The 40,939-nt window shown below is 47.3% G+C and carries 27 protein-coding genes and 2 pseudogenes (1 of these 29 only partly in view); all 29 read left to right on the top strand.

The genetic code is table 11. The annotated features are described in order from the left end of the window. Window positions 1–495: 495 nt before the first annotated feature. Window positions 496–1,253 (top strand): annotated as a pseudogene (locus C162_RS37515) (HNH endonuclease). An 18-nt stretch (window positions 1,254–1,271) separates the two neighbouring features. Continuing rightward, window positions 1,272–1,738, top strand: a pseudogene (locus tag C162_RS33615) (DUF6985 domain-containing protein). Between the two features lie 776 nt (window positions 1,739–2,514). After that, window positions 2,515–2,799 carry a pentapeptide repeat-containing protein gene (locus tag C162_RS37750; protein WP_442792491.1) on the top strand — a complete coding sequence of 95 codons (285 nt, stop codon included), beginning with the start codon at window positions 2,515–2,517 and terminating at the stop codon, window positions 2,797–2,799. Window positions 2,800–3,187: 388 nt separating this feature from the next. Beyond that, on the top strand, window positions 3,188–3,682 hold the full coding sequence (locus C162_RS33605) for a SitI3 family protein (protein WP_036702357.1): 495 nt from the start codon (window positions 3,188–3,190) through the stop codon (window positions 3,680–3,682). Window positions 3,683–3,794: 112 nt separating this feature from the next. Next, complete coding sequence (gene cdiI / locus C162_RS33600) at window positions 3,795–4,160, top strand: ribonuclease toxin immunity protein CdiI (RefSeq protein WP_036702356.1); 366 nt, start codon at window positions 3,795–3,797, stop codon at window positions 4,158–4,160. Between the two features lie 388 nt (window positions 4,161–4,548). Next, complete coding sequence (locus C162_RS37280) at window positions 4,549–5,064, top strand: hypothetical protein (RefSeq protein WP_235218608.1); 516 nt, start codon at window positions 4,549–4,551, stop codon at window positions 5,062–5,064. A gap of 18 nt (window positions 5,065–5,082) precedes the next feature. Beyond that, window positions 5,083–5,568: a hypothetical protein gene (locus C162_RS33585; protein ID WP_036702352.1), complete on the top strand. Its 486-nt coding sequence runs from the start codon at window positions 5,083–5,085 to the stop codon at window positions 5,566–5,568. A 31-nt stretch (window positions 5,569–5,599) separates the two neighbouring features. Continuing rightward, the gene (locus C162_RS37410; protein WP_268748827.1) at window positions 5,600–5,728 is read left to right on the top strand and encodes a hypothetical protein; all 129 of its coding nucleotides are present in this window, start codon (window positions 5,600–5,602) and stop codon (window positions 5,726–5,728) included. A gap of 262 nt (window positions 5,729–5,990) precedes the next feature. Further along, window positions 5,991–6,215, top strand: a complete 225-nt coding sequence (locus C162_RS35825; RefSeq protein ID WP_084649129.1) for an SMI1/KNR4 family protein — start codon at window positions 5,991–5,993, stop codon at window positions 6,213–6,215. Then, window positions 6,190–6,612, top strand: a complete 423-nt coding sequence (locus C162_RS33580) for a DUF6985 domain-containing protein (protein WP_051494127.1) — start codon at window positions 6,190–6,192, stop codon at window positions 6,610–6,612. The genes C162_RS35825 and C162_RS33580 overlap by 26 nt, the downstream gene beginning before the upstream one ends. A 92-nt stretch (window positions 6,613–6,704) precedes the next feature. Continuing rightward, window positions 6,705–7,184, top strand: a complete 480-nt coding sequence (locus tag C162_RS33575; RefSeq protein ID WP_036702350.1) for an SMI1/KNR4 family protein — start codon at window positions 6,705–6,707, stop codon at window positions 7,182–7,184. An 80-nt stretch (window positions 7,185–7,264) separates the two neighbouring features. Further along, entirely contained in the window at window positions 7,265–7,795 is a 531-nt protein-coding gene (locus tag C162_RS33570; protein WP_051494126.1) for an Imm6 family immunity protein, read from the top strand. Window positions 7,796–7,831: 36 nt separating this feature from the next. Beyond that, on the top strand, window positions 7,832–8,200 hold the full coding sequence (cdiI, locus tag C162_RS33565) for a ribonuclease toxin immunity protein CdiI (protein WP_036702348.1): 369 nt from the start codon (window positions 7,832–7,834) through the stop codon (window positions 8,198–8,200). A 297-nt stretch (window positions 8,201–8,497) separates the two neighbouring features. Continuing rightward, window positions 8,498–8,884: an immunity 22 family protein gene (locus C162_RS33560; RefSeq protein WP_036702347.1), complete on the top strand. Its 387-nt coding sequence runs from the start codon at window positions 8,498–8,500 to the stop codon at window positions 8,882–8,884. 98 nt (window positions 8,885–8,982) lie between these two features. Beyond that, entirely contained in the window at window positions 8,983–9,489 is a 507-nt protein-coding gene (locus C162_RS33555) for a hypothetical protein (RefSeq protein WP_036702345.1), read from the top strand. Window positions 9,490–9,547: 58 nt separating this feature from the next. Then, window positions 9,548–9,985, top strand: coding sequence for an SMI1/KNR4 family protein (locus tag C162_RS33550; RefSeq protein ID WP_036702343.1), 438 nt, complete (start codon window positions 9,548–9,550; stop codon window positions 9,983–9,985). A 113-nt stretch (window positions 9,986–10,098) separates the two neighbouring features. Next, window positions 10,099–12,216: a hypothetical protein gene (locus C162_RS33545; RefSeq protein ID WP_036702341.1), complete on the top strand. Its 2,118-nt coding sequence runs from the start codon at window positions 10,099–10,101 to the stop codon at window positions 12,214–12,216. An 11-nt stretch (window positions 12,217–12,227) separates the two neighbouring features. Continuing rightward, the gene (locus tag C162_RS33540) at window positions 12,228–12,830 is read left to right on the top strand and encodes a pentapeptide repeat-containing protein (RefSeq protein WP_036702340.1); all 603 of its coding nucleotides are present in this window, start codon (window positions 12,228–12,230) and stop codon (window positions 12,828–12,830) included. 233 nt (window positions 12,831–13,063) lie between these two features. Further along, window positions 13,064–13,477 (top strand): hypothetical protein, encoded by a 414-nt coding sequence (locus tag C162_RS33535; RefSeq protein WP_036702338.1) that lies wholly within the window; start codon window positions 13,064–13,066, stop codon window positions 13,475–13,477. Between the two features lie 31 nt (window positions 13,478–13,508). Further along, the gene (locus tag C162_RS37275) at window positions 13,509–13,766 is read left to right on the top strand and encodes an Imm3 family immunity protein (RefSeq protein WP_235218607.1); all 258 of its coding nucleotides are present in this window, start codon (window positions 13,509–13,511) and stop codon (window positions 13,764–13,766) included. Then, window positions 13,705–14,379 (top strand): hypothetical protein, encoded by a 675-nt coding sequence (locus C162_RS33525; protein ID WP_235218606.1) that lies wholly within the window; start codon window positions 13,705–13,707, stop codon window positions 14,377–14,379. Before C162_RS37275 ends, C162_RS33525 begins: the two co-directional genes overlap by 62 nt. A gap of 28 nt (window positions 14,380–14,407) precedes the next feature. Next, on the top strand, window positions 14,408–14,746 hold the full coding sequence (locus tag C162_RS33520; protein ID WP_036702336.1) for an Imm3 family immunity protein: 339 nt from the start codon (window positions 14,408–14,410) through the stop codon (window positions 14,744–14,746). 693 nt (window positions 14,747–15,439) lie between these two features. Then, window positions 15,440–20,989, top strand: coding sequence for a hypothetical protein (locus C162_RS33515; protein WP_156949770.1), 5,550 nt, complete (start codon window positions 15,440–15,442; stop codon window positions 20,987–20,989). 27 nt (window positions 20,990–21,016) lie between these two features. Continuing rightward, window positions 21,017–28,792, top strand: coding sequence for an S-layer homology domain-containing protein (locus tag C162_RS33510; protein WP_036702333.1), 7,776 nt, complete (start codon window positions 21,017–21,019; stop codon window positions 28,790–28,792). An 86-nt stretch (window positions 28,793–28,878) separates the two neighbouring features. Continuing rightward, complete coding sequence (locus C162_RS33505; RefSeq protein WP_036702331.1) at window positions 28,879–37,602, top strand: chitobiase/beta-hexosaminidase C-terminal domain-containing protein; 8,724 nt, start codon at window positions 28,879–28,881, stop codon at window positions 37,600–37,602. A gap of 30 nt (window positions 37,603–37,632) precedes the next feature. Further along, window positions 37,633–38,322 carry a S1 family peptidase gene (locus C162_RS33500; RefSeq protein WP_036702329.1) on the top strand — a complete coding sequence of 230 codons (690 nt, stop codon included), beginning with the start codon at window positions 37,633–37,635 and terminating at the stop codon, window positions 38,320–38,322. A gap of 166 nt (window positions 38,323–38,488) precedes the next feature. After that, window positions 38,489–38,851 (top strand): LytR/AlgR family response regulator transcription factor, encoded by a 363-nt coding sequence (locus tag C162_RS33495; protein WP_036702328.1) that lies wholly within the window; start codon window positions 38,489–38,491, stop codon window positions 38,849–38,851. A gap of 86 nt (window positions 38,852–38,937) precedes the next feature. After that, window positions 38,938–40,119 carry a MalY/PatB family protein gene (locus C162_RS33490; RefSeq protein ID WP_036702326.1) on the top strand — a complete coding sequence of 394 codons (1,182 nt, stop codon included), beginning with the start codon at window positions 38,938–38,940 and terminating at the stop codon, window positions 40,117–40,119. A gap of 246 nt (window positions 40,120–40,365) precedes the next feature. After that, window positions 40,366–40,939, top strand: partial view of a nucleoside hydrolase gene (locus tag C162_RS33485; protein ID WP_036702324.1) — the 5' portion only. Its footprint extends 383 nt past the window's final position; only the first 574 of its 957 coding nucleotides appear in the window; it begins with the start codon at window positions 40,366–40,368; its stop codon lies off the right edge, out of view.

The raw sequence follows: 40,939 nt of genomic DNA, 5'->3' as shown, positions 1-40,939 counted from the left end.
GCGGAGTATAAGCGGCTCCATGGGCCGCCGATGACGTTGCCGGACGGCACGCCAATCACAGCGAAGAACAAAGAGAATGAGACGACCTATGCTTATTTCAAGGAGAAGGTCTATGATCCCAGTAAACATTCCGAAGTCATGTACACCGCTTATTATGGCTGGGCCGAAGAGACCTATGGCATGACCGAATGGCGCAAAAAAGTGGTCCAGGCGGATGAAGTCACGCGGGCTTTCGTAGGCGGCCTGATCGAATCTACCGTGATGGGTGCCGTGGACACCGCCAAGTTCGCGTTCGACTTCTTCATCGACCCGGAGAAAACGACGCAGGAAACGATCGACAAGGTGGCCTATCTCGTCAATCACCCCGAAGTGCTGGTGGATGCAGCCAAAGCGATGTACCATAACTTTAATGAAGGCACCCTGGAGCAAAAAGCAGAAATGCTCGGCAACGCCGCGTCCATCCTCGTCCCGGGCGTACCTATCGCCAAGAGCGGCATGGTCGGCAAGGTGGCCGACGCGGTGATGGACCCGCTGACTGATGCGGTGAAGAAAGTACCGGATGCTTTGAAGGACTGGAATTTTCCAGGGATGAACCCGTACCCGAACCGGTTAATCCCGGCAACGCCGGGCGGCCCCGGTCCGGTCGAAGTGCCGGGGCAGGTGTGGCGGAGTGAGGGGACGGGTAAGATTGACAATACTCCGCCTGCTTTCAAGCAAACTGAATTTGCCAGTTCTTACGAAGCAAGACTTAGTCAGACACCTGCACCTGAAAATCCAACGGTTGGTTTTGAAGGAACTAGGGGCGAATCTAAGTGTACTCTTAAGCCGCCACCTGATTCTGAAGTACAAATAGTATTAAATGAGGCTGGCATTGATGGTATACAATATAAAAATGTTGTACCTGACTTTTCACCTGTAGCAAAAGCGCAAGTAGAAATCGAATATATGCTAGGCGGAAAAGGAATTTATGGAGGAAAAGCACGAAGGAAAATTTCATTCAATCAGATTCAAAATTGGCTGAGCAACTCAATAGTTCTCCTGAATTAGCACGCCAATTCGGAATGGATTCGGGTAAAATTAGTGCAAGGGATATAAAGATCTATCGTGAAAAAAACAACTTAACATGGCATGAATTAAATGATGTAAAAACAATGCAACTAGTGCCAACAAATATTAACAGTACGTTTGGACATCTTGGCGGTGTAGGAGAGATTAATGCAGGGGCATTTGAACCTGGAGGTTTTGCCAAATAAACAAAAGGAGATCATAAAATGAAAAAAAATGATCCAATCTTTGGTGATCTTGAGTATAACTATAGTTGGTCTAAGGATACTACTATTCTTTTTTCGGAAGAGAAACTGATATTACATTAATGATTGATGGCGAAGAAGATGGGGAATTTGATGAAGAACAGTACGCGGCATACCAAGCGTTAATGAAGAGTTGGGAGCAATTACATGAAAGTTTTCTTGAACCAATTTTAAATTATTATCGACAAAAGCGACATGAATTGGGTTACGATATCGATCAGAAAGAAAATTATCCGTTAGTCGAAACAAATGACCAAATTCTTGAAATGATTGCTCTAGAGGGAATTGTGGTCCCATATGGAGATATAAGAGAAGGTCGAGATATTGGAATACTTTTTAATTGCACATGGGACCAGGAAAATGGGTTGGGACTTCGTTTATTGAATGAAGAGGTGGTTGATGTTGGATACCAGGATATTGTAATTTAGTAACCAAATAAGCCAGTCAGTACAGCGCATCATATATTAAGCGGGTGGGAGATAACGAAGCCAAGCAAATTCAACTATTCTTGCCCGTGAGAAGACTAAATCATCGGAATCAAGTCTTAGCAAAAGTTGCTCGATTCCTAAATCAGTATGATTGACGGCTATCGGACGATCATATGGATTAATTACTATCGTAAATACTTGCCGTTGTTTGGCTAACATGTCCCCAGCCGTTGTGCGGGGATTCTTTTTTGCATAGGTCTTAACTGTCACATCACCCTATCGTTTAGAGAAATTGAAGGAGCAACGCTTCTGACAAAATAGAAAAGAATGATGAGTATGGCAGTATATCAATGGTTGAATGACATGAAAAATCAGTTTCACTACATTGTCCCAGGTGTAAAGATGATGAGTTGAATTATGTTGTTGCAGCGGAGAAAAAATTAATTTTAGAATGTGATACTTGCGGGCGGGCTTTGAATATTGATGGAACGGAATGGTCTGATGGAGTGGCTATTATTCATCCAGCAAATGAGACAATTGTAAACACATTTTTAGGTGCGAATTAGCTAAGCACTATACTATACATTCAATATAGAATTGTTGACAGATTAGCTGAACTTGGAGAAAACTAAAGTCGATTGTGGAGAGGGCCAATCAGCAAGGGGGGATTAAATGAACATTGCTCATCTTTTAGAGAACCATAAGACATGGGTAGACTCCAACGGCCAGCTTGGTGAGAAATTTTACCCCATGCCGATTTGAGTGATTCCATTATAGTGGAGTCGGATTTCAAAAAAAACATTCTGCATCATAGCGACCTTGCCGGAGGATACTTTTTGGGGTCGGTTTTTGATGAGGCTGATTTGTCAGACAGTATGATCAGCAGAGCGATCTTTGAATATGCTTCGATGAAGCACTGTATAATGAGACATTGTACAGCGATCAAAGCGTCATTCTACGTTACATTGAACAGAATAATGTACATGAACGGAGTTTTAAATATTGGTATGTTGGAGAGCGAAAAGAGGCCCAGGGGCTTACTATGTGGACCTTCCGTCTGATGTAAGAAGGTGCTGGTTTTTACCTGATGGTACATAAATTTTTCCAGATCGAGCTATAATGGTTGTAAAAAGGGATGGAAGTCTGACAACTTTTGCTCTTATCTCAACTCCAGTAGGGCGGCTGATTTCAAGTATGCATATCAATTGCTTTTATTTTGTAACCTAAATAAAGCTATTGCGATACGCAAAGCAGGTTGATTATGGTCAGATACTACTATAATTACTCTGTTTTTTGTTATGTTCGCTTTCTTGGAGACTGGAATGGAAATCTAAGTGAACTGAAAAAGCAATTTATTGATTGGCCTATAAAGAATTTAGATGAAGTCATCGTAATAACTAAAGATAAAAAGGTAATTGACTTACTTCCATAAAACGGGGGGTTATATTAATGGCTATAGAATATTCATTTATGTTAGAAGAGATACAATTATCCAATATTGATATCAGTATTGAACTGGAAAAATTGGGTGTGATACTAGACATGAACAAAATAGAAAAAATGTCAGAAGGGATTCGAATAACTGAAACATATGATAGGCTTGGGTTTTCATTGGCGCTAATGGATACTTCTAAGTCACTTTACGGTTATGAGTCGGAGTACTTCTTGGATGAATTCATCAATCGACAAGATTTAAGTTTTAGAATTAACAAGTTCTTTGAATGGGAACAAGCAATAGTTAATATGTTAACTATTGTTTTTGAAATCATGAATAAGGTCAGCACTAACTGCATTTTTGAGTTTAATGGCGATACAGTTTATTTAGTAAGGTTAAATGAAGTGATCTATATTAATAATAATACTGGATTTTGGGATAATGAGAACTTCAAAGAAATTATCAAACCTAGAGAATTCCTGTTTTTAAAACCTAATGAAAAACTTTAGAGGAGGTTGTTGAACTACATGATTAAGAAGCCTTTCGGACAGCCTGTTCAGTATATTTGGAAAATGCATCAAATGTTAAGGATGTTTTGAGGGGAAATAGGGAGGTGACGATATGACAAATGAAAATATTTCTGAAAAAGAACTGATCGATCTTTATTATTTTTCTATCGGAGATGGGAACTTTATTAAAGCGTTGGAAAAGTATTGTAACGGGCAGGGTTTTGGTAATGAGCATATCTGGTGTTTATTTGCAAGTGAGCTAGAAGAGTGGGAAGAAGGGTACTTCGGAGAAGATGGGGTTTGTTATTTTTTTGACCGTCCTGCAGTTGATGAAGATGTAACCTTCGTACTAGATTACTCCAGTTTCTATGTTTATCTTAAGGAAGCAAGTAAAGTATATTTGTTAAAGCACTCTGATGATAAGGATGTAATTGAATCTCGACTATATGCAATTAAACGAAAGTTTAAAATTGTATAGGTAGAATGGAGATGTCAACGGGAACAGTGTATGGCGTTGTCCTAGTTGTGAAACTTTTTGTTTATAACCCCAGCATAGAGTGGTGCGAAATAATGAATCAATTCGACAATTTAAATGTGGATGCCAAGGTAGTCTATCTCCTTTCTTTGAGTGAATTAGTTATCAACAAGATTTCAAAATCTGAAGGTTATGAAGTAGCAGTAGTGAACTAGATATTACTAATATGCAGCGAGTCTTAGATTTGTCAGATAAGGTTAATTATCGGGACAGCTTAGATGAGCATGAGGTTGAGTATCTAGAAGAGTACTTGGAACTCAGTTAAGAATAAATATAAAGAACTAACAAGCGAAGCCTAATAAATTCTATAATCTCAAATGGAGTGAATTGTATGATTGATTTCTTGGAAAGGGCAATAACACGAATCTCGAATATTGCTTGGGGAACTTCTGAAACAAAAAAGAAATCAAGTGAACTTTTAATTGCTGAGTATTTGAGGAGAAGTTCACTATTTTTGGAGAGGTATTCAATTGAATCCGGACCTTTCTTTAGTCCTGCAAAAGTGTTGGGCTCTAATCTAGAATTAGAGGATATTATCACTAGTATTTTTTCTGAATCAGGTAAACCAAATCTATTATGTAAAACAATATGTTTACGTTATCTTGAATGGGTCGCTTTAGTTGGAGAAGAAAAACTAATTAATGATGAATATCAAGATATTTATGAGCCATTGATTAAGTATTTTGAAAGGGGGGGAACTCTTAGACTTGATCAGGGTATCTATTTGGATTATGGTTTTGGTGCATTTCCTATAGATAATTGGCGTGAACAATATTCAAAGTTACATGCTATTGATATTTCAGATGAAAATTTAGATAACGTTGATTTAGAGAGTAGGACGAATTAGGAGAGGTGATAAAGTAGTATGGGAACGTCAGCATTTATTTTAATGAAGCAAGAAAAGTATACCCCTGAAAAATTGTTAAGCGACACGATAGTAGCTGCTTTTCATGCAGATGCTAGACTGTATTTTGATAACTATAAAAAATATAAGAATGAACAGTTCTTATATACAACCTTAAATGTTACTGATCAGCCTTTGGTTCATGAGAATAATCAGCAATTTATATTTTATGTTGATGGACTGGATAACTACGAGATCACTTATGATAATAACGAGTTCATTTTTGGCTTGGATCCGAGTCTTTCACTGTATCAGGTGGGTGGAATTGAGGAGATTTATGGTGCCCAAGAATTGATATTTCGCTTTATATATGAATACCTGAAATTAAACCCCGATGATTACTTTTGGGTCGCGGGCTATGATTGGGCCTACAGTTGGGAGGATATGCAAAAACTAAAATCGTTACCGTATGACCCAGATTGGTGCTATAAGAGTCCTAAAAACTAATACAATTGAAAAAAAGGGGGGAGATTTACTTATGGCTTCAATAGCTGAATTAGTAGAAGAAATTAATACTGATAAGATTAAAAACGGAGAATTAATAGTATGTTTAGAAGCTAAGAATTTAAGAGTAGTTTTATTGAGTCAGAATCATACAAAGCTTTGAGGAATATATCGAAGAAGAGGGTTTAAATGTGGCGCAAGTTTCAGCGAAAATTTTTGAAGAAGATTGGAGAAGAGTAAATGTTAGTATGTTTACTAAAACAATATATTTTGTTTCTACATATACATAAAAATGATATTGAAAAACTGTTACAAGACATTCAGTAGATTACATTTTAGGTTTGAAGGTGGATTAGTTATTGTAACGAAATAGTGGTAGGGGATACTCAGTGCCGAACTAAAAGATAAAAAAAGGAGTGGGAAAAATGAGAATGAATGTTAATACAGTTGTTTTACCATTGCCGAGTGATGAGTTATTAGATGCAGTTGAACGAAGCTTGAGAGTTTCATTTCCCGAAGTTTATAGAATTTTCATTAAGGAAAATAATGGAGTTGTACCAATCACTAATGTTTTTAGTTTTAAGCAGCAGGAATATCTTATTGAGAAATTTTTGTGTGTATTAGATGACAGTGAGTCTGATCACAATTGAATTTTTTGGCGAACAAGTCAATGTTGCTTTGATGGTAGATGGTGAAGAAGATGGTGAATTTATTGAAAAACAGTATGCTTCATATAACACTTTGAGAGAAAATTGGAGAGAGATTCAGCAAAGTATTCTGACCCCAATTTTAGATTATTACAAAGAGAAGCGTTCTGAACTTGGGTATGACACTTCATATGATAAAAATTACCCTTTAATTGAAACAAATGATAAACTTCTTGAAAATATCAAACTAGTTGGAATTTATGTGCCAGCTGCAAAACGGTTTGAAGCCAGATCTATTGGACTAACATTTGACTGTACATGGGATGAAGAAAACGGAATTGGTATACGTCTAATGAATGAAGAAGTAGCTAGGGTGGGGTACCAAGATGTAGCAATTTGATTTGACCAACAATATTACAACCTCATAATGGTGGGCGGACGGCAGGTATATGGGCTGACGCACCAAGATAATATTGTTTAGGAGGTAGAGACATGGAAGTTAAAGATCAAACTATAATATATCCTTTGCCGGATGATGTTCTGCTGACTGAAAAAGAAAATAAGTGGAGAATTAAATTGCCGGATGAATATAAAGAATTTATTAAAATATGTAATGGTGCTTCTCCTGTAAAAGCTAGCTTTAGGTGTAACAACCATAGTTATACAATTGATAGGTTTTTATGTATCTTGAAGGTAATCGGGGAGAGCGATGATGAATTCTACGATATCGGAGTAGTTAGAACTCAGTTAGATGAGAGGATCGTGGCAGACGAAAACTTAGTAGGTACTGAGTTATTACCAATAGCTGCTCTATTTGCAGGGGACTTTGTGTGTTTAGACTATAGCAATACTGATAAAACAGAGCCTGCTGTTTGCGTTTGGAATCATGAAGAATCATCAGATTTAGACCCTGTAACTTATTTTACAAGTAACACCTTTGATGAGTTTCTAAATATCTTAACGGAATTATGAAACCCCTTACATTAAACAAGCTGATTATAGTCAGTTGCCGCCGTAATTGATCTGATCTTCATTCGAGAGGGGGCGTGGACGTGAAGGAATGGGAATATACTGAATTGACTGGATGCAAAGTGAATGATTGGTCTATATTACCAATTAATAAGAAGATAATATTTTACTTGGGACTAAGTGAGTTTATTGTTCAATCGTTTAGTGACAATAATTTTTTTGAGGATGCTCGAAATGCTTTAGATATTTGTTGGAGATGGTTAGAAACAAAAATACCTGCTGGAGATGAAATATACGCATTATTAGATGATGGTACAGAGTTCGGGGGATTATTTATAAAAATGCAAATGGATGAACATGAAGAAAATGAAGCGAAATGGGATTGCATTGTAGATGCTGTCTCTTTTGTGAACAAACAAGCATATATTCTTGAAGGTGCAAGGTATTTACCTGCCCCGATTGAAAATGTGGATGAGGACTTAATTATTCACTTCCTAGACCGATTCCATAGTATTAATCCAGAGAATAAGAATATTGTGGCAGACTTCTTTGGATATATACTGAATACGGACATTTACACTAAAGAAGATATGGTGACTTATTTTAATAAGTAGTTAATTGCAATCAAGGATTAACAGGGAGAAAAAGAAATGCATAGAATACTTACAGAACAAAACGAAATTGATAAACTGGTTGAATCTTATTTCTGGATTATTAATTTCCCGAAATCCTTGGAATACTTTGGTGATAATGAGAGACACGGATATGGCTCAGGTCCGTTAGAAGTACAATTTTCTACCTATCATGAGCCAGAGCAGAAGTACTACATTGGAGACAAGAAAGTGTGCTTTATAGGAGAGCCCCCAGCGTGTGACGAAGATGTAATGGCAGTAATGGAGTATGATGAATTTTATAACTATTTAGTTATTTTTAGTGCGAAACATCTTGTTGATCATCCAGAAGATAATGTTAAGATCCACAGTCTATTAGAAATAATAAAAAACAGATTAGAAATATAACTCTAGCAAGAAGATTATAAAATACAACCTTCCATGCCACAATGCGAGCTAGCCGCCCGTGTTGTGGTTTTTTTTATCCTATATGCATTATAATTGGGATAATTCATAATGATGGAAATGTATTCAAAGAATAATTCCATAACAAAATAGAGGTGGTAGCTTTGTTTTATATATTGTTTTTAATAGATACAGGGAAGAGTAAAAAGCCATGGATATGTGGCTAATTACAGATCTGAGGGTGGGTTAAGGGTGGGGATACGCTGTGCCTGAAGGACTATAAACTTAGGGAGACTTAACATGGAACAGGAAGGATTCGTGTCTTTGTGGGTTGGAGATGTTCAATCTTTCGAGGAATTGGATAGATTACTTAATGTCTCTTATTCCGATGAAGGAGATTTTATCCCATCCATATTTGCTAATCACTTTGAGATTCGCAGATATGATGATGCAGTAAGAGAAGCAGACTATTATGAAGAGGCAAATAATAACCTAAATCTATTACTTGAAGGATTCTCTTATGATAATGAAATTGCCCCGAAATTTAATGCACTAGTGGAGGAGGAATTACCTAGAGATATTAATGCAGTTATTTTACTTTTTAACTTTAAGTATACCGGGGAGATTGCTGAAGCTACAATATTAACCAATTACCTGAGATACTTGGGTTCGGTGGACTATTTATAGCAATTCAACTGGATGATAATGAAGACCCGCTGACCGATGCGGTAAAGAAAGTGCCGGGTGGCTTGAGGCATTGGATTTCTTACAATGAGGTGGGAAAATTGAAGTCTAACTTTGAACAAGCCAAGAAAAAAATAATGAACATGAATTGGAAAAATAATGGCATAGATAAACCCTCTTATATAATCTTAGTTACCGAGTTTATAAGAAGGGGGAATATTTTTTTGGATTTTAACTCCAAGGATGATAATAGACGTGCTGTTTTTAATGCAGCAGAAGTAATTAATTTTGATACACCTGCACATATAAAAGAAGAATGTAATGCATTAGTAAACTCCAACGTTGGTTGGGTTACAGAGTATCTTTGCACTTTTTATCTTGAATGGGCATACGTGGTGGACAAAAAAACACCTGTGGCTCTGAAGTTTCACGATCTATATGACCCTATTATTAAGTTGTTTGAGAGAGGTGGAAGGATCAGCTATCACCATAATGAGTTAGTATGTGGCAAACATGGATGGCCGCGCAATTCCGGGGTAATGACTAGGGGAATTCAGCCCCAAGACATTAGGGATGAAGTTCTGGATGCACTCGATGATGAACAGTAGAAACCAACAAACCAATGAGCGGACAGTCCACTGTAAATGGAACAGGAGGGGACTAGAATTGGAGATTCAAGGGAGCTGTGAAGTTTTAACAGAATCTAGACTCCGAGACTTTGAAGGAATAAACGGGCTTCAACTTCCCCAACAATATCGAGAATTTTTATTGAAACACAATGGGGGATATCCTAAACCCTATTACTTTACTATCTCAAGAGAACAAGGGATGGGTATGGTAAATGTTTTTTATGGCATTGGTGAAATGTACGACGATTTAGACAAAAAAATTCATAATTTTGATGAGATATTAGAGGCGGGATTTATTCCGATTGCAGATGATTCTGGTGGTAATCAGATATGCTTAGGTCTTACTGAAGCGCATTTTGGACATGTGTATTTCTGGATTCATGATGAAGACCCTGAAGATATGGGCAATATGTTTTTCCTTTCTAAGGATTTTGGGGAATTCTTAAAAAGGCTGCACGAAATTTCAGAAGATTAGAATGTGGAGAGCTTTAGAATGGATTTTTTAAAAGACGGTGAGATCAGGAATTCTTGTCGACCTTAGAAATATATAATTTCATTGTATGACTGATGCATCTCTGGAGGTGAAGCATGCAGCAGCAGGTGGACATCAAGCGGATACTGGAGCTGGAACAGGGACTGAAGCGCTTGAACCGTGTGCTGGAGGAACAGGTCACCGGTACCGATAGAAGCGTTGGCGGTTTGGTCCGTTCGGTGCAAGCTGCTTATCCGGAAAGTTATGTGCAGTCTCCCTCCCGCGAGGCGGTCCGGTTGCTGCAGGAGCTGGTAAGGGAGGCGCAGTCGCTTAATGACCAGATAGAGCGTAAGCAATCGGCGTTACGCTGGGCGGCCGGGCAATATCAAGCTGCCGAGACGAAGGCACAGAGTCTGGTTCATACGACACCGGCCTTCACTTGGAAGCAGGCGGGCAGCATGTTCAGCCGGTGGCTGCAAGGCATACGGGACCGGGCAGGGCGTGGCATTCAGGATGTCCTTCGTCATCCGCCGACACTTAGCCGCATGATTCAGGAGCTACTGCGGAACGTCAGGGACACTTCGGTGAACAGACAATTGCAGCTTTTTGCCGCAGATGCAGTCATCTCCGATCTGTTCCGGCAGCGAGAAACCGGTAGTTCCGCCGAACAGCAGCAGGCGCGGGAACAATTGTCCAGGATTGCGGAGGCGTTGCGGGAAATCGGACGAAGTCAAGCGGCGTACTCTGTATATGAGAAGTATGGCAACAAGGCCTATATGAAGTCCGCGAACGAACATGCAGAACGTCAGCGGGAGCTGCTGCAGAAGCTGGGCGTGGATCCGGGCTTCTATACGAAGACCGACCTGTGGACACAATACAAGGGCTCCCCCTTATCGGCCTGCACCTATAATCCGCTGCTGACGGACGGATCAGCGGTGCCAGCCAGTGATGAACTGCGGTTCGCTATCACCTTAGGACTGGTGAATGAGAAATACCGCGCGTGGGCGAAGAATAATTATAAGGACATCGAGGCAGCGGTGGTTCGAGCGGAACAGATTCGCGAGCTGGAGCGTCAGGTGGCAGAGTATAAGCGGCTCCATGGACCGCCGATGACGTTGCCGGACGGCACGCCAATCACAGCTAAGAACAAAGAGAACGAGACGACCTTTGCCTACTTCAAGGACAAGGTCTATGATCCCAGTAAACATTCTGAAGTCATATACACCGCCTATTACAGTTGGCTGGAAGACACCTACGGCATGACCGAATGGCGCAAAATAGTGGTGCAGGCCGATCAGGTGACCCAAGCTTTCGTAGGCGGTCTGATCGAATCTACCGTAATGGGTGTGGTGGACACCGCCAAGTTCGCGTTTGACTTCGTCATCGACCCGGAGAAGACGACTCAGGAAACGATGGACAAGGTGGCTTATCTCGTCAATCACCCCGAAGTTCTGGTGGATGCAGCCAAAGCCATGTATCATGATTTCAATGAAGGCACCCCGGAGCAAAAAGCCGAAATGCTCGGCAACGCCGCATCCATCCTCGTCCCGGGCGTACCTATCGCCAAGAGCGGCATGGTCGGTAAGCTGGCCGACGCGGTGATGGACCCGCTGACCGATGCGGTCAAGAAAGTGCCGGATGCCTTAAAGCATTGGGAATTTCCAGGGATGAACCCTTACCCAAACCGGTTAATCCCGGCAACGCCGGGCGGCTCTGGCCCGGTCGAAGTGCCGGGGCAGGTGTGGCGGAGTGAGGGGAGGGGGAAAGGTAACAAACCTAACCTCTACGATAAGGCTGGAAATTATACGGGTGGTAGAACTCAGAAGGAATTGGATGACTTAGCTCGAGATCCAGCAAGTAATGGGAAAATAGAACCTAAAAATATCAGAGAAAGGGAAGTTGGATTAGCAGTAGAAGAAAGAGGTCAATTGGGAAAGCTAGTGCGTGATCCTCAAGGAGAAAATGGAGCAGAGTTTATAGATACTTCATCAGGTTTAAAGTGGGACGTGAAAAGCTTTGAATCATACCCAAGTGGTGACAATGGAATTCCTATAACAAATCCCAAAAAGGGTGCCTTTACTATTAAACAAGGTATGAAAAAGCTACAAAAAGAATTTGATAATGGGAACAACGTAATTATTGACACAAGAAAAATGGAGCCTGAGCATGTTGAACAACTCAAGAAAACAATTGATGAAGAAGGAGTAACCGATAAAATAATATGGTATCCTTAAGGAGTGGGAAAATGGAAGGGAATCTTAATAGGAAGTTTGATTTGCATAAAAAGTGGGTTGAGACAATTGGTAAAGAAGGCGAAATGTTAAAGTTAGATGAAGTGGACTTAAGAAGTATTGATTTATCCGATATATTGCTTGAACAAGCATATTTGATTGAGTGTACTTTTGATGATCTCAGACTGGAAAACATTGATTTTCACACATCATTATTAGCCTCGTCAACATTTAAAAATGCATATTTAGATAAATGTGATTTTTATAAATCAGACCTTAGATATACGGATTTTACCAACTGTGTCATTAAAAACAGTAGATTTAGTAAAGGTGATTGTTGGGAAGCAATATTTAGAAATGCATATTTACTAGATTGTAATTTGATTAATGTATCGTTCTACTTAACGGATTTTAGTTGGGCAAGACTAGAAAATATAGATATAAGTGTAGCGACATTTGAAGAAACATTATTAAGCGGAGTGACTTTAAAAAATATTAAAGGTATAGAAGAAGCTCATATTAAAAGTATTAATATTGGTACGTTGGAGAAGCCGACTTTGTTGAAATCAGATGAAGCAAAGAAATGGATGTTAGAAAAATGTGAAGTAAGTGGCTAAGAGGAATTGGCTACCAGTGCCGAGTGAAATGGGAAACAGGTCATTGTGGTCAGATGTTACCATTATTGACCTGTTTTTTGTTATGTTGATGATGAATTTCCAAGATTTAATGACACAGAGGCAAAAATACTCGAAGCCATTGCTGTTCCAAACTAATGATGGAATTCAGGATAAAGTTACTAAATATTGATTTGAATTTCTATTCTAATAATATGAAATAAGGAGTGTTGGAAATGAACTTAGCAAGCTATGAATCAATAAAATCATCAATAGTGATAGACTTTGAGGAATATATTGAGGAAGAAGGGTTAAATGTAGCGCAGGTTTCAGCAAAAATTCTAGAAGAAGATTGGAGAATTGTAAACGATAGTTTATTTACTAAAACATTATATATTTTTACTATTGCAATAGAGAGTTTAAAATACAAAGAAATTGCTGATTTTATATATTTTAGATTGAATCTGGAAAACAATGAATTTGAAGAGGATATCGATAAAAATGACATTGAAATGCTGACGAAGGACATTCAAATATGTAAAAAGTTAATTGCTAACAAAGGGGCATATAAAATCAGGGAAACAAGCCATTCTGTTAAATCTAGAGTAGAGTATATTTTAACGATTAAAGGTGGTTGCCCGAGCATTTGATGAGCACTACAGTGAAAAAAATTCAGATGATATGGAGAAGGCCGTCTTGATGGTTATCTCTGCGGAATTAAAAGTAAAACAGCCACGGATATATAAGAATACAAAAGAGAATTACATTAGAGATCTTGAATCAATAGATTTTCACAAACTAAAGGACTTTATTCTAAAGGGTCAATTAAATGAAAAAGAGCATGAAGAACTTTATCTTATTGGAGGAGAAACAAGTATTGCAAGAACTCGAAAAAATGCCAGTAGATCTTTGCCCAAAAGCAAGATGGTTTTACAATGAGATAGTAGATATAGTCGATCACTACTTTTCCGGGAATGAAAATGATAATACTACCATTGATGATATTTTAAAAAGATTCAAAAGGGAATTCAGGTATAGAGCTGAGGAATTCACACTAGTATTTGGGGGAGAGAAGTGGATGGATTATGAATTGTTTTTACTATCTAAAGTAATTAATAATTCATTAGGTGAAATGCTGGAAAGATTTACGGCTGAGTATGGGGACAAGAGGGTATCAATGAGTTGTAACGATGAGGAAATAGTTATTGGGTCTGAGCTATTTGCATTGGCACTTGAAGTTGAAGATATTTCGGATATCGCTTTTGTTAGAAATCATTACAACTTAGATGTGAATGTTTGCATCAGAATTCAATTGTTCGGAAGTACGTTTTATCAAGGACTAGAGCTTTTGTTTAAAATTATGGGAAGGCTTATAAGTCATATTGATGGAAATCTATTATTTCTAGAAGATGGTTCAGCTCAGCTGCTTAGAATGGAGAAAGGCCAACTGCTTGTCAATAAAGCTCTAGACCCGTATCAGACGAAATATTTAACCACAAGTTTACTTAGTCTACTTGACCATCCTTACCTTGAAAAAGAAATGTCACACTAAGATGTAAAGGTGATAAGGGGGAGTGGACGTGAAGGAATGGGAATATAACGAATTGACTAAATATGTTGCCGAGGTCTTTACTAATTCAATTGACGATGGTTTAAATAATTTGCAAGCAGGAGGACGATGTTTGTATGAGTTTGCTAAGGTCATTGAGGAGGGAGACACCGAGAAAACTATATTTTATGTTAGTGTAGCTGATCTGCAAATCAATAGCGGGATTCTTTCTTCTCAAATCTATGAGGTAGTGGATGAGATCATTAAGTCTTTTGATTTTGATAATTTTGTTGATGAGCTAGGAATTACCGATGCTAAGGATTTAAGTCTTCGTATCGATTCACTTAAAACAAGGGTGCAAAGTGTTTAGGTAATTGGTTGAAACATGTATAACCAAGGTGGTGGGGCTACCTAGTGCCGAATAAACCCAACATTCTACCAATAACACATATAACCTATGAAAAACCCGTATAAAGATTTTGTCATCTTGGTTTCTGATTCTCGCAACGGCGAGGGAGGAATCAAGATCAATGTCATCGGATATGTCAAAGTATCGAACAAGAAATGAAATTATCGGAATTGAGTTAATGCGGACGGATTCTGAGGTTGGCTGTGAGCTGCTTATTTTCAATAAGAAGCAATTCATCTTTAGTCTATCGATAGCAAGAAAGAAAATGAGCAATTGACATAATCCATCTTAAAATTTAAAACTGATCCACACCCATTCAACCGCAACTGAGTCACTCTCAGTGCGGTTTGTTTGTGTTTTCAGACATTTTCCCTTAAAAATCAGGACTTTTTTCGTTTTTCGAGTGTATTAACCTTATTTCGGGGCGTTTGACGCAACTTTTGTCGAGATTTGTTAAGAGTTTGTTTAGAGCTGCCTGATAGAATAAACGCAGATATGAAAAAACAGGCAGTTTTATAACTAGTATTTGTTGTCCACGGGTGGGCAGGTCGAAAGGAGAATGCGGAAGCATAGGGAGTGAATCCAGACTATAGCGAAGCTTGCTGCACGCCGGACAGGAAATGATGAACGAATAAGGGGGAGCACCAATTGTTAATGAGCAGGAGATTGAAGAGATATATCTCGCTAAGCTTGATTCTTAGTATGTTGCTATCGTTAATACCCAGTGCCTTTAGCGGACTGGCAGAGGCTGCGGGTGATGATTTTGAGGTCAAGTTTCCAAACGGACAACATGTCGGCAACTTAAGCTACCCTGCAGACAATACATTTCTCAACTTTTATACCAAGGTGGAGGGCTTCAAGCAGACAGAGGAAGATAAAGACGCCAAGTACGACTGGACTAAGGGCGATATCTTTGCCGGTGTTGATGATAATGAAGCAACGGTTCAATTCCAGGTGAAGGTAGCCGACAATCCGCTTCTGAAGAATATGGCAGAGAGCGGACATGCGGAGATGCTTACAGGGTTCGCCGTGCTGCGGCGTCACTCCGGGTTCCTATGGACCCGTCATTCGTCCATTACAGTAAACATCGACGGAAAAGATATTATCAATGAACGAACCGGCAGCAGCCAGCGGTATAACAAGTCGGCCAAGGCCATCATCAAACCGAATTCTGTTATCACTATTAGGGTCTGGGGTGAAGGCGATGATGATGGTGAAGCGGCGGGTGTACGCGGATTCTACCTCAAGTTCCAGGATCTCAAGCGTCCGGTGATTGATAACTATACCTTTACCGGCAACGGTGCAGAACGGCTTAACGAGAATATTAACCAGAAAGAGCTGTATGTCAAAAGAGACGAGAACATCACGCTCAGCTACAACTTCAGCGAGCCGGTCAGACCGACTTCGGTGGTAAAGGCGAATTCTGATTATTTCCTGCGGCACAAGCTGTTCATTAATGATCCGGGCACCGGACTTCCGGCAGCCGGACAACAGCAGTATCTGCAGAATATATCCTTTAACGAGAACAATCTGGATTCCTACCAGAAAAAAATTGCCTACAGATATACGGGAGTTCCTTTCCACAACAGCGGCAATAATCCGCTGAAACCTTTGATTACCGGGGGGACTACCGGCGGAGCGCAGATGGATCTGTCGCTGGATAATAAATTGAAAGAATCCGTGCTCAGTGATGCGGCAGGCAATAAAGCGGTTGTCAATCTCAATACTGTACCGAGCAGCGGCAGCAATGCCTGGCTGGACCGGAAAAGCGGGAACCCCTTTGACTTTGACCGGGGCGGCTTCCGCGTCATTGTCGATGCCGTGCGTCCGAAGTATTCCAAGACCGCCAATGGCATTCAGCCGGAGATTCTGACCGGAGTTACGCTGAATAAGGGAGATGTGATTGACTTCACCCTGCAGATGACGGAAGAGGCCATTGCCAAGACCGGCTGGGACGAGAAGAAAACCTTCATCCTCTTCAATAACGGAATGAAAGCCTATTATGTTGCAGGCCGGAATACACCGAATTGGAGCTTCCGCATGACTGTGCCTGATGGCAAAACTGTGGAAACCCCGCTTCTCAAGGCTGTAGCTATATCTAATGATGCCAAGGGCGGCAGTGAGCCCATCCAGATGGATACCGATGTTATCCAGGATTATGCAGGGAACCTGATGATTCAGCCTGCGAACTTCGATGGAATCCATAAAGAGAAAATTGACCCTTACGGCAGTGACGAATCGCTCGCTAATTCCAAAATTGACTGGGCGAACCTGTTCATCGACAATACGGAGCCGGTGATCGGTTACCGGTTCGAGACAGGCGGTGCGACGGATACAACCTATGCCAAAAAAGGCAAGGTTACGATTGACGCCAACGATCCTTCCATTAAAGTACCGCATTTGGATCCTACCGTCCCTGACCGCGGTACGGAACGGCCGAGCCGAGGAATCTACCGCCCTTCGAATCTGAGTGCGGAAGCTTCTCCTTCCGTGGGCCTGGTGTACTACTGGTGGAGCCAGGATAAGGCTGATCCGTTCACCGGTGTAGCCGGAGATCATCATGCAGCGCTCAAGCGTTACGCACTCTCCGCCAAGCAGCCGTCAGATGAGCTATATCCAGGAGAATTCGAGAATATAGAGCTGTCGGTAGTGAATAACAAGACGAACCTGCTTGCTCCTCCGGCAGAAGCCTTCGAGGAAGGGAACAGCGGTGAGTGGTATCTGCATACCTGGACTGCTGATATGTCCTGGGATTCTGCCAGAGAATTGATGCAGTATGAGAAGAAAAAAGTCTATGTGGATACTCATAAGGCACAGTATGATGCTTGGATTGCAGAGGCACCGGGTTCAGAGGCGGATAAGATTTTCTATGCCGATAATCAGGCGCTGGCGGCTGTTGGACAATACGGCGATCTGAGCGTCTGGAAAGTGGACGATTTCAAGAATGACGACTCTAACTGGAAGCATGAAGTAGGCGTTCTGAAGCTGGACAACCAGGGGCCTGCCATTACCATGGCTGCAGTGGATATCGCCACTGTACAAGCTCTTGTGAAGGACCCGCATAGCGGTGTCAAAAGTGTGCAGTATCAATGGGTGAAGGACGGGGATTCTCCGGCGATCGGCAAGTGGGCGGATACGACCTACACCGGCTCAACTGTAACCCGGTCTACTTATGATGATATTGATGAGGACGGATCATATTGGCTCTATCTGAAGGCGCTTGATTACGCAGGCAACGAGACGGTCAAGACTCCGCAGGAAAAAGCGGTAGTCGTGAGTTCAGAGGCGGCTATTCCGACACAGTTCACACCGGAAGCCAACCCTTACTATGTGAAGAGTCATGATGTTACGTTCCAGATCAGCGGTGTGCATCCCGATTATGTGGGCTATGCCATCAGCGACAGCTCCATTCGTCCAGATAATGATAGTAAATTTACCGGACTGGAGGTCTCCGAGTCATCCGGCATGTCCCCGTTGTCTGAGAAAAGCTTGATTGAAAACGGATCGGAACCGGAAGCGTCTGGTGCTCCTACAGAGCCAAGTCCTCCGGCCACACCGGAAGTTACAGCAAGCATCGGACCGGTGGCCCTTATGAGGTTCCTGTCCTCAGGGCCGGCAGCGCCTTCGCTGACGCCGCTTGAACCGGAAGAGACTCCGGCACCGGATAACAGTACCGAGCCGGCGGCGACACCTGCTGCTTCGGCAGAAGTAACGGAACCGGCAGCGACACCAGAAGTCAGCACTGATGCCAAGCTTGCAGCTATGGGTCTTGGCGCTTCTGTAAGTGAAGCCACTTACAGCTTTGTCATTCCAGTTAGCGATAAATTGAACGGAACGCAGTACATTCATCTTATGGTGAAGCACAGCGACAAAACGTACTACTACTCGAAGGCTTATTATTTTGACAATGAAGCACCGGTAGTGTACTTCAGCCCTGATTCAATTGCTTACCCCCTGCCGCTGCAGAAGACGCGGATCAGCGTGTCGGAATTCTACAGCAAAACAGGACTGGTCAGCAAGTATCAATGGGTCAGACAAGATGCAGGTGCAAAAGTACCTACAGAGTCATCCACAGAATGGAAAGATGTTCCGGCAGGCGGCTCAGTATCCATCGACGACAAATCGCTGGATGCGGGAGAAATCTCTGAATTTCGCTTATATGTACTCGCGGTTGACGGAGCAGGCAACAGTACGATCAAGGCAAGTGCAGGAACCTTCAAAGTCTCGGCAACGACCAAGCCGGATGCGCCGGTGTCGGATGCCAAGTCTTCTCTGATCTATCTGTCCGGTGATACAGCGGACGGCTACACAGCCATTATGAAGCTGAGTCTCGAAACGGAGGACAAGACCGGTTATGAATATTCGGTCTCACCGGATAACGGTGTAAGCTGGCTGAACTGGAAGCCGTACACTAACTTTGTAGCAGTTAAAGTTCCGACGAGTAAGGCTGAGGAGCTTCAGGTATGGGTGAAGTACAGAACGCCGGGCGGTCTGATCAGCACAGCGGCCAAGCTTGAAATCGAGCTCCCTCTTACTACAGTAGAGCCGGTCTATGCGCTAGCTTCACTCAGCGTGAACAGCCCGGTCAATGCCAAAGTTGGTGTGGATATTGAAATCACGGTCCCGCCGGGTATCCGGGTAATGCCATCGAAGATTAACCCTTCGGTGCCTGTGCGGACCGGTAATTCATTCAAAATCTATCAGAATGGCTACTATAGCTTCGATCTGACCGATCTTAGTGATCCGGACCGGACAGATACCCTATATCTGGTTGTGAAGAATATTGACGGTACTCCTCCTGAAGGAGCCGTTGAATATTCATACATGGAGAGCACGAACGGCAATGTGGTTGCCTTTCTCCAGAGCACCTCTGAGCCGGTCACGGTGGTGAACAATAGTGGAAAGACAGCCTACACCTTCACGGAGAACGGAAAGTTCGAATTCGAAATTAAGGATGCTGCCGGAAATATCAATACGGTTGAAGCTACGGTTGCGAACATTAACAAGGAAGTACCTAGGGTAAAAGTAGTCCGTTCCTACCAATATGGCGAGAATGGAAGCCAAACCTTCGGCACTCTGAAGGATAACAGCGGCAATGTGCTGTTCTCCACTGGGGTTACGGTTACGGTAGAGAAGGCAGATGCTTCGGCTAAAGCGTTCAACATTATCAGTCCCGATAAGAGCATTACACTCATGGAGAATGGAACGGCATCATTTACCGTGGTGGATGTGTACGGCAATACGACAGTTATCAAAGAGAAGGTAACGAATATTCTCTCTGCACCGCCAGTACCGGATAAAGTGGCTTATACCTTTGTAGATGCCGAAGGCAAAGCGGTTCCAGCAGATCAGATTGTTACCATCGGCGGACAGAAATATGCCAAAGGCAAAGTAAAGGTTACGCTTAGCGGCACAGTTGCTGCCCCTAACCACATGTTCTCGGGCGTAAGACCTATTCAGGGCGGAGCCGTGTATACGAACCAGATCAGTAAAGCGGATGGAACGTACAGCTACTCGCGTGCTTTTGAGAGCAGCGGTTCAGCGGTCATTGCCATCTCGGATCTGCTGGGCAATGTGAACAAGGTTCCGGTGACCATTGCAGGACTTGATAACACTGCGCCTGAGCTGACTCTGAACAAGGAAACGGTAGGGATTGTCCAGGACAAGAAAGACTTTAGCTTCCGTACGGATCTCGGTGGGTTCACCGTTTCTGATAATGTATCGGCTGAAGCTAACGTGAAAGTATCGGTCAGCGGGCTGGATCTGAGCAAGCTTGGACGCCAGCGCGTAGCTTACACAGCAGTTGACCAGGTAGGCAATAAGTCGGTGGTCTATCAGGATGTGGTGGTCGTGAAGGACGGCGGATTGCTGGTCTTCGGTAACGATACCTTAATCTCGGCTTCATCCGGCGAATCTGCATTGTTCAATACCAACACCATTACCTTCAAGGTATCCGGCTTCAACCTGATGAAGGTAGGCGGAGTAGACAAGGTCAATCAGGCAGGAACATTCGATATTCTGTATTACCCTGGTCTGTACCGCGAAGGACAGCTGAAGCTGGTGAAGCAGAAGCTGACCTATGCTGAGCTGGTGAGCAGTAATTTCAAGGTCACCTTCCCGAAAACAGGCTGGTACACCATTGTGGTGAGAACCCAGGAGCGGGACCGCGAATTTGCTACCTTCTTTGTCGGCAATCTGAAATAGTTGAAACAAGAACAGGGGGAATACTTGGTGAAGTTGTTGAAACGCACAGTAGCGGTAATGCTCACCTTAATCATGGTATTTCTGTCCACCTCCGAGAGCTTCCATGCTCTCGTCGAGGCGGCCAGCAGTACCAAGACAACCATGATCCAGAATGACTTTATTAAGGTCACTGTGGATAACGAAACAGGCCGCTACGGAATTCGCACGGTAGAGGGTCAACCGATCCGTAAGAACGACAATAATGTTAACCTGCTGTTCCAGGGAGATGATCCGGAGACGTCGTTCACGACGTTCCGGATTGATGGAACAGATTATATTTACGGCAATAAATACAAATTCGACAACAGCCATTATTCAGAGACTATTGCACCTAAAGTAGTGGAGAATTCGAATGGCACCAAGCAACTGGAGATGATCTGGAAGATTAAGGGCGTAGAGATCAAGCAGATTCTGATGCTTTACACCGACAGCAAGGATGCTGTGAATTCCGGGAATGTCAATATCCGCTATGAAGTGAATAACAAGAGCGGGGCGCAGGTGGAGATCGGCAGCCGGATTCTGCTGGATACGATGGTCGGCGGAAACGACGGACCGCAGTTCCAGATTGGCACAGCCTACAAGTCACCGCTGCAGGTAGAGCGGAAGCTGGTGCATAACCCGGAGGATGATGCCGGAATCCCGGAAGAGGACAGAGCGTACTTCAAGATTCCTTCTTACTGGGTTATGCGCGATAAGCTGGATCTGACGAATCCTCAGGCAACCAATGTGGTGGCCTACGGCTTCAATAACTTTGCCGAGCAGAATATTAATATTGTGGATGAGATGATTGTGGGGCATTGGAACGGTCTGGCGAATACGAAATGGGATTATAAAGTCCATCCGAATCTGGACTTCACTAGGGACACCAATGATTTCGGCACAGCGGACTCCGCCGTCGCCTTCTACTGGAACCCGGAGAAGCTGGCACCTGGCGGCTTCCAGAGCTTCGAGACTGTATACGGACTAGGAGAACTTACTGCACCGGATAAAGTGTTCTCGATCCGTTATGTGGATCAGGTTCAGCAACTGGCTACCGAGCCGGTAGACGGCGGAGGAGTGCCGACGAAATATGAGAAAAACGGTGTCTTCGACGTTATAGCAGAAGTAGAGAACCTGCAGGCCTACAATATGGAGCACTCCAAGATCGAAGTGGAGATGACCTTGGAGAGCGGGCTAAGCTTCGTCAGGCAGGATGAGAAGGGTTATGATGTCCTGGATGCCAATGGTAATCCGGTCCTGGAGAATTCCCGCAGCAAAATGCTGGAATTCAAAAAGTCAGCCACACCTGATGAAGCGGCGATGGGCATTGAGCCGAAGTACAAGCCGGGTGACGCAATTACCGCGACCTTCCGCGTTCAAGCCAAAGGCAGACCTTGGCCGGTTACCCGGGAGTACATGATCTCCGCGAGAAGCCCCGAAACGCAAGGTAAAATCGAAGGCGTTAAGGATGAGGGCATTAAAGCCCAGTATGAATCGACCCGTACCAACTTCATTCTCCTGCCGCCGGTGGGAGAAGCAACCGCTACGTATTCCTATGCACTCGCTCCGGCAGAGCTGTATAGCACAGATGTGAAATATCTGACGGTCAATCTGTCGAATATTGAAGCTTACAATACGGGCAATGCAACGACTGCTCCGAACTTTGACCTGTACCTCAAGAATAAAGCAGATGGTAACCGGTACAAAGTCAATGTTCAGGATGCAGTGGTGATGCAGCCGACGGATGACGGATTCTCCGGCGCCATGCGGATTACGTACCGCGGCGGTGACCAGGTGGATTCAGGCGGCAATGTGCTGGAAGCCGGACTTGGACCTGAATTGCCGCTCGGTGAGTACCAGGTGGAGATTGATTACAAAGGTGATGCCGGCGGGGATGAGGAAATAGCGGCTCTCTATGATATGACCACTCCGCAATCCTTCCTGGTCACTGATAATAACGACACACGAATCCGTGAAGCCGGAGTAATGGCGGTATACAAGGAAGCTGTGGATATCAGCGGCCTTGCAAACGGCGCTTCTGTAAAGGATGAGCTGGTGGATCAGCTGAACTCTCTGTTCCCGGGCAAGCCTTTCAAGGACGGTTCGTTCCTGTATAAGGCTGTTACCGAATATAAGAAAACCAAGGCCTTGTTCGGCGCAGCGAGCAAAGCGGTTGATCCGAAATTCGATATCAGTGAATTTATGGATGAAGAAGCGCTGAAAGAGACTCCAATGTATGCTTACAAGCTGTTTGCAACAGAAGAGGACTTTGAGGAATTCAAGGAAGAAGCGGAAGCCAAGGACCCGGAATTCGACCGTGAGATTCTGGTAACTGTCCGTGGCATGATCAAGCAGGTTGGCACAGGTGACGAAGAGCAGGTCATCGTGGATACCAAGACAGAACCGGCAATTATTAATGATGCTGTAGCTTATAAAGGTAAGGACCTGTCTTTTGTACGCGGTAAGCTGGATATTTTCGGCAACACCCTTCCTGGCGATCTGCCTTTCCTGGATACCCTGTTCATCAAGGGTGAGGGGACGCTGAGTGTAGCGAGCAGCGGGTTCGTCTTCCATAAGGGCGAATGGACGCTCGACTTCTTCAACGGCTTCAACAAGTCGCTTGGAGAAGAGGACTTCGATCCTACCAAGAAGGATGACGAAGAGGATAAAGACAAAGATGACGATAAGAAGGATGAGAAAGGCAATGACGGCAATCCGGAAGACGATAGTCAGAACGGCAGTCTGAAATGGGCCATCGGCGGTGTGGGTGACAGATTGAACCCGCTGCGCCAGATCATGATTGAGGATGTGTACTTCAACAAGCAGTCTTTGTTCGGGGCACCAAGCTTCTCAATCGACGGCTTTGGCTTCTCCTTCAATGATTTCATTCTGCGTGAGAATGGTATTTCCTTCGGAGGCTCGTTGTCCCTGAAGATCATTAACTCCGAAATCAAGAATGTAATCTTCAACAGTGCCGGCTTCTATGGCGTCGATGCCTCCTTGGGCTTCGATCTCAATCAGGAGATGGGGTTGTTCGGACCGGATAAGAAGAAGGATGCGGATAAGAAAAAAGGTCCTGATGCTCCGAGCGGCAAGGTTACGATTAAGCATGCTGTGCAGGATGGCGGCGTAGGCAATGAATACGGCCTGGAGTTCGCGGCACAACTGAAGAATATGATGGGTGTGGAGATTGAATTCTCACTTAAAAAAGTAAAGGACGGCCGGATTCTGCCGGATGTCATTGCCTTCGGTGCAGAGCTTCCGCAGCCGGGTATCCTGGTCACAGGTGCAACTTACCTGACAGCAATCCGGGGTGCAGTACGTGAACTGGCAGATACGATTGCTGGCGGCACGGCACAAGATCCGTTCCCGTTAACCATTCAGGCAGGCGTAGGCATGCGGTTCGGGATTGCTCCGGCGTATTTCTTCGGAGATGTGGACCTGACAGTGAAACGCACTGGCCTTAAAGTGGAAGGCAAGCTGGATTTCGCTGCCAAAGCTGATGCGGAGAAAGACGACCGGCTTCCGATGCTGACCAAAGCGCTGCTCGAAGCGCAGTGGGTAACGCCATGGTTCGTGCGCGTGGAAGCAGAGATGGATATCGGCGGTTGGGACGTTATCATCGGGAAGGCGGGCATCTTCGTCGGACAGAATCTGGAGAAGAACCGCACTGATTTTGAAGGCTATATCAGCTCGAAGGTGCAGATTCCGAACGATGTACCGATTGTCGGCGGCATGCCGCTGTCGAGTATGTTCCTCGGCGTCAACAATGATAAGGTCTGGGGCAGCATCGGTATTCTGCTAATCTCCTTAGGCATTACTTACTACTGGAGTGGCGGCATTGAATTCGGTACTTCGACCGATCAGCTGCCGGAGGGAATGATCCATCTGGTGGTGGATGATCCTGAGCTTGGACCTCGTCTTATGGTGATTGGTGCAGGCGTACAGACGCTGGCCACCTCCAAGGTAGCTTCCGAGGAAGAGAATCAGGAAATTATCTACCGTAAGGTAGATGAGGGAGTCAAATATGTAGAGAACGGATCAATCAATGTCGGCGTAGGCGGCATTACGGTCAAGAACGGCGGCAGAATCCATGAGATTCCGATGGACGGCGTAGCCGGCAATGCCATCATTGAGATGGAGTACAGCAGCAAGGAAATGCCGGAATTCAAGCTGCAGGATGCATCTGGCAAAATGTATCCGGTGAAATTCGATAACACGAACACTGATCCTACGGCAAATGCTTTTACACAATATATTCCTGCAAGCTTCAAATCTGAAGATCCGTCCAGGCTGAGCGATGAAGTGGACATTCGCAGAGCTTATATCATTATTCCTGAGAATGAAGCTACAAAAGGCGGCACTTGGAAGCTGACAGCCGTCTCGGCTGTTGATACCAAGCTGCTCAACGTTCCAACCCTGCCTACTCTGGGTGAAGTCAACCTGGCGAAGGACAGCTCGAATGCGAATAAGTTCACAGCCTCCTGGAAAGTTGCTAACGCAGCCGAAGGCGATACAGTGAACCTGTACCTGGCTGAGGATGCGGTGACAAGCCGCAAGGAAATGCTGAATGGCCAAGAGATTCTGCAGACAGGTGATCCGGGTATGCTGATCGCCAAGGATGTACCAGTTGGAGCTGGCGGCTCGGTTAGCGGCGGAATCACGAGCGGCAGCAAAGTGATCGATGTCACCAATGTAACATTGATGGGCAATCCCGAGGATATCCGCGGGCTGCTCAGACAAGGCAACTATTACCTGCGGGCCGAGCTGAAATCCAGCGCGAACTTCGGGACGAAGACTTCGCCGCAGCGGTTTGAAATTATTGATCCGCTGGCACCTCAGAGTGTTAGTGATGTCAAGGTTGAGCCTGCCGGCAACGGATTGTTCTCGCTTTCCTTCAAGCCGGGAGCGAAGAAATCGGGACACAGCGGCTTCGAGCACAGCTACGTAGTAGATGCGAAACTGGATGCTGAAGGTAAACTGAGTGAATATGCTCCGTTTGGAGAACTTTTGTATACCGAACAGGAACTTAAGCCTTACTGGAATGCATCCACAGGCAAATATGAAGGTCTGTTGATCGGCGGCTGGAAGGCTGTAACTACAACAGATGAAGTCTACAAGGGAAGCCTTGAAGGCACAGTGATTGATCTGAGTAAGGTGAAATACGTCGGCCTGGAAGTGAAGAAGAATTACGTCATCGGCGTTACTTCAGCGGCGGTTCCAACCGAGGATGCCGACAAGCATCAGAACTATCATTATGCCGAGCGGCAGAGCAGCAGCAGCACATGGTTGCCGGTTCCGAGCCTGCCGAAGCTGACGGTATTGAGTTCATCAGGGACGGTAGATGCCTCTTCCGGGAACTACGTTAACCTGTTAACGAATGAAACGAAGCAGAAGCTGACGCTCTCTTCAGGCCAGTCCAATGTGACGGTGGAAGCATTCTATGCTGACAAATCCATTGCGACAGTAGCTCTGAAGAATAAAGCAGATGGCACAAGCGAAGGCATACTGAATCTCGACCAGTTCCAGACGGACGGGCCGTATGCGATTGAACTCAGGGCCAGAAATACGGCAACGAAGGATATCTCAGTGACCATGCTGTATCTGACGGTAGATACGATCGCACCGGTGCTGTATCTCACAGAGCCTGTAACGGGCGAACGTACTGCACAGGGGGCCGTTCGTGTAGCCGGAACAACAACTACAGGAACGAAGCTGGCTGCAGTTTATACCGTGAGTCAGTTACAGCCGGATGGGAAATACAAGGATGTTGAGATTTCTGCTCCACTTACAGTGGACTCGTTAACCGGTGATTTCAACGGAACTGTGAAGATTGACTCGAATGAACCTTCTGTAGCCCTCAATATTGTGGCTAAGGACGAAGCGGGCAATCAGAATACGGCAGTAGTGGATATTACGAATGCCGGATTCAAAGTACCGGTTGCTCTTGTTCTCAAGAGATCGGCTAAGAATTTTGAGCCAGGGGATATGGACAAGATCCAGGCTTATCTCAAGGTGTCGGATGGCAAGGATGACAATGGCAAGCCGAAATTCAAGGAAGAGCCGGTTACCGGTAAGGATCTAGCTAATCTGACTTATGAAGTGGCCGTAGGCGATTCGGTATCCCTGTCGGCACAAGGCAATGTTACTGCACTGGCTACAGGCTCCAGCCTGATTGAGGCAGAGTATAAGGTGTCCGAGGGTGTAACGCTTAAGGGCATGCTTGCGGCAACCGTAGCCGTTCCGGATTCGGATGAATTGGGAGTTGTGCAAGCCGTATCCTCTCCAATCAGCGGAGACAGCAACCGCACGAAGATTACGGTGACTTCAGCCGGAGATATGACTGGACAGCAGATCGCTTACAAGGTCTTCTCGTCAAGTCCTGAAGTACTGAAGTATAAAGATAATGTAAGCTCATGGAGTCTGCTTCCGCTCGATGGTATCGTATCCGCTCATTCGGGTGCCACCATTGTGCTGGCTAAGCGTACCTCTGTGGACAAGCTGGTTAAGGCTTCCGGCAGTGTAGCTGCATCGGTCTGGACCAGCAGTGGTTCAGGCGGCGGCGGTGCTGGCGGTGGCGGTGGCGGCGGTGGTGCCGTACCGGGAGTTGTTGAAGAACAAGCACCGGAGCAGGCAGCCCAGATTACCGTCAACGGCCAAGCCATGAAGACAGAGTGGAATGGACTTACAGCGATCGTACACATTACGGATAAAGAAGCTGTTGCAGGTAGTGACCTCACGGTAAGCTCTGCTGATCCGAATGCCAAAGCATTCAGTATCCGGGTAGACCAGAGTGTGGTCCAGCAGCAGCTGAGTGCGAAGAAGAAGATTGTGATTGAAGTTCCTATGGGACAACTGGTCATTGCTCCTGAGAATCTTGCAGGTGTGACCGCAGGACTTACTGCCGGCATTGGCGGTAATAGCACTGCTGACCAGCAGGCGATGAAGGCTATTGCGGATCAGCAAGGCTTCACGCTGATGGCGGCAGGGCAAGGTGTAACAGTGAACGTTAACCTGCCGAAGGGCAGCTGGACACCGGCGCTTGCAGCCAAGATTGCCATTCCTGCGCCGCTTGCGGCCAAGGAAATTACGGCCATGGTGCTTAAGGATAAAGACGGCAACTGGACAACTGTACCGTGGAAGCTGGACAGCAGCGGTACGGCGGTCAATACACAGCTGACCGGTGAAGGCAGCCTCTTCTTCATCCGCAACCAGAAGACTTTCAAGGATATGCCTTCAGGCTGGGGGAAGGAAGGTATCGCTGCGGCATCCGCCAAGCTGTTCGTGCTAGGGAAATCTGCGGAACAGTTCGATCCGGCAGGCCAAGTGACCCGGGCAGAATATCCAACCATTCTGCTGCGCGTTGCAGGTCTCATGAACAAGCAGGCAGCTTCGGCAGCCTTCAGTGATGTCAGCGGCAGCAGCTGGTATAACCGCAGTGTCTCCATTGCAGCCGAACTGGGGATTGTTACCGGACTTGAAGGCGGCAAGTATGCGCCTAAGGATACGCTGACAAGAGTCGAAGCGATGACGATGCTCGGCAGATTGCTGAATCAGGTCCATCCGGGCAGTGAACTTAGCGAAGCCGAAGTCACTTCGATCCTCAGCGGCTTTACAGACAAGGGCAAGGTTCCAGCATGGGCAAGACAAGCAGTGGCAATGAGCATTAAGAACGGCATTATTCTCGGGGAAGGCAATAAGGTGAACCCGTCAAGTCCGCTTACGCGTGAGCAGGCGGCAGCCATAGCCATCCGGCTTGATCAGTTCATTACAGCCAAGCAATAACAAGGATGTGCCCGTTCGCTCGTAAGCGGGCGGGCACACTCTGCTGGGGAATCCTCAAATCACAATACTATTCAGGTGGTGTCAATATGGCTTTGAAGCGAAAATCATGGATAGGTTATCTAATAGCACTGGCGGTAATTGTCGTTGCCGCAGTTGCCGGAGGCATCATGGCCAAGGCTGATCCGCAGACCTGGGACAGCGCAGCCGATACCAATTGGTACGTGCCAACGAATGATACCTTCAAAATTAAGACTGCTGCAGAGCTGGCAGGTGTAGCCAAGCTCGTTAATGAAGGTACCGTAAACGGACTCAGCGGTAAGATTCTGGATATTACGAATGACCTGAATCTCTCCGCTTACCAGTGGGTGCCAATCGGTACGGCCGAGCATCCCTTCCGGGGAACATTAATCACGGAAGGCGGATTAATGAAGAAGATTAACGGTTTGAATGTAATAGCGAACCGTTCTTACCAGGGCTTGATAGGAAATATGCAAGGCGGTACAGTAGGCGGCCTGATTTTTGAATCAGGCACCATCTCTGTGACCGGAGTAACCTATGATGTCTATGCCGGCTCTGCCGTAGGTAAAATGAGCGGCAGCAGCATTGTTTTTGACATTACCAACCAGATCAATATCACTTCGGACGCTTCACCGTACCACTCCTACACAGGCGGTATTGTCGGGATGGGCGAAGGGATGATCTCGAACTCTATCAATAATGGAACCGTTACGGTGTATGGTTCAGCTGATGTTGGCGGAATTATGGGCTATGGCGATTCCAAAGGCAACATCATCAAAAAAGTAGTCAATAATGGAGCGATTCTTGCCCAAGGGACGGACAGTTCCGTGCTCACCGCAGGCGGAATTGCAGGGCACACCACAGGCTCGCTTCGTCTAAATGATGAAGACACTCCAATCATCAATACGGCGGCGGTTACTATCGCTGGCGGGAGTCAGGTTGCGGCAGGCGGGATAGCCGGAAAAGTAGACAACACCGTCGTGTTCTCCAACATGACTACCAATAACGGTGCAATTACCGTTGATGCAGCAGCGGCAGTGAACTCGGCAGCCGGGGCACTGGTAGGTGCAACAGGTACGGTAGCAAGCGAAGCGGCTTCCATTACCTTTGTGAATACAGCGCCGGTTACCAATAACGGCGGCAAAAACGTATATACTGGCGGGATTGCCGGATATACCGGCAGTAAATTCACCTGGACGCATCCTTATGCGAATACACAGCAGATTACAGCAACAGGCTCAGAGAATGTAGCTACCGGCGGATTCATCGGATATGCCGCAGGCGGGCTGGTTACCAGCAATGCTACGGCGGGAGTATTCGAGAATAGAGAGCTGATCTCGGTTAACGGCGGTAAAGGAGTCTATACCGGCGGGATTGCCGGCTATGATGCAGGCGGGAACATCACCCAGACCTCTTCCACAGGCGAACTGATGGTTAAAGGTACTGCGGATGTCTATACCGGCGGTACCGTGGGTTACGAAATTGGCGGAACCATTGCATCGGCAGTGACCGGCAAGACTACAGCGGGTCATCTGAATATTACTTCCGATGGTACCATCGGCGGAATCGCCGGTTATCTGGAAGGAACCGTGACTAATTCTTCTATTAAATATGCAACGCTTCAAGTGACCTCGGCTGGCGGCGTTGTCGGCGGAATCGCCGGTAACGCACAAGGAACGGTAAGCGGAGTTACTGCGGGAGATGCTGAATCGGCAGGCTACAGTACCTTGGTGCTTCAGGCTGCGGTAGCAGGTGCAGCAGACGGGCAGTATAATGTCACGTTTGGCGGACTCGTGGGCGTGAACACCAAGCCTCTGACGCTGACCGGCGGTAAGGCTGCACGGATCAGCTTCCTGAATGAAGCTGGAACAAGCGGATATACAATCGGCGGCGCAGCAGGCAAGCTGACTGCAGATGCGGTAATCGGATCTGCCGCTGTGCCTGTACAGGTACAAGACATCCGCACAGAGCTGAAGGCTGACAAGGTGAGCTTCGGCGGCGGTGCAGGGCATAACTCGGCTGCCCAGTTCAATGGTCACACGAATCATATTGACATCAAGGCTACAGGCATTTCGGTAAAAGCCGGCGGGATGTTCGGCGAGAACCATTCGGCCGCAGCCGCTCCGTACAATCATGCGGAGAATGTTGTCATCACCGCAAGTGGTGCGGATAACCAGCTTGGCGGGAATACCGGCTTCAATGCCGGACAGCTGGTTAACGCTACAGTGACCCAGTTGTCTATTGAAGCAAATGGTGTCCGTGCTGAAGCAGGCGGAATCGCCGGACATTCCGAAGGGGCGGCGACGCCTGAAGCACGTGCAGGCATTGCATCCGCTGTACTGAATGTTCCCGGTGCTGAACCGATGATTACGCTGACAGCAGTGGATGCGAAAGCAGGAGCTATCGCAGGTGCTGCCAGAGCAACGGATATTACATTGCCGGAAGTGAATGCGGAAAATAGTGCCTTGATGCTCATTCAGGCGCAAGCAGCGAAGCCTTCTGTCGGCGGCTTGGCAGGTATACTAACGGACAGCAGTATCAGCAGTGACAGTAAAATGGTCAACCTGGAGAATATGCTGATTCTGGTAGGACCGGCGGCTACAGATGCCTATATCGGCGGGTTTGTGGGCTACAATGAAGCCTCCAGGCTGGAACGTCTGGCCGGATCAACGCTTAGTCTGACACTTAATGCACCACGCGCTACTGCAGGCGGGGTAGCCGGATATAATCACGGCAGTGCTTCGGGAATTATTGCGAACACGTATGTAAGTGCTCTGAATCTGAAGGCTAACGCCAGTGCAGTGTCCTCTTATGTCGGGGGAATTGTGGGCCTGAATGCGGCCCAGAGTAATGAACCTGTACTGAATCCTGTAACCTCTATTAGCACGATTCAGAATACCCGTGTACTGGGTACGGTCTCAGCAGCTTCCGCAAATGCCATTGTGGGCGGTATGGTTGGTGAGAACCGCGCGCTGATTGCCAACAACAGCATTACCGATAAAATCACAGTCATTTCAAGAGGAAATTCCTCCATCATCGGCGGTCTGGCCGGTGTCAATACGGCATCAGGAACACTCTACTACACTTACTCCAATGCGAACCTGACCATTGAAGGGACAGGTACACATGCTGGAGGCCTGGCAGGCAGCAATGCTGGCCCTGTCATTGCTTCTTATGTAGATATTGATGTGACAGGCGATGCTCAAGGAACATCAAGCGGCTCGGTTTACCTCGGCGGACTGATCGGCAGAAATACTGCCGGTACAGTGGAGCAATCGTATTCCGCTTCCAAAGTTACGGCGAAAAACATATATACCATTGTCGGCGGTCTGGTCGGAGAACTGTCCGGCGGGAACATCAAGAACTCCTACGTAGCGAAAAGTGTTAACGCTGAGAACAATAATTCTTACGCCGGCGGCTTTGTAGGCAGAATTACAAACGGTAAGGTGAGCAATGTCTACTCAGCTGCAGAGGTTAATGTAGCGAAGGGTAAGAGTGCTTATGCCGGCGGCTTCGCCGGGCGTTATGACAATGCAAGTAAAGAACTGCTCTATAAGTCTTACTATATTAAAGACGAAGCACTGAACATCAACCGCGATCTGCCTGATTTCGCAGAGGGCAATCACCGCTGGCTGAATGTGCATGTCCGGTTGACTACGATTCTGTCGGAGACGCTGAAGGACAGAGCTGTTTTCCCTGGATTGTCGGGCTGGGACTTTGAAGGAGCCTGGAAATACGGCTCGCTGAGCGCAGTATACCGGTATCCTGAAGTTAACCGTGTGGCCAATGTGGGCGGTGACAACGGGAATAACGTGAATGCCAATATCAACTGGTACGTGAAGGATAAAGATGCGATTGGCTTCGAGATCACCTCGGAGGCTGAGCTTGCCGGTCTGGCGGGAATTGTCAACGGCACGATTGCCGGTGTGGACCAGTTCAGCTTTACGGACAGAACGGTGACGGTCATGAATCCGATTCACATTCAGTCCAAGCAATGGGTGCCTATCGGCGATAAGGAGACTACTCCATTTGAAGGAACCTTTGAAGGAAAGAACCACTTGATTGATGGCTTAACGCTTCAGCCTGTGTATACTCATTCCGGCTTGTTCGGAATCATTGGAGTCAAGGCTGCAGTGCAGAACATGAATCTTGAGCCGCTTACGGTTGCCGGTAACGGCTACACCGGCGTACTGGCCGGAACGAACCTGGGCACGGTCAAGAATGTGGACCTTAAGCTGCTTGACGGCGTGAAGGTTAGCGGCGGTATTGTCGGCGGCATCATCGGCCAGAACTCAGGCAGTGTTGCTGGTCTGCAGCTTACGCTGGACGGTGGAAGCCGGATTGAGACGGTGGCTGAAGGCGGCATCGCCGGCGGTCTGATCGGCGACAACACAGCGGATATTACAGCTGACACTTATGTCATCCACGATAAGGACGGCAGCATCGGCAGCGCGGCTGACCATGCCGTTATCGGCGGAATTATCGGGGTTCAGAACGGGAATGTGAAGGGTCTGGCTCTTGAGGTGAATTCCAGATACCGGATTTCCTCCACGGGAATGGAAGCCACGGTTGGTGGACTGGTTGGACATTACCAGACAGGTCAAGCTGAAGGGCTGACCGTAAGCTTTGCAGACGGAACCCTGGAAGCGCGGGGGCTTGGCTCCATCCTTGGCGGTATGATCGGTCAATCCGATCAGGGGAACAGCATCCGTAATGTAACAGTAACCGGCTCCGGCAGCGGCGTACAACTGACAGCAAACGGAACTGCCGGTGGTGTAGTTGGCACTAAGGAGGGCAGACTCGGCGGAATGCTGGCCCGCTCTGTAGATAACAGCAGCAGCTTCGATGTTGAACATGCAGCAGTGTCAGGTGTGAAGCTGGCTACGACCAGCGACAGCTTGAAGGCTGTGCTCGGCGGGATTGCCGGATCGGCTTCCCGGACGGCGATCAACGACGCCAAGTTCAAGGCTTCCCTACAGGCCGCCGGTGAAGTGATCACTGCCGGAGGTATTGTGGGCGAGAGTGATAATTCCATCATCTACAATGCGGATTCATCACCAGATCTTCAGGCAGCGGCGAAGAGTGGCGAGGTTGTGGTCGGCGGGATTGCCGGAACGATCACAGCCGTGGATATCAATCAGGGCTTTGATTTTGGCAAGGCATATCCGCTGTATAAAGGGATTTATATTGCCAAGGTTCATAACGGCCAAATCACAGTCAATGGAGCAGACCATCGTGCTGACCTCTATGCAGGCGGTTTGACCGGTAAGAATACGGATGCTTCCATCTATAGCTCAGAGGTTGCTACAGAGCTGAAGGTAACCGGCGGCAACACAGTGAATGCAGGCGGAGTTGCCGGATACAGCAGCGGTATCATTGTAGATACCATTGTCAGAAGCGGTCTTAATGTGGACAACACCAGAGTGAATAATGTAGGCGGGCTTGTGGGCTGGGGAGAAGGCGGCGAGATTCATTACAGTAAAGTCATCGCCGGCTCTGGACGGACACTTACCTTAGGAACGGCAGTAACACTTGGCCAATCTGTACCGGCTACACGGGCTGGCGGGGTTATCGGTATGGGGGATCATGTGAGTATTGCACATTCCCATTCAGATCTTCCGGTAGTAATTACAGATACCAATCAGGATAATACGATATATGCAGGCGGCTTCGCCGGACTCCTGGGTGAGAACGGTACGCTTGCCGGACAAATTCAGCAGTCTTATGCCACAGGCAAGCTGAATGTCAGCGGCAGATTAGGTGCTTATGTCGGCGGCTTCGCCGGTTCTGTTGATCATTATTCGATCACAGATTCCTATGCTTCCGGTGACGTAAGCAATACCGGCTTCGACACGCGCAGCGGCGGCTTCGCAGCAGCAGTGGAGAGAAGCGGCAGCATCAGCAAGTCTTACGCTTTGCAGAGCAAGATTTCTACTGTCGGGGTGAAGTCCTCGACCCGCTCCTATAACGGCGGCTTTGCCGGATATAGTGATGGAACGTTAACCAGTGTCTATGCCAATGTGCCGCAGATCACCGCCGCAGTTGCAGGCGACAATGTCTATATTGGCGCACTGGTCGGCTATAACTTCCGGGATGGCAAAATTATTAGTTCATCCTACACAGGCACACTAGGTGCCATAGGCCGTAACACAGGTGCAGCCGCAGCTGCCGTGAGTACAGCAGCGGTTAACCCGCTGAGCTCGGGATTATGGGATATTGATTTTGATACCACCTTCCTGAACGGCCTGACGGACGCATCCATTACGGTGCGAACTCCGCTACAGCTTGCGGGTGCAGTCATGTTCTATAACGAGACTGGACTGAATTATTACAAGCTGTTCAACAGAACGGCAGCGAACAAGCCGGAGCTGGCAACAATCCTGCTTGATGCGGATATCGATCTTGCCGGACGCAGATGGACCGCGTTCGACAGCTTTACAGGCGTGTTCGACGGCCAGGGCCATACGCTTAACGGACTCTCGCTGAAGCGCTCTGAGCAGCAGACAGCCGGATTCATCAAGGATAACCGTGGTGAGCTCCTGAATGTTAGCTTCACCGGAGCAGAACTCTCCGGCGCAGTGAATGCAGGTATTGCTGCCGGGATCAACCACACAGGTGCAGTCATCCAGAATGTGAAGGTCAGCGGTTCTGTGGCTGGCAGTGCTGCCGCAGGCGGGGTAACAGGCGTGAATCAGGGAACTCTGAAGAAGGTTACGAATGAAGGAGTGAAGCTAGCCGGAGCAGGCCGGATTGGCGGCATTGCCGGAAGCAACGCTGGTGTGATTCACCAGGCTGTATCGAAGGGCAACATTGATGGTTCATCTGCACTGGCCGCAGGCGGAATTGCCGGTGAGAACAGTGCGGAAGGCTCCATCACTGATTCAATGGCCTATGGCGATATCCGTGTGGCTTCGGCCCAGGCGATCGCTGGCGGGATCAGCGGTCTGAATGCGGGAGAGATCAAGAACAGCTACTCTGCCGCCACGGTTCTCGCCGAAGGCATGTCTACTGCATGGGCTGGCGGAATTGCCGGTCTGGCAGAGAGCGGCTCCATTACTTCTTCCCTGAATACCGGAGAAGTGAAGGCTGGAGTAAAAGGCAAGATTCAACCGCTGCAGGCCTTCTTCGGGGGAATTGCCGGACAGAAGTCTGAGCATGCCATGATCAGCGGTTCCTTCTTTAACAGACAAATGCTGAAGAATAATATTGCGTACTACAATCTGAATGGCCAGGCAGTAGCCGGAGCCGGCAGCGGTGCAACGGGACTTCTCGGCACCGAGCTGACCGGTGCGAATCTGCCGGCAGACCTGGATGCCGGTGTCTGGACAGCCCAGAATACCTTCTATCCAGTACTTGCAGTCTTTAACGGAACAGACGAAGGGACTCTGGCTTCAGCCGCTGTTATCCTGGACCCGCAGGATTTGATTAACCGCGTGGGTTCGGCATTCCACATGAGCAGCGGCTTAGCACTCTCCTGGAGCGCTGATTCGTCCAAGGCTGTAGTGAACGGTACAACCGGCAGCCTGATATCAGGCGGCAGTGCAGTGCTGAAGGCAACTGCTGGAGGACAGAGCAGAAGTATTGCTATTAATACAGCAGCACTCCAGTACCCGAGCGCAGCAGTTGCACCAACTGCAACTCCTGCAGATAAGAATTTCACCACTGAAGTGAAGGTGGAGCTGGCAACAGGTGAGCAGGGAGGAAGCATCTACTATACACTGGACGGTACAACACCTACAGAGACGTCCCTGGTCTACAGCGGACCTATCGTTCTTAAGAGCACCACAACGGTTAGAGCCGTTACCATTGCTCCCGGCAAAGAGTACAGCCCGGTTGCAGCCTGGACCTGGACGCTTGTAGTCCCTAATCCCGGCTCAGGTTCCGGCCCTGGCGGCGGAGGCGGAGGCGGTGGTGGCGGTGGCCTGGTAGCTCCGCTTCCGAGCCCGACACCTGCACCGGCAGCTCCCGCGATTACCGCGATTGCTGGAACATCAACAGTAACTGGTGATAGTGAAGCTCCGGTCAAGATTGTGAGGAACAGCAAGCTGGAGCTGACAGCTCCAGCAGGGCAGACGATCTATTACACAACGGACGGCAGCATTCCGACTATCAAGAGCACGAAATACACCGGTGAGCTGCTGATTACCAAGAGTATGACGATTAAAGCCATCACGGACAAAGACGATAAAGTCATTACCATTGAATATGTGGTGGAGAATGCGAAGTACAGCTTGAAGAGTAACAGCGGCGAGATCAAGTATATGGCTGCCTATCCGAATGGTCTGTTCATGCCGAACGCAGCTATTACCCGGTATGAGCTGATCCAGTCCCTTGCACCGCTGCTTGATATGGAAGAAGTAAATGTAGGCAACCTGTTCAATGATGTCAATGCCGAGAATGAAGGCCTGACCGGATTCTTCGCCTCAGCCGGCATTATTGAAGGCTTCCCGGATGGCGGATTCGGCGGAACCAAGGGCTTGACCCGTGCGGAATTCTCCAAAATCATGACAACCGTGCTGAAGCTCGATGTAACTCAGAACGGCGTGACCAAGCAGAAGGATCTGCAGGGCCACTGGGCAGAGAAGTACGTGAATGCCCTGTCTCAGGCAGGATACGTGCAAGGCTTCCCTGACGGAACCTTCAAGCCGGGAACACCGATTACCCGTGCGCAGGCCGTAGTGCTGATCAACCGGATTGCCGGCACGAAGAAGCTGACGGTAACCTCTGTACAGTTCAAGGATCTTCCAGCTACTCACTGGGCTTACAAAGACATCATGTCGGTTGTGAAATAACAGAAATTCATAAGTAAAGGAGATCGGCGGATGAAAACAAAGCTGCTTGCCGTAAGCCTGGTCCTCTCATTGATCTCGGCGATACTCTTCTATTCAGACACCACCAGTGCAGATACACCTGAGGCGTTTAGCGCTGAACAAAGCTATGGAATAGCGAGTAAGGCGATCTTTTATCTGCGTGTGCTGAAAAGCGACGGTACTGCAAGCTCCACCGGAACAGGAATCATCCTGACTCCGGCCGGTACCGCAGCAACGGCGTATCATGTGGTCAAAAACGCACAGCGCATTGAAGGAGTCATGGCGGATGGCACGGTGATCAGTCCGATTAAAGTCATCAAGTCCGACGAGCTGAAGGATGTGGCCATCCTTGAACTGCCAAGTCCTGCCGCGATGAAGCAAAAGGATAATGCCTATGCTTATCTGCCGTTGCGGGGGGAGAAGCTGAGACATGGTGAAGCGGTGTATGCCCTCGGGTATCCGCTTAAGAATACAGCGATCATCACGGAGGGGATCGTCAACACTCCGGCAGCCGACATTAACGGCAGAAGCCGAATTCTAACCTCGGCCCAGGTGGCAAGCGGAATGTCCGGGGGGCCTCTGCTGGATACGCACGGCGAGCTGGCGGGTATCATCTCCGGTTCCCTGCGGACAATGAATAACATTCATTTGATTGTGAATATGGAGGATCTGCGCAGCCTGCTGCCAGCTTCCTTCAACTAAAAGCATTACCAGAAGCAGCTTACACTTGAGGCTGCAATATAATACCGACTATGGCTGTCCTTAAGCGTTTCTTGGCAAACGCGGGGACAGCAATTTTTTTACAAACAAGAATGTACAAGCTGCTTGATAATCGTAATGCATCCCTATGGAAGGAGGAGGAACCCGGGTGATTAAAGCCTATTTGCTGGATGTGAATCAGAAGGATCTCTATAAGCTGTCATCGATGCTTCAGCATACAGGCAAGGTAAATGTGATCGGCATGTCTGCTTATCCCGAGAATGTTGTGGACCGGATTGTCTTGCTGCAGCCCGATGTGCTGTTTCTGGATCTTCAGCTGCCCGGCCACCAAGGAGTCGTTGTAGCCGAGCTGGTGAAGAAAAGGCTGCCGGATATTCAGATTGTAGTGGTCACAGAGACGAAGCAGCATGCCCTGTGGGCCTTCGACCAGGACATTGTGGATTATGTGCTGAAGCCGCTGGAGGAGGTCCGGCTGGGCCAGTCTCTGGAGCGGCTGCGCAAGGGAAGCTGAAGCAGGCTGGCGGATGGAATCAGGATGCCGGATGTCTCTGCCCATGGTACAATGTACGGACAAGCAGAAAGGATGGGTGATTTTAGTTGAAGTATGATTTTAACCGTATCATTGACCGCCGCAATACCCGTTCCTACAAATGGGACCAGTCCGAGAAGCTGTTCGGAGACAAGGAGATTCTTCCGCTATGGGTGGCCGATATGGACTTTGCAAGCCCTCCTGCGGTACAGGAAGCGATTCTGCGCCGCGTACAGTCAGGAATATACGGCTACAGTGTGTCGGGCGACTCTTACAAAGCGGCAATTGCCGGCTGGTACCGCAGACGCCATGACTGGGAGATTCAGGAGGAGTGGATCTCTGATTCTCCGGGGATTGTAACCTCACTCAGCCTGTCTGTGGAGCTGTTCAGCCAGCCGGGGAATCAGGTGATTGTGCAATCGCCGGTCTACTATCCTTTCTATGATGTGATCCGGATGAATGACCGCAAGGTGGCGGTGAATCCGCTGAAGCTGGAAGCAGGCCGTTATGTCATGGACTACGCCCAGCTGGAAGAGCTGATGGCGGGTGGCGCGAAGCTGCTGCTGCTGTGTAACCCGCATAATCCGGGCGGCAGAGTATGGGAACGGGAGGAACTGTTGCGTCTCGGCGAGCTATGCCTGCGGTATGGGGTAACGGTGATCTCGGATGAGATTCATTGCGACATGATCATGCCCGGACACAAGCATATTCCGTTCGCTTCCTTGTCCCCGGAGCTGTCTGACATTACGCTGACCACACTGGCGGCTACCAAGACCTTCAATCTGCCGGGTCTGCAGACCTCATATATCGTCACCTCCAGCCCGGAGCTGAAACAGAAGTTCGATTATAAAATTAAGACGCTTAGCCTGCACATGTCGGCATTCTTCTCGCCAGAGGCTGTGGAAGCGGCATATAACGAAGGGGAAGAATGGCTGGATGAGCTGATCCTGCACATTAACGGCAACGCTCACTACGCCATCTCCTATCTGGCCGGGCATCTTCCGCAGGTGAAGCCGATGCAGCTGGAAGCCACCTATCTGCTGTGGACCGACTGCCGGGCCCTCGGACTCGATGCAGACGGGCTCAAGCAGCTGATGTACCGTGAGGCTAAGGTGGCATTTAACGAAGGTTCGGTCTTCGGACTGGAAGGCCAAGGCCATCTGCGGATCAATCTGGCCTGCCCGCGTTCCGTGCTGGTTGAAGCGCTGGAGCGGTTCACTGGGGCGGCGGCCGCTTATGTAACCCGATAATATGTAATGAAGAATCCGTCGCCTGATGAGGCTGGCGGATTCTTTATTTAAATATAAGAATTTATATGTTTCACACGATACATTATCCTTCTATTTCTCGCTGAAACGGATACCGTCCTCTTAAGGATGGCGTAGCCGTTTCTGCTTGTGTGCAAACCATATTGAGCCGCAGGTAACCCCATGTTAAGATGAGCAGTGCGACTAAGCCTAGAGAGCAAAGTTAATATAGGGAGTGGAGAAATAGAGATGAGTAACAGCACAACTAGAATCATCATCGATTGTGACACAGGAATAGACGATGCACTGGCCATATTGTATGCGCTCCGGGCACCGGGGGTAGTGGTCGAGGGGATTACAACGGTGTTCGGCAACATTGATGTGCAGCAGGCGGCGGAGAATACGCTGCGGCTGCTTGAGCTTGCGGCTCCGGGCTATGAAATCCCGGTAGCGCTGGGAGCTTCCCGGGCGCTGGTGCGTGAGCTAACCGGCTTCTCCACCCATGTTCACGGGGAGAATGGCATTGGCGGCGTTCAGCTGCCACCCTCCCGGCAGGTGCCGGTGCAAGAGACGGCGGCAGAGTTCATCGTGCGGATGGCAGATTCGAATCCGGGAGAACTGGTCCTGGTGACGCTCGGACGGCTGACGAACCTGTCGCTGGCCCTGGATCTGGACCCGCAGCTGACCTCCAAGCTGAAGAAGGTAGTAGTTATGGGCGGTACGGTCTTTAAGCCGGGCAACGTTACGCCGGTAGCCGAGGCCAATCTGTGGGGCGACCCGGAAGCGGCTGACCGTGTATTCACTTCAGGACTGCCTGTAATGA

It is taken from the genome of Paenibacillus sp. FSL R7-269, assembly GCF_000517865.1.
Classification (GTDB): domain Bacteria; phylum Bacillota; class Bacilli; order Paenibacillales; family Paenibacillaceae; genus Paenibacillus_AQ.
The sequence above is the reverse complement of the archived record's forward strand: the minus strand, read 5'-3'. Positions and strand labels throughout refer to the sequence as shown.

Coding starts and splice junctions, on each gene's coding strand:
- C162_RS33575 (WP_036702350.1), top strand. CDS start 6,705: ATGGAAGTTAAAGATCAAACTATAATATATCCTTTGCCGGATGATGTT.
- C162_RS33505 (WP_036702331.1), top strand. CDS start 28,879: ATGGCTTTGAAGCGAAAATCATGGATAGGTTATCTAATAGCACTGGCG.
- C162_RS33540 (WP_036702340.1), top strand. CDS start 12,228: ATGGAAGGGAATCTTAATAGGAAGTTTGATTTGCATAAAAAGTGGGTT.
- C162_RS33535 (WP_036702338.1), top strand. CDS start 13,064: ATGAACTTAGCAAGCTATGAATCAATAAAATCATCAATAGTGATAGAC.
- C162_RS33580 (WP_051494127.1), top strand. CDS start 6,190: ATGACAGTGAGTCTGATCACAATTGAATTTTTTGGCGAACAAGTCAAT.
- C162_RS33515 (WP_156949770.1), top strand. CDS start 15,440: ATGAGCAGGAGATTGAAGAGATATATCTCGCTAAGCTTGATTCTTAGT.
- C162_RS33560 (WP_036702347.1), top strand. CDS start 8,498: ATGGAACAGGAAGGATTCGTGTCTTTGTGGGTTGGAGATGTTCAATCT.
- C162_RS37280 (WP_235218608.1), top strand. CDS start 4,549: ATGATTGATTTCTTGGAAAGGGCAATAACACGAATCTCGAATATTGCT.
- C162_RS35825 (WP_084649129.1), top strand. CDS start 5,991: ATGAGAATGAATGTTAATACAGTTGTTTTACCATTGCCGAGTGATGAG.
- C162_RS33545 (WP_036702341.1), top strand. CDS start 10,099: ATGCAGCAGCAGGTGGACATCAAGCGGATACTGGAGCTGGAACAGGGA.
- cdiI (WP_036702356.1), top strand. CDS start 3,795: ATGACAAATGAAAATATTTCTGAAAAAGAACTGATCGATCTTTATTAT.
- C162_RS33605 (WP_036702357.1), top strand. CDS start 3,188: ATGGCTATAGAATATTCATTTATGTTAGAAGAGATACAATTATCCAAT.
- C162_RS37275 (WP_235218607.1), top strand. CDS start 13,509: ATGGAGAAGGCCGTCTTGATGGTTATCTCTGCGGAATTAAAAGTAAAA.
- C162_RS33500 (WP_036702329.1), top strand. CDS start 37,633: ATGAAAACAAAGCTGCTTGCCGTAAGCCTGGTCCTCTCATTGATCTCG.
- cdiI (WP_036702348.1), top strand. CDS start 7,832: ATGCATAGAATACTTACAGAACAAAACGAAATTGATAAACTGGTTGAA.
- C162_RS37410 (WP_268748827.1), top strand. CDS start 5,600: ATGGCTTCAATAGCTGAATTAGTAGAAGAAATTAATACTGATAAGATT.
- C162_RS33585 (WP_036702352.1), top strand. CDS start 5,083: ATGGGAACGTCAGCATTTATTTTAATGAAGCAAGAAAAGTATACCCCT.